Origin of the sequence: Bordetella genomosp. 13 (assembly GCF_007679965.1) — a bacterium.
Taxonomy (GTDB): domain Bacteria; phylum Pseudomonadota; class Gammaproteobacteria; order Burkholderiales; family Burkholderiaceae_B; genus Bordetella.
Genome location: NZ_VEHL01000006.1, coordinates 288358 through 342405 on the forward strand (window position 1 = coordinate 288358; position 54048 = coordinate 342405).

The 54048-nt window shown below is 65.6% G+C and carries 64 protein-coding genes (2 of these 64 cut by a window edge); 48 read left to right on the forward strand and 16 right to left on the reverse strand.

Annotated elements, in window-relative coordinates; all coding sequences use genetic code 11:
• Window positions 1–1321: the 5' portion of a type VI secretion system Vgr family protein gene (locus FS845_RS16480; RefSeq protein WP_144637229.1), read on the reverse strand. It extends 881 nt beyond the left edge of the window; the window shows 1321 of its 2202 coding nt (coding positions 1–1321); its start codon is at window positions 1319–1321; its stop codon lies beyond the left edge, outside the window.
• Window positions 1322–1778: 457 nt separating this feature from the next.
• On the opposite strand from FS845_RS16480, the gene rplC reads away from it, so the two are divergent.
• From rplC to rpsQ, 10 genes are read left to right on the forward strand one after another with little or no spacing between them, the layout of a single operon-like run.
• A complete protein-coding gene (gene rplC / locus FS845_RS16485; RefSeq protein WP_186332311.1) occupies window positions 1779–2468 on the forward strand; it encodes a 50S ribosomal protein L3 in 690 nt (229 codons plus the stop codon).
• A 5-nt stretch (window positions 2469–2473) separates the two neighbouring features.
• Entirely contained in the window at window positions 2474–3091 is a 618-nt protein-coding gene (gene rplD / locus FS845_RS16490; protein ID WP_144637233.1) for a 50S ribosomal protein L4, read from the forward strand.
• Window positions 3088–3384 (forward strand): 50S ribosomal protein L23, encoded by a 297-nt coding sequence (rplW, locus tag FS845_RS16495; protein ID WP_066124704.1) that lies wholly within the window; start codon window positions 3088–3090, stop codon window positions 3382–3384. Before rplD ends, rplW begins: the two co-directional genes overlap by 4 nt.
• A complete protein-coding gene (gene rplB / locus FS845_RS16500) occupies window positions 3385–4212 on the forward strand; it encodes a 50S ribosomal protein L2 (protein WP_144637235.1) in 828 nt (275 codons plus the stop codon).
• A 12-nt stretch (window positions 4213–4224) separates the two neighbouring features.
• Window positions 4225–4500 (forward strand): 30S ribosomal protein S19, encoded by a 276-nt coding sequence (gene rpsS, locus FS845_RS16505; RefSeq protein WP_144637237.1) that lies wholly within the window; start codon window positions 4225–4227, stop codon window positions 4498–4500.
• A gap of 3 nt (window positions 4501–4503) precedes the next feature.
• Window positions 4504–4833, forward strand: coding sequence for a 50S ribosomal protein L22 (gene rplV, locus FS845_RS16510; protein ID WP_086080740.1), 330 nt, complete (start codon window positions 4504–4506; stop codon window positions 4831–4833).
• 9 nt (window positions 4834–4842) lie between these two features.
• A complete protein-coding gene (gene rpsC / locus FS845_RS16515) occupies window positions 4843–5643 on the forward strand; it encodes a 30S ribosomal protein S3 (protein ID WP_144637239.1) in 801 nt (266 codons plus the stop codon).
• Between the two features lie 2 nt (window positions 5644–5645).
• A complete protein-coding gene (gene rplP, locus FS845_RS16520) occupies window positions 5646–6062 on the forward strand; it encodes a 50S ribosomal protein L16 (RefSeq protein WP_066414167.1) in 417 nt (138 codons plus the stop codon).
• Window positions 6063–6071: 9 nt separating this feature from the next.
• Window positions 6072–6263, forward strand: coding sequence for a 50S ribosomal protein L29 (gene rpmC / locus FS845_RS16525; RefSeq protein ID WP_066124717.1), 192 nt, complete (start codon window positions 6072–6074; stop codon window positions 6261–6263).
• Window positions 6264–6265: 2 nt separating this feature from the next.
• Window positions 6266–6547 (forward strand): 30S ribosomal protein S17, encoded by a 282-nt coding sequence (rpsQ, locus tag FS845_RS16530; protein ID WP_144637241.1) that lies wholly within the window; start codon window positions 6266–6268, stop codon window positions 6545–6547.
• 101 nt (window positions 6548–6648) lie between these two features.
• Here the strand turns inward: rpsQ and FS845_RS16535 are convergent, their stop codons facing one another.
• The 3 genes from FS845_RS16535 to FS845_RS16545 are packed head-to-tail and all read right to left on the reverse strand — an operon-like array spanning window position 6649 to window position 8871.
• On the reverse strand, window positions 6649–7446 hold the full coding sequence (locus tag FS845_RS16535) for an alpha/beta fold hydrolase (protein WP_144637243.1): 798 nt from the start codon (window positions 7444–7446) through the stop codon (window positions 6649–6651).
• On the reverse strand, window positions 7439–7837 hold the full coding sequence (locus tag FS845_RS16540) for a Rid family hydrolase (RefSeq protein ID WP_144637245.1): 399 nt from the start codon (window positions 7835–7837) through the stop codon (window positions 7439–7441). Before FS845_RS16540 ends, FS845_RS16535 begins: the two co-directional genes overlap by 8 nt.
• A 17-nt stretch (window positions 7838–7854) precedes the next feature.
• Window positions 7855–8871 (reverse strand): tripartite tricarboxylate transporter substrate binding protein, encoded by a 1017-nt coding sequence (locus FS845_RS16545; protein WP_144637247.1) that lies wholly within the window; start codon window positions 8869–8871, stop codon window positions 7855–7857.
• Window positions 8872–8967: 96 nt separating this feature from the next.
• Here FS845_RS16545 and FS845_RS16550 point away from each other — a divergent pair, with 96 nt between their 5' ends.
• From FS845_RS16550 to rplQ, 20 genes are all read left to right on the forward strand, one after another.
• Window positions 8968–9906, forward strand: coding sequence for a LysR family transcriptional regulator (locus tag FS845_RS16550; protein WP_186332312.1), 939 nt, complete (start codon window positions 8968–8970; stop codon window positions 9904–9906).
• A gap of 305 nt (window positions 9907–10211) precedes the next feature.
• On the forward strand, window positions 10212–10985 hold the full coding sequence (locus FS845_RS16555; RefSeq protein WP_144637251.1) for an aspartyl/asparaginyl beta-hydroxylase domain-containing protein: 774 nt from the start codon (window positions 10212–10214) through the stop codon (window positions 10983–10985).
• Window positions 10986–11471: 486 nt separating this feature from the next.
• Window positions 11472–11840 (forward strand): 50S ribosomal protein L14, encoded by a 369-nt coding sequence (gene rplN, locus FS845_RS16560; RefSeq protein ID WP_066124741.1) that lies wholly within the window; start codon window positions 11472–11474, stop codon window positions 11838–11840.
• A 10-nt stretch (window positions 11841–11850) separates the two neighbouring features.
• A complete protein-coding gene (rplX, locus tag FS845_RS16565; RefSeq protein ID WP_144637253.1) occupies window positions 11851–12183 on the forward strand; it encodes a 50S ribosomal protein L24 in 333 nt (110 codons plus the stop codon).
• Between the two features lie 12 nt (window positions 12184–12195).
• The gene (gene rplE, locus FS845_RS16570) at window positions 12196–12735 is read left to right on the forward strand and encodes a 50S ribosomal protein L5 (RefSeq protein ID WP_144637255.1); all 540 of its coding nucleotides are present in this window, start codon (window positions 12196–12198) and stop codon (window positions 12733–12735) included.
• Window positions 12736–12747: 12 nt separating this feature from the next.
• Window positions 12748–13053 carry a 30S ribosomal protein S14 gene (gene rpsN, locus FS845_RS16575; RefSeq protein ID WP_066124748.1) on the forward strand — a complete coding sequence of 102 codons (306 nt, stop codon included), beginning with the start codon at window positions 12748–12750 and terminating at the stop codon, window positions 13051–13053.
• 10 nt (window positions 13054–13063) lie between these two features.
• A complete protein-coding gene (gene rpsH, locus FS845_RS16580) occupies window positions 13064–13459 on the forward strand; it encodes a 30S ribosomal protein S8 (RefSeq protein ID WP_144637257.1) in 396 nt (131 codons plus the stop codon).
• 12 nt (window positions 13460–13471) lie between these two features.
• Complete coding sequence (gene rplF / locus FS845_RS16585) at window positions 13472–14005, forward strand: 50S ribosomal protein L6 (RefSeq protein ID WP_144637259.1); 534 nt, start codon at window positions 13472–13474, stop codon at window positions 14003–14005.
• 21 nt (window positions 14006–14026) lie between these two features.
• The gene (gene rplR, locus FS845_RS16590; protein WP_144637261.1) at window positions 14027–14389 is read left to right on the forward strand and encodes a 50S ribosomal protein L18; all 363 of its coding nucleotides are present in this window, start codon (window positions 14027–14029) and stop codon (window positions 14387–14389) included.
• 15 nt (window positions 14390–14404) lie between these two features.
• Window positions 14405–14926 carry a 30S ribosomal protein S5 gene (rpsE, locus tag FS845_RS16595; protein ID WP_144637263.1) on the forward strand — a complete coding sequence of 174 codons (522 nt, stop codon included), beginning with the start codon at window positions 14405–14407 and terminating at the stop codon, window positions 14924–14926.
• Window positions 14927–14929: 3 nt separating this feature from the next.
• A complete protein-coding gene (gene rpmD / locus FS845_RS16600; RefSeq protein WP_144637265.1) occupies window positions 14930–15118 on the forward strand; it encodes a 50S ribosomal protein L30 in 189 nt (62 codons plus the stop codon).
• Window positions 15119–15127: 9 nt separating this feature from the next.
• Window positions 15128–15568, forward strand: coding sequence for a 50S ribosomal protein L15 (gene rplO, locus FS845_RS16605; protein WP_144637267.1), 441 nt, complete (start codon window positions 15128–15130; stop codon window positions 15566–15568).
• Between the two features lie 14 nt (window positions 15569–15582).
• The gene (secY, locus tag FS845_RS16610) at window positions 15583–16908 is read left to right on the forward strand and encodes a preprotein translocase subunit SecY (RefSeq protein ID WP_144637269.1); all 1326 of its coding nucleotides are present in this window, start codon (window positions 15583–15585) and stop codon (window positions 16906–16908) included.
• A gap of 5 nt (window positions 16909–16913) precedes the next feature.
• Entirely contained in the window at window positions 16914–17132 is a 219-nt protein-coding gene (infA, locus tag FS845_RS16615) for a translation initiation factor IF-1 (protein WP_003806927.1), read from the forward strand.
• A 35-nt stretch (window positions 17133–17167) separates the two neighbouring features.
• Window positions 17168–17281: a 50S ribosomal protein L36 gene (gene rpmJ, locus FS845_RS16620; RefSeq protein ID WP_003806928.1), complete on the forward strand. Its 114-nt coding sequence runs from the start codon at window positions 17168–17170 to the stop codon at window positions 17279–17281.
• A 55-nt stretch (window positions 17282–17336) separates the two neighbouring features.
• Window positions 17337–17702 carry a 30S ribosomal protein S13 gene (gene rpsM / locus FS845_RS16625; RefSeq protein ID WP_066124763.1) on the forward strand — a complete coding sequence of 122 codons (366 nt, stop codon included), beginning with the start codon at window positions 17337–17339 and terminating at the stop codon, window positions 17700–17702.
• A 15-nt stretch (window positions 17703–17717) separates the two neighbouring features.
• Complete coding sequence (gene rpsK / locus FS845_RS16630; protein ID WP_003806930.1) at window positions 17718–18119, forward strand: 30S ribosomal protein S11; 402 nt, start codon at window positions 17718–17720, stop codon at window positions 18117–18119.
• An 11-nt stretch (window positions 18120–18130) separates the two neighbouring features.
• Window positions 18131–18754 carry a 30S ribosomal protein S4 gene (gene rpsD, locus FS845_RS16635; protein ID WP_144637271.1) on the forward strand — a complete coding sequence of 208 codons (624 nt, stop codon included), beginning with the start codon at window positions 18131–18133 and terminating at the stop codon, window positions 18752–18754.
• Between the two features lie 199 nt (window positions 18755–18953).
• Window positions 18954–19940, forward strand: a complete 987-nt coding sequence (locus tag FS845_RS16640) for a DNA-directed RNA polymerase subunit alpha (RefSeq protein WP_144637272.1) — start codon at window positions 18954–18956, stop codon at window positions 19938–19940.
• 205 nt (window positions 19941–20145) lie between these two features.
• Window positions 20146–20541, forward strand: coding sequence for a 50S ribosomal protein L17 (gene rplQ / locus FS845_RS16645; RefSeq protein ID WP_144637273.1), 396 nt, complete (start codon window positions 20146–20148; stop codon window positions 20539–20541).
• Window positions 20542–20678: 137 nt separating this feature from the next.
• Here rplQ and FS845_RS16650 read toward each other — a convergent pair whose 3' ends face one another.
• The 8 genes from FS845_RS16650 to FS845_RS16685 all read right to left on the reverse strand — a co-directional run bounded on the left by FS845_RS16650 (window position 20679) and on the right by FS845_RS16685 (window position 29252).
• Window positions 20679–22325: a long-chain-fatty-acid--CoA ligase gene (locus FS845_RS16650; RefSeq protein ID WP_144637274.1), complete on the reverse strand. Its 1647-nt coding sequence runs from the start codon at window positions 22323–22325 to the stop codon at window positions 20679–20681.
• A 22-nt stretch (window positions 22326–22347) separates the two neighbouring features.
• The gene (locus tag FS845_RS16655; RefSeq protein ID WP_144637275.1) at window positions 22348–23331 is read right to left on the reverse strand and encodes a tripartite tricarboxylate transporter substrate binding protein; all 984 of its coding nucleotides are present in this window, start codon (window positions 23329–23331) and stop codon (window positions 22348–22350) included.
• A 73-nt stretch (window positions 23332–23404) separates the two neighbouring features.
• Window positions 23405–24556, reverse strand: a complete 1152-nt coding sequence (locus FS845_RS16660; protein WP_144637276.1) for an acyl-CoA dehydrogenase family protein — start codon at window positions 24554–24556, stop codon at window positions 23405–23407.
• Window positions 24557–24567: 11 nt separating this feature from the next.
• Window positions 24568–25764, reverse strand: a complete 1197-nt coding sequence (locus FS845_RS16665; protein ID WP_144637278.1) for an acyl-CoA dehydrogenase family protein — start codon at window positions 25762–25764, stop codon at window positions 24568–24570.
• A gap of 108 nt (window positions 25765–25872) precedes the next feature.
• Window positions 25873–26790 (reverse strand): SDR family oxidoreductase, encoded by a 918-nt coding sequence (locus FS845_RS16670; protein ID WP_144637280.1) that lies wholly within the window; start codon window positions 26788–26790, stop codon window positions 25873–25875.
• Between the two features lie 11 nt (window positions 26791–26801).
• Window positions 26802–27677: a MaoC/PaaZ C-terminal domain-containing protein gene (locus FS845_RS16675; RefSeq protein ID WP_144637282.1), complete on the reverse strand. Its 876-nt coding sequence runs from the start codon at window positions 27675–27677 to the stop codon at window positions 26802–26804.
• Complete coding sequence (locus FS845_RS16680) at window positions 27674–28084, reverse strand: Zn-ribbon domain-containing OB-fold protein (RefSeq protein WP_144637284.1); 411 nt, start codon at window positions 28082–28084, stop codon at window positions 27674–27676. The genes FS845_RS16675 and FS845_RS16680 overlap by 4 nt, the downstream gene beginning before the upstream one ends.
• A 4-nt stretch (window positions 28085–28088) precedes the next feature.
• Window positions 28089–29252, reverse strand: a complete 1164-nt coding sequence (locus FS845_RS16685) for a thiolase domain-containing protein (protein WP_144637286.1) — start codon at window positions 29250–29252, stop codon at window positions 28089–28091.
• 202 nt (window positions 29253–29454) lie between these two features.
• Here FS845_RS16685 and FS845_RS16690 point away from each other — a divergent pair, with 202 nt between their 5' ends.
• The 3 genes from FS845_RS16690 to FS845_RS16700 all read left to right on the forward strand — a co-directional run bounded on the left by FS845_RS16690 (window position 29455) and on the right by FS845_RS16700 (window position 32207).
• On the forward strand, window positions 29455–30165 hold the full coding sequence (locus tag FS845_RS16690) for a GntR family transcriptional regulator (protein WP_144637288.1): 711 nt from the start codon (window positions 29455–29457) through the stop codon (window positions 30163–30165).
• 174 nt (window positions 30166–30339) lie between these two features.
• Window positions 30340–31167 (forward strand): alpha/beta fold hydrolase, encoded by an 828-nt coding sequence (locus tag FS845_RS16695; RefSeq protein WP_144637290.1) that lies wholly within the window; start codon window positions 30340–30342, stop codon window positions 31165–31167.
• Entirely contained in the window at window positions 31164–32207 is a 1044-nt protein-coding gene (locus tag FS845_RS16700) for a leucyl aminopeptidase (RefSeq protein WP_186332313.1), read from the forward strand. The genes FS845_RS16695 and FS845_RS16700 overlap by 4 nt, the downstream gene beginning before the upstream one ends.
• 12 nt (window positions 32208–32219) lie before the next feature.
• Here FS845_RS16700 and FS845_RS16705 read toward each other — a convergent pair whose 3' ends face one another.
• Complete coding sequence (locus FS845_RS16705; protein WP_144637292.1) at window positions 32220–32987, reverse strand: IclR family transcriptional regulator; 768 nt, start codon at window positions 32985–32987, stop codon at window positions 32220–32222.
• A 140-nt stretch (window positions 32988–33127) separates the two neighbouring features.
• Here FS845_RS16705 and FS845_RS16710 point away from each other — a divergent pair, with 140 nt between their 5' ends.
• From FS845_RS16710 to FS845_RS16760, 11 genes are all read left to right on the forward strand, one after another.
• A complete protein-coding gene (locus FS845_RS16710) occupies window positions 33128–34102 on the forward strand; it encodes a Bug family tripartite tricarboxylate transporter substrate binding protein (protein WP_144637294.1) in 975 nt (324 codons plus the stop codon).
• 12 nt (window positions 34103–34114) lie between these two features.
• A complete protein-coding gene (locus FS845_RS16715; protein ID WP_144637296.1) occupies window positions 34115–36412 on the forward strand; it encodes a xanthine dehydrogenase family protein molybdopterin-binding subunit in 2298 nt (765 codons plus the stop codon).
• Window positions 36413–36421: 9 nt separating this feature from the next.
• Complete coding sequence (locus FS845_RS16720; protein ID WP_144637298.1) at window positions 36422–37237, forward strand: CoxG family protein; 816 nt, start codon at window positions 36422–36424, stop codon at window positions 37235–37237.
• Window positions 37237–38100: an FAD binding domain-containing protein gene (locus tag FS845_RS16725; RefSeq protein WP_144637300.1), complete on the forward strand. Its 864-nt coding sequence runs from the start codon at window positions 37237–37239 to the stop codon at window positions 38098–38100. Before FS845_RS16720 ends, FS845_RS16725 begins: the two co-directional genes overlap by 1 nt.
• On the forward strand, window positions 38097–38597 hold the full coding sequence (locus FS845_RS16730; RefSeq protein WP_260986313.1) for a (2Fe-2S)-binding protein: 501 nt from the start codon (window positions 38097–38099) through the stop codon (window positions 38595–38597). The genes FS845_RS16725 and FS845_RS16730 overlap by 4 nt, the downstream gene beginning before the upstream one ends.
• 8 nt (window positions 38598–38605) lie before the next feature.
• The gene (locus tag FS845_RS16735) at window positions 38606–39826 is read left to right on the forward strand and encodes an FAD-dependent oxidoreductase (RefSeq protein ID WP_144637302.1); all 1221 of its coding nucleotides are present in this window, start codon (window positions 38606–38608) and stop codon (window positions 39824–39826) included.
• A 4-nt stretch (window positions 39827–39830) separates the two neighbouring features.
• Window positions 39831–40538, forward strand: a complete 708-nt coding sequence (locus FS845_RS16740; RefSeq protein ID WP_144637304.1) for an isochorismatase family protein — start codon at window positions 39831–39833, stop codon at window positions 40536–40538.
• Window positions 40539–40738: 200 nt separating this feature from the next.
• Window positions 40739–41824 carry a UDP-glucose 4-epimerase GalE gene (gene galE / locus FS845_RS16745; RefSeq protein ID WP_144637306.1) on the forward strand — a complete coding sequence of 362 codons (1086 nt, stop codon included), beginning with the start codon at window positions 40739–40741 and terminating at the stop codon, window positions 41822–41824.
• Window positions 41825–42333: 509 nt separating this feature from the next.
• Entirely contained in the window at window positions 42334–44730 is a 2397-nt protein-coding gene (gene glf, locus FS845_RS26915; RefSeq protein WP_222129997.1) for a UDP-galactopyranose mutase, read from the forward strand.
• 9 nt (window positions 44731–44739) lie between these two features.
• The gene (locus FS845_RS16755) at window positions 44740–45903 is read left to right on the forward strand and encodes a beta-glucosidase (protein WP_144637308.1); all 1164 of its coding nucleotides are present in this window, start codon (window positions 44740–44742) and stop codon (window positions 45901–45903) included.
• Between the two features lie 2 nt (window positions 45904–45905).
• Window positions 45906–47687, forward strand: a complete 1782-nt coding sequence (locus FS845_RS16760) for an ABC transporter ATP-binding protein (protein ID WP_144637310.1) — start codon at window positions 45906–45908, stop codon at window positions 47685–47687.
• A 36-nt stretch (window positions 47688–47723) separates the two neighbouring features.
• Here the strand turns inward: FS845_RS16760 and FS845_RS16765 are convergent, their stop codons facing one another.
• Window positions 47724–48149 carry an HIT family protein gene (locus FS845_RS16765; protein WP_144637312.1) on the reverse strand — a complete coding sequence of 142 codons (426 nt, stop codon included), beginning with the start codon at window positions 48147–48149 and terminating at the stop codon, window positions 47724–47726.
• A gap of 83 nt (window positions 48150–48232) precedes the next feature.
• Here FS845_RS16765 and cutA point away from each other — a divergent pair, with 83 nt between their 5' ends.
• Window positions 48233–48577 (forward strand): divalent-cation tolerance protein CutA, encoded by a 345-nt coding sequence (gene cutA, locus FS845_RS16770; RefSeq protein WP_144637314.1) that lies wholly within the window; start codon window positions 48233–48235, stop codon window positions 48575–48577.
• Window positions 48578–48586: 9 nt separating this feature from the next.
• Window positions 48587–50554 (forward strand): protein-disulfide reductase DsbD, encoded by a 1968-nt coding sequence (gene dsbD / locus FS845_RS16775; protein ID WP_144637316.1) that lies wholly within the window; start codon window positions 48587–48589, stop codon window positions 50552–50554.
• A 137-nt stretch (window positions 50555–50691) separates the two neighbouring features.
• On the opposite strand, the gene hemB is transcribed toward dsbD, so the two are convergent.
• Window positions 50692–51702, reverse strand: coding sequence for a porphobilinogen synthase (gene hemB / locus FS845_RS16780; RefSeq protein ID WP_144637318.1), 1011 nt, complete (start codon window positions 51700–51702; stop codon window positions 50692–50694).
• Window positions 51699–52322, reverse strand: coding sequence for a ribosome biogenesis GTP-binding protein YihA/YsxC (yihA, locus tag FS845_RS16785; protein WP_144637320.1), 624 nt, complete (start codon window positions 52320–52322; stop codon window positions 51699–51701). Before yihA ends, hemB begins: the two co-directional genes overlap by 4 nt.
• Before the next feature lie 370 nt (window positions 52323–52692).
• Here yihA and FS845_RS16790 point away from each other — a divergent pair, with 370 nt between their 5' ends.
• Together FS845_RS16790 and FS845_RS16795 are read left to right on the forward strand one after the other, a co-directional pair.
• Window positions 52693–53394 carry a c-type cytochrome gene (locus tag FS845_RS16790; RefSeq protein WP_144637404.1) on the forward strand — a complete coding sequence of 234 codons (702 nt, stop codon included), beginning with the start codon at window positions 52693–52695 and terminating at the stop codon, window positions 53392–53394.
• 129 nt (window positions 53395–53523) lie between these two features.
• A protein-coding gene (locus tag FS845_RS16795; RefSeq protein ID WP_409929305.1) for a cytochrome c biogenesis protein ResB crosses the window boundary here: on the forward strand, window positions 53524–54048 show its 5' portion. Its footprint extends 1557 nt past the window's final position; only the first 525 of its 2082 coding nucleotides appear in the window; the start codon lies at window positions 53524–53526; the stop codon falls past the right edge of the window.

The window sequence follows — 54048 nt, forward strand, 5'->3', positions numbered from 1 at the left end:
CGCGGATCCAGCAGGAGCTGTTCTCGTCGCGCTTGTCGTAGCGGTCCCAGTGGAAATGCACCTTGACCTGGCCGTACTCGTCGGTCCAGATTTCCTTGCCTTGCGGACCCACCACCACCGCGGTCTGCGGGCCCCTGGTGCGCGGCTTCTCCGTGATGCGAGGCGGCCGGAACGGCAGCTTCGAATCCTGTACCGTCAGATTGAACAGGCACCTGTGGCCCTGCGAGGCGTCGTTGCCCAAGGAGCTGTAGTTGTTTTCCTTCAGGTCGTAGCGCGTGGCCAGCACCAGGTATTCGCGGTTCTCTTCCGTGCGGGGGCAGCCGGTCAGGTTGAACAGCGATCCGGTGGCCACGCCGCGCGCCGTGCTGCGCAGCGTGCGGGTGTCGCGCACGTGGTGCTGCTCCTGCATGCGCTGGCGCGCGTAGCGCTCGCCCAGCGGGGTATCGCCGTAGTTGCCGGGCCAGTCGTATACCTCGGCCTGGCTGTGCTCGTGCGACAGCTGGATCTGCTGGCGGGCCTTCAGGTCGGCATTGGGCGTGACGAAGTTGTAGTCGTTGGTCGTGTACTGGCCGGGTCGCAGGCCCTGGTACACCGCCATCTGCGTCATGTAGTCCTGCCGCGGCAGCGTCAGCTTGTCCTCGGGGAAATACGGGACCTGCTCATAGCCGGCCACGGTCTTGTGGCTCTGCACCTCGTCGCTCATCACCAGGGTGTGCTTGTCCTGGGCATGCCGGAAGTAGTAGTGGATGCCTTCGGCTTCCAGCAGCCGGCTGACGAACTGGAAATCGCTCTCGTCGTACTGCACGCAATAGACGCGCGGCTCGTAGTTCTCGGCCAGTTCGAATTCGAATGCGTAACCGTAAGGCGCCAGCACCTGCTTGATGGTGTCCGGCACGGTCTGGTTCTGGTAGATGCGGAATTCCCGCTTGTGCGTGGCCAGCCACAGCCAGGGCACCACAACGGCCTCGTATGCGAAATAGCGATCCGTGTCGCCCGCCTGTCCCACCAATGCAAAGCTGCCGATCACGCCGCCGAGATACCTGGGGGAGGCCGCGGCTTCTATCGTCAAAGTGAGGCGCTGGCCCAGCAGGCTGCCGACGTCGACCTGCATCGAGCGATGCAGCAGGCGCACGCGGTATTCGGACAGGGTCGACAGGCCGTCCGTACCCTGCATGGCATCGAACAGAAATTCGGTGGATTCGGTACCGACCGAAACCCGTATTACGCGCTCTGCATTCAGTATGTTGGTCAGTTCTGCAATCGAAGACATCTCACCCCGCATGAATGAGCGACACCCCGCTGTGAATAGTTGCGTTGTCATGAAACGGTAGTGACCGTGGGCATACTAATGGAACTGTCGCGGTCAAATATCCGAGATTTGTTTTCAAATCGTCGTAGCTGCGTCTATCGGTAACGAAAAGGCGATATGCGCAGCCTTGCGGGCGCAATGCGACGCCGCCAGTGTGGGTCATGCCCGCGGCTTGTCGCCGCCCGCCCGTTTCTGTCCCCGCGTTGCAACGCCCGTCCTGCCATAGTTGGACGAAGCTTGCAAGTTGGCGCGCTCCCGTGCTAGCATTCAAGACTTGCCATTTTTGGCATGGCCGCTCATGGTCCGTCCATACGGCCCTTTCCGTCTGAACCGCACGCCTCGGCGGGCAGGATGGATCGGCTGGCGGGGTCCGGTCTTCGGATCCGCCGGAATCATCACTTTGTAGGGCAAAAGCCTTTACCTTTGCCTGATTAGCCCCGACCAATCGCAGTCGGGAATGGAGAAAACGATGTCGAATCCGACACCCACGCCGGCCGCCCATCGGCTGGGCCTGGTGGGCCGCAAGGTCGGCATGACCCGCATTTTCACGGAAGATGGCGAATCCATCCCCGTGACCGTGCTGGACGTGTCCAACAACCGCGTGGCTCAGGTCAAGTCGCCTGAAGTCGACGGCTACGCAGCCGTCCAGCTGGCCTACGGCACTCGCCGCGCTTCGCGCGTCGCGAAGGCCCAGACCGGCCACTACGCAAAAGCTGGCGTCGAAGCCGGCAGCATCCTCAAAGAGTTCCGCCTGGATCCCACCCGCGCCGCCGAATTCACGGCCGGTGCCGTGGTTGCCGTGGAATCCGTGTTCGAAGCCGGCCAGCAGGTCGACGTGACGGGCACCACCATCGGCAAGGGCTTCGCCGGTACCATCAAGCGCCACCACTTCGGTTCGCAGCGCGCGTCGCACGGTAACTCCCGTTCGCACCGCGTTCCCGGCTCGATCGGTCAAGCGCAGGATCCCGGCCGCATTTTCCCCGGCAAGCGCATGGCCGGCCACCTGGGTGACGTTACCCGCACCGTCCAGAACCTGGACGTGGTGCGCGTCGACGCCGAGCGCGGCCTGCTGCTGGTCAAGGGCGCCGTCCCCGGTTCCGCCGGCGGCGATGTCATCGTGCGTCCGGCCATCAAGGCGCCGGCCAAGAAGGGGGCGTAAGCAACATGGATCTCAAGCTCCTGAACGACCAAGGTCAGGCCGCTACGTTCAGCGCGCCCGACACCGTCTTCGGTCGCGATTACAACGAAGCGCTGGTTCACCAGATCGTCGTGGCCTACCAGGCCAACGCGCGCAGCGGTAACCGTGCCCAGAAGGATCGTACCGACGTCAAGCACTCCACCAAGAAGCCCTGGCGCCAGAAGGGTACCGGCCGCGCTCGCGCCGGTATGACCTCGTCGCCGCTGTGGCGTGGGGGTGGTCGCACGTTCCCGAACTCGCCTGAAGAGAACTTCAGCCAGAAGGTCAACAAGAAGATGTACCGCGCCGGGATCCGCTCGATCCTGTCGCAGCTCGCTCGTGAAGACCGCATCGCCGTCGTCGAGACGTTCTCGCTCGAATCGCCCAAGACCAAGCTGGCAGCCGACAAGCTGAAGACGCTGGGTCTGGATTCGGTCCTGATCATCACCGACTCCGTCGATGAAAATATTTACCTCGCCACGCGCAACCTGCCGCACGTTGCCGTGATCGAGCCCCGTTATGCCGATCCGTTGTCGCTGATCCACTACAAGAAAGTGCTGATCACCAAGCCGGCCATCGCTCAACTCGAGGAGATGCTGGGATGAACGCCGAACGCTTGATGCAAGTCATTCTGGCGCCCGTCGTGACCGAAAAGGCCACGTTCGTCGCCGAGAAGTATCAGCAAGTCGCTTTCCGTGTCGTGGCTGACGCTACCAAGCCGGAAATCAAGGCTGCCGTCGAACTGCTGTTCAAGGTGCAGGTCGAGTCCGTGCAGGTCCTCAACCGTAAGGGCAAAGTCAAGCGCTTCGGCCGTTTCACCGGTCGTCGCCGCGGCGAGCGCAAGGCATATGTCTCGCTCGTCGAAGGCCAGGAAATCGACTTTGCGGAGGTGAAGTAAATGGCCCTCGTTAAAGTAAAACCGACTTCGGCCGGCCGTCGTGGCATGGTCAAGGTGGTCAACGCCTCCCTGCACAAGGGTGCGCCGGTCGCCTCGCTGCTCGAAAAGAAGATCCGTGGCTCGGGCCGTAACAACAACGGTCACATCACGGTTCGCCACAAGGGCGGCGGTCACAAGCAGCACTACCGTCTCGTCGATTTCCGTCGCAACAAGGACGGCATCCCGGCGAAGGTCGAGCGTCTTGAATACGACCCCAACCGTACCGCGCACATCGCGCTGCTGTGCTACGCCGACGGCGAGCGCCGCTACATCATCGCTCCGCGCGGCCTGGAAGTGGGCGCCACGGTGCTGTCGGGCATCGAAGCCCCGATCCGCGCCGGCAACACGCTGCCGATCCGCAACATCCCGGTCGGTACCACGATCCACTGCGTCGAGATGATCCCCGGCAAGGGCGCCCAGATGGTGCGTTCGGCGGGTGCGTCCGCGGTGCTGCTGGCTCGCGAAGGTACGTACGCCCAGGTCCGCCTGCGCTCCGGTGAAGTGCGCCGCGTGCACATCGAGTGCCGCGCCACCATCGGCGAAGTGGGCAACGAAGAACACAGCCTGCGCCAGATCGGCAAGGCCGGCGCGATGCGTTGGCGCGGTATCCGCCCGACGGTTCGCGGCGTTGCCATGAACCCGGTCGACCACCCGCACGGTGGTGGTGAGGGTCGTACCGGCGAAGCTCGCGAGCCGGTCAGCCCGTGGGGTACCCCGGCGAAGGGTTTCAAGACCCGTCGCAACAAGCGGACGAACAACATGATCGTCCAACGGCGCAAGCGCAAGTAAGAGGCGAACACTATGTCACGTTCGATCAAGAAGGGCCCGTTCGTCGATGCCCACCTCATCAAGAAGGTGGACACCGCCGTCGCGGGCAAAGACAAGAAGCCGATCAAGACCTGGTCGCGCCGTTCCACGATCCTGCCCGAGTTCATCGGTCTGACGATTGCCGTGCACAACGGCAAGCAACACGTTCCCGTGTACGTCAACGAGAACATGGTCGGCCACAAGCTCGGCGAATTCGCGCTGACCCGTACGTTCAAGGGTCACGCCGCCGACAAGAAGGCGAAGAGGTAAGCGATGGAAACTACTGCCATTATCCGTGGGGTCCACATCTCCGCTCAGAAGACGCGCCTGGTCGCGGATCTGATCCGCGGCAAGTCGGTCGCTCAGGCGCTGAACATCCTTACGTTCTCCCCGAAGAAGGCCGCCGGCATCCTGAAGAAGGCTGTCGAGTCCGCCATCGCCAACGCCGAGCACAACGACGGCGCCGATATCGACGAGCTGAAGGTCACCACGATCTACGTGGACAAGGCCCAGTCGATGAAGCGCTTCTCGGCTCGCGCCAAAGGCCGCGGCAATCGTATCGAGAAGCAGACCTGCCACATCACGGTCAAGGTCGGAGCCTAAGGAGTCACGATGGGTCAGAAAATTCACCCCACTGGGTTCCGTCTCGCGGTCACCCGTAACTGGTCCTCGCGTTGGTACGCCGACGACAAGGCCTTCGGCGGCATGCTGGCCGAAGATATCCGCGTTCGCGAATACCTGAAGAAGAAGCTCAAGAGCGCTTCGGTCGGTCGCGTGGTCATCGAGCGTCCCGCCAAGAACGCCCGCATCACCGTCTACTCGGCTCGTCCGGGCGTGGTGATCGGCAAGCGCGGCGAAGACATCGAAAGCCTGAAGAGCGATCTGCAGCGTCTGATGGGCGTGCCCGTGCACGTCAACATCGAGGAAATCCGCAAGCCGGAAACCGACGCTCAGCTGATCGCCGATTCGATCTCGCAGCAGCTCGAGAAGCGCATCATGTTCCGCCGCGCCATGAAGCGCGCCATGCAGAACGCGATGCGCCTGGGCGCCCAGGGCATCAAGATCATGAGCTCGGGCCGTCTGAACGGCATCGAAATCGCGCGTACCGAGTGGTACCGCGAAGGCCGTGTGCCGCTGCACACGCTGAAGGCGAACATCGACTACGGCACCTCCGAAGCCCACACCACCTATGGTGTGATCGGCATCAAGGTCTGGGTCTACAAGGGCGACATGCTGGCCAATGGCGAGCTGCCCCCGGAAACCGCCGCTCCGCGTGAAGAAGAGCGCCGTCCGCGCCGTGCCCCCCGTGGCGACCGTCCCGACGGCGCCCGCGCGGGCCGTCCGGGTGGCGGTGGTCGTGGCCGTGGTGGTCCCCGCAAGGCGGACGCTGCGCCGACGCCTGAAGGAGAATAACCATGCTGCAACCGTCTCGCAGAAAATATCGCAAAGAGCAGAAGGGCCGCAACACCGGCCTGGCTACCCGCGGCGCTGCGGTTTCCTTCGGCGAATTCGGCCTGAAGGCAACCGGCCGCGGCCGTCTGACCGCCCGTCAGATCGAAGCCGCCCGTCGTGCCATCAACCGTCACATCAAGCGTGGCGGCCGTATCTGGATCCGTATCTTCCCCGACAAGCCGATCTCGCAAAAGCCGGCCGAAGTCCGGATGGGTAACGGTAAGGGCAACCCGGAGTACTGGGTCGCCGAGATCCAGCCCGGTAAGGTGCTGTACGAAATGGAAGGGGTCAGCGAAGAGCTGGCGCGCGAGGCGTTCCGCCTGGCTGCTGCCAAGCTGCCGATCTCCACGACGTTCGTTGCGCGTCATATCGGTTCTTAAGGAGTCCACATGAAAGCCAGCGAACTCCGTTCGAAGGATGCCGCCGAGCTCGGCAAAGAGCTCGAAAGCCTGCTGAAGGCCCAATTCGGCCTGCGTATGCAGAAGGCCACGCAGCAGCTTGCCAACCACCGCCAGCTGCGTAACGTCCGCCGCGACATCGCGCGCGTCCGTACGCTGCTGACCGAGAAGGCAGGGAAGTGATTATGAGCGAAACCCAAAACACCCAAGTTGCCAAGCGCCAGCGCACGCTGGTCGGCAAGATCGTCAGCAACAAGATGGACAAGACCGTCGTCGTTCTGGTTGAACGTCGCGTCAAGCATCCCATCTACGGCAAGATCGTCATGCGTTCGGCCAAGTACAAGGCGCACGACGAGACGAACCAGTACAACGAAGGCGATACGGTCGAGATCGCCGAAGGCCGCCCCATCTCGCGCTCCAAGGCGTGGTCGGTGGTGCGCCTGGTCGAAGCTGCCCGCGTCATCTGATGCAGGCGATGCGCGGCGCCTCGGCCGCCGTGCAATGAAAAGGCCGGAAGTCCCTGGGACTTCCGGCCTTTTTCTTTGCCGTGCCTGCCTTCACGCCGGCGTCAGCGATCCTGCTGGTCCAGGAAATCGAGCACGAGGCGGTTGAACGCATCCGGATTGCTGCGCGAATAGGCGTGGCCACCGCTGCGCCACAGGACCAGGTCCGCGCCGGAGATGGCCTGCGCGATCTCGCGCGAGAAATACGCTGGCGTCAGCATGTCGTCCTCGGCGCAGCACACGAGCGTGGGCGCGCGTACGTTGCCAAGCTCGGACGAGATGTCGAAGTCCAGGATCGCGTCGATCCGGCTGGCCATCAGGTCGGGCGACGGAATCTCGCCCTGCGCGGCGCGCCGTTCCACCTCGGCCAGCGCCGCATCGTGCCCGGCCACGTATTCGGGAGGGTAGAAGAACAGTGACGTGGTCTGGGCATAGACCTCCGGCCCCATGTGCTGCAGGATCGCCTTGCGCAGTCCCCACACGCGGCGGCGGTAGGCGTCGGCGCGATGCACGCTGGCGAAGATCACCTGCGAACGTACGCGCTCGGGATGGCGGGCTGCGATCACCTGCGCGATCGCCCCGCCGGTCGAATGGCCGACCAGGTCGGCGCATTCGATGTCCAGCGCGTCCAGCAGCGCCAGCAGGTCGTCGGCCAGTTGCGCGATGTCGCGTACGGGAACGCGCTCGGTGTTCCCCGTCGCGCGCTGATCGTAGGTCAGCACCCGGCGGCGCGCCGCGAACGGGTCGAGTTGCGGCGTCCAGTACGACGCGGCGCCGCCCATGCCCGCGATCAGCACGAGCGGCGGGCCGTCGCCTCGCAGGGTGTACGCATGACGGATGCCGTTGGCGTAGATGTCAGGCACGCTGCGCGCCTCCCACGTAGGCGGTCGAGGCGATCTCGACCAGGAACTCGGGCTTCACCAGATCGGCGCGGATGCAATAGCGCGCCGGTCGTTGATCGGGAAAGTAGGTCGCGTACACCTCGTTGAAGGCCGCATAGTCGGCCAGGTCCTTCAGGAATATCTGGTTGTAGGCGACGTCGGCGAGGCTGGCGCCGGCGGCTTGCAGCACCGTCCCGATGGCGTCCAGCACGTGCCGCGTCTGCGCGCGCACGTCGCCGGCGCCGGCGATCGAGCCGTCGCTGGCGATGGCCAGCATGCCGGACACATAGATCGTGTCGCCGGCGCGCACCGCGCTCGAATAGGGGGCCAGCGGCGGCGGCGAGCCGGGCGGGGTGATGGTTTCGATGGGCATGTGTGTCTCCGTTGAGATCAATGGTTCCGCGCGCCGGTGGCGCGCACGACCTCGGACCACTGGCGTGTATCCGAAGCGATGATTTCGGCGAACTGGTCAGCTGTCGAACCCGACGGTTCGGCGCCCATGGCGCCCAGGGCCTTGCGCACGCCATCCTCGGCCAGCAGGGCGTTCACATCCCGATTCAGCTGCTGCACGATGGCAGCCGGCGTTCCGGCAGGGGCCAGCAGTCCAAGCCAGGAGCGCACGGCTACGCCCTGCAGGCCCTGCTCGGCCAGCGTCGGCACCTCGGGCAGGGCCGTGGCGCGCTGCTCGCCAGCGATGCCCAGCACGCGCAGCTTGCCGGCGCGGATGGACGGCAGCACCGACGGCAGATGGTCGAAGATCAGCTGCACGCGCCCGGCCAGCAGGTCCGTCATCGCGGGAGCCGCGCCCTTGAAGGGCACGTGCATCATGGTCACGTTCTGGGCACGCTGGAAGATCTCGGCCGTCAGGTGCGGCATGGCGCCGACGCCGCTGGAGGCGTAGGCCAACGGCGGGCGTGCCTGGCCGGCCAGCGCGACGAACGACTTGGCATCCTGCGCCGGCACGTCCGGATTGACCACCAAGGCAACCGGGATGGTGGCCAGCATCGTCACCGGTGCGAAGTCCTTCGCGGCGTCGTACGACAGGTCGGGATAGATTGCCGGAGCGATGGTCTGGCTGGCCGTCACGCCCAGCAGCAGCGTGTAGCCGTCGGCCGGGGCGCGGGCCACTACGCCGGCGCCGATGGTGCCGCCCGCGCCGGCGCGGTTCTCGACCACGAAGGACTGCCCATATCGCGAGCCCAGTCTCTCGGCGATCAGCCGGGCGACCAGGTCCGCCGAGCCGCCGGGCGGAAAACCCGAGATGATCTTGACCGGCTTGGACGGATATCCCGGCCCTGACGCGGACGCGGCTGTCGCCGGCGCGGGCAGGGCGGCAAGCACGGCGAGGGCGGCGGCCAGCAGCAGGCGCGCGCCGACGCCAGCGTGGCGCTGGACTGCGTTGTTCATTAAAGTACCCCTTGTAGGCTGTTTGTAGTGACAAAACTATGCAGCCACGTCCAGGAGGGGGTGTAGCGCTAATTTCTCTACGAGGCCATGCCGGTAATGCAACACCTGGATCTCACTGCGCTGCGCTGTTTTTCCGAAGCCGCCGAGAGCGGATCGATACGCCTGGCCTCGGCCCGGCTGCACGTCACGCCCTCCGCGGTCAGCCGGCAGATCGCCAAGCTCGAGCATCGGCTGGGCGCGGTACTGTTCGAACGGCGCGCCAACGGTGTGGTGCTGACCCCATCGGGCAGGCTGCTGGCCGACGAACTCAGCTCGGTCTATCGCAACCTGTCGCGCGTGCAATCGATGATCGGCGAACTGCGCGAACTGCGGCGCGGCGAGGTGGTGTTGCACTGCATGGAGGGCGCGGTCGATTCGTGGGTGCCGGCGGTGGTGGCCGCCTTCAATGCGCGCCACCCCAAGATCGAATTCAAGCTGGCCGTGTCCAGCACCGACCTGTCCATCGAGGCCTTGCTGGCCGGCAAGTGCGACATGGCCATCGTGTTCCGGGCGCCGGCGCGCCCGGAGATCGAAGTCCTGGAAAGCGGCACCGAACCCCTGGCCGCGCTGGTGCCGCCGGGGCACGCGCTCGCTGCCCGCGCCGCGGTGCGTATCGAAGAATTGTTCCAGTACCCGCTGGTGCTGCCCGACGCGACATTCGGGCTGCGGCAACTTCTGGAACCCCTGCTGCGCCGGCACAAGGACGATGCGCCGGTGCTGGTCACCACGAATTCGATCGCGATGACGCGCAGCATGGTGCGGCAAGGGGTGGGCATCACCGTGCTGCCCTACCTGTCGGCGGCGCACGATTGCGAACTGGGATTGTTGAAGGCCGTGCCGCTGGCCGATGCGGGTTACGTGGGCGCGCAGGTGGATCTGTGCGTGCGCCGCGACCGTGAACCAACCGTGGCCGCGCGCGAAATGCTGGCGCTGATGCGTCCGCGGTTCACGTCATTGTTCGCGGTGCGCCAGCACGCGCTGCGAACCGCGTCCTGACGCCGCAGCAAGGAGGAGGCAGGCTGCCTGCGCTGCCCGGCGGCCCCGCCCGCATGCGGTTTCCTTGCAAAGAAATGGGGATGGGTAAAAAAAGCCATTAACCGTATCAACGCCTCTGGCGGGGCGACCGGGGAAAACGGTGGAGTTTTTCCGGCCGCGCTTCACGGCGCAAGACGGCACCCACCGGCAGGGAACATTGCAGGCTGGCGTACCGGTTTCAGACCGTCACAAAAATGTCTTGTCAACCCGCATTGTGGAATGGGGACGCACTTGCCAACCCCACGGGGCGCTCGTACTCTTGTTACATGCCTGCTACCACCACACCCCCCGTTCCAAGCGCCCCATCGCAATCTGGAATTCTCTCCAGGGCACTCTTTCGCATGGTCGAATGGCTGCAACGCCGGATCGCCGATGCGTCGGAAGTGGGCGACCATCCCATCTTCGACAATGCCGCATTCCCGTGGGTCGCCGACCTGGAGACCCGCGCGCCGGCCATCAGCGCCGAGCTGCGCAGCCTGCTGGAAGACCGGGCGCGGTTGCCAGCCTTCCATGAATTGTCCCCGGATGTCGGCACGATCACCCGCGACGACCAGTGGAAGACCTTTGTCTTCATGGCGTACGGCATGCGTTCCCAGCGCAATCTCGACCGCTGTCCCGAGACGGCCAAGGCGCTGAAGACCATCCCCGGGCTGCGCACGGCCTTCTTCTCCATCCTCGAGCCGGGCAAGCGCATTCCGCTGCACAAGGGCCCGTACAACGGCGTGCTGCGCCTGCACCTGGCGCTGGTGGTGCCCGAGCCGCGCGAACGTTGCTGGATCGAGGTCGACGGCCAGCGCTACGTCTGGCAAGAGGGCCGGGCCGTGGTGTTCGACGACCTGTATCCGCACCAGGTCCACAACGACACCGATGGCGTGCGCGCCGTGCTGTTCGTCGACTTCGAGCGGCCGTGCCGGGCGCCCATGCGCTGGCTGAACCGGGCCATCCTGGCGGTGGCGCCGTTCACCGATGAACTGCGCCGGGGCAAGGCAAACCACGCGGCCTGGGAAAAGAACTACTACGACGCGAACAAGAAACAGTGACGCGTCGTCGCCCGCAGGGCCGGTGCAATGCCGGCCCGCATCGCGGGGCCGTGAGGGCCGCGGCGTGGGCCTAGGCCAGACGGCGCCGGAGATGGCAAAAACCACACTTTGCCCGTTTCCGCAAATTGTGCTTGCGCACAGATCCCCATCAAGCTAGAATTACCAGCTTTCCCGAATTGTCTTTGGGCCATGGCGAGCGGCAAATCGCCTCACCGCCGGTAGCCGAAAGCGCCAAGCCGGGAAAAAAGCAGGTAGCAAGTAGCAGGAAAAAGCATAGTAGGACCAAGCAGGAACACCGGTGTCCTTCTTGTCAGGCCAAGCCGGCAATTTTCATTGCCGGGCGTGGCCAGATGGCAGGGCCCGCAGGATTTCAACCCAGGGTCGCCGCGTCCGCGTGGCGGACCTGACGGGACCAAAACTGGCAGGAAATGCGCGCCCTCCGGCAAGGAAGGCGAAGTTTCCAGTTAAGTTGGAACAGGAAAAATCATGATCCAAATGCAGACCACGCTGGACGTGGCCGACAATACTGGTGCGCGTCATGTCATGTGCATCAAGGTGCTCGGCGGCTCCAAGCGCCGTTATGCCGGCATCGGCGACGTCATCAAAGTCAGCGTCAAGGATGCGGCCCCGCGCGGCCGTGTCAAGAAAGGCGAAATCTATAACGCCGTGGTGGTTCGCACCGCCAAGGGCGTGCGCCGCAAGGACGGCTCGCTGATTCGCTTTGGCGGCAATGCCGCTGTGTTGCTCAACGCCAAGCTGGAGCCCATCGGCACCCGCATCTTCGGACCCGTTACGCGTGAACTGCGTACCGAGAAGTTCATGAAGATCGTGTCGCTGGCCCCCGAAGTGCTGTAAGGAGCCCACGATGGAAAAGATCCGTAAAGGCGACGAAGTTATCGTCCTGACCGGCCGCGACAAGACCCGTCGCGGCACCGTGCTGGCCCGCGTCGATGCCGACCACGTCCTGGTCGAAGGCATCAACGTCGTGAAGAAGCACGCCAAGCCGAACCCCATGGCCGGCAATCCCGGCGGCATCGTCGAAAAGACGATGCCCATCCACATCTCGAACGTGGCGCTGTTCAACCCCGCCACGGGCAAGGCTGACCGCGTGGGCATCAAGGAAGAGGACGGCCGCAAGGTGCGCGTGTTCCGTTCCAGCGGTGCCGTCGTCGGCGCCAAGGCCGCAGCTAAGGCTTAAGGGGGCGAAGACATGTCTCGTTTGCAAGCGTTTTACAAAGACAAGGTCGTCGGCGACCTGACCGAAAAGTTCGGCTACAAGAGCCCGATGCAAGTGCCGCGCATCACCAAGATCACCCTGAACATGGGTGTCTCGGAAGCCGTGGCCGACAAGAAGGTCATCGAGCACGCCGTGGGCGACCTGACCAAGATCGCCGGCCAGAAGCCGGTCGTGACCAAGACCCGTAAGGCTATCGCTGGTTTCAAGATCCGCGAAAACTACCCGATCGGTTGCATGGTCACGCTGCGCGGCCAGCGCATGTACGAATTCCTGGATCGCCTGGTGGCGGTTGCGCTGCCTCGCGTGCGCGACTTCCGCGGTATCTCGGGTCGTGCGTTCGACGGTCGTGGCAACTACAACATCGGGGTGAAAGAGCAGATCATTTTCCCCGAGATCGAGTACGACAAGATCGACGCGCTGCGTGGGCTGAACATCAGCATCACGACTTCCGCCAAGACCGACGAAGAAGCCAAGGCGCTGTTGACCGCCTTCAGCTTCCCGTTCCGCAACTAAGGGGCTGATGACGTGGCTAAACTCTCCCTCATCAATCGCGACATCAAGCGCGCCAAGCTGGCTGACAAGTTTGCAGCCAAGCGCGCCGAACTGAAGTCGATCATCGACGACCAGTCGAAGACCGACGAAGAACGTTACCAGGCTCGCCTGAAGCTGCAGCAACTGCCGCGCAACGCCAACCCGACCCGCCAGCGCAATCGCTGCGTGGTCACGGGTCGTCCGCGTGGGGTGTTCCGCAAGTTCGGCCTGACCCGCCACAAACTGCGTGAAATGGCCATGAAGGGTGAAATCCCCGGCATGACCAAGGCCAGCTGGTAGGAGAAAAAATATGAGCATGAGCGATCCCATCGCCGATATGCTGACCCGCATTCGCAATGCGCAGCAAGTGGACAAGGCCACGGTGGCCATGCCTTCCTCTAAGCTGAAAGTGGCCATTGCCACCGTGCTGAAAGACGAGGGTTACATCGACGGCTTCCAGATCAAGGGCGAACAGGCCAAGCCTGAGCTCGAGATCACCCTGAAGTACTACGCCGGCCGCCCGGTCATCGAGCGCATCGAACGCGTCTCGCGCCCCGGTCTGCGTATCTACAAGGGCCGCAGCAACATTCCTCAGGTCATGAACGGCCTGGGTGTGGCCATCGTGTCGACCTCGCGCGGCGTGATGACCGATCGCAAGGCCCGCGCCAACGGCGTCGGCGGCGAAGTGCTGTGCTACGTGGCCTAAGGAGAAATTCTCATGTCACGTATCGCTAAATACCCCGTCGAACTGCCCAAGGGTGTCGAAGCCACGATCGGTGCCGGTGAAATCGTCGTCAAGGGCCCGCTGGGCTCGCTGACGCAAGAGCTGACCGGTGAAGTCGGTATCCGCCAGGAAGACGGCAAGCTCAGCTTCGCCGCCCTGAACGATTCCCGCCAGGCCAAGGCGATGTCGGGCACCGTGCGCGCGCTGGTCGCGAACATGGTCACCGGCGTCAGCAAGGGCTTCGAGCGCAAGCTGAACCTGGTTGGCGTGGGTTACCGCGCCTCCGTGCAGGGCAACGCCGTGAAGCTGCAGCTGGGCTTCTCGCACGACGTGCTGCACGATCTGCCCGCTGGCATCAAGGCTGAATGCCCCACCCAGACGGAAATCGTCATCAAGGGCTCCAACAAGCAAGTCGTCGGTCAGGTGGCCGCTGAGATCCGAGCTTACCGCTCGCCCGAACCCTACAAGGGCAAGGGTGTGCGTTATTCGGACGAGCGCGTCGTCATCAAAGAAACCAAGAAGAAGTAACGGCGCACGCAAGGACGAATCATGGACAAGAAACTTTCCCGTTTGCGTCGTGCGGTTCCGACCCGCCGGAAGATCTCCGAGCTGCGCGTTCATCGCCTCTCGATTTTCCGCTCGAACCTGCACATCTACGCCAACATCATCTCGCCCGAGGGCGATCGCGTGCTGGTCAGCGCCTCCACGCTGGAAGCCGAAGTGCGTGCGCAACTGGGCGCGTCGGGCGCTGGTGGCAACACCGCGGCCGCTGCCCTGGTGGGCAAGCGCGTTGCCGAAAAGGCCAAGGCCGCCGGCATCGAGCTGGTTGCCTTCGATCGCTCGGGCTTTCGTTACCATGGCCGCGTCAAGGCGCTGGCCGATGCCGCGCGTGAAGCCGGCCTGAAGTTCTAAGCGAGGATCTGTCAAATGGCTAAAGTACAAGGCAAGAACGCCGCGGAAAAAGAGAACGACGACGGTCTTCGCGAAAAGATGATCGCGGTCAACCGCGTCAGCAAGGTTGTGAAGGGTGGTCGCACCATGAGCTTCGCCGCGCTGACCGTGGTTGGCGACGGCGATGGCCGCATCGGCATGGGCAAGGGCAAGGCGCGTGAAGTGCCGGTCTCGGTCCAGAAGGCGATGGAACAGGCCCGCCGCGGCATGTTCAAGGTTGCTCTGAAGAACGGCACGCTGCATCACACCGTGGTCGGCAAGCACGGCGCCTCGACGGTGCTGATCTCGCCCGCTCCGGACGGTACCGGCGTGATCGCCGGCGGCCCGATGCGCGCCATCTTCGAAGTGATGGGCGTGCGTAACGTGGTTGCTAAGAGCCTGGGCTCGAGCAATCCCTACAACATGGTCCGCGCTACGCTGAACGGCCTGCGCGCCTCGCTGACCCCGGCTGAAGTCGCGGCCAAGCGTGGCAAGACCGTTGAAGAGATCCTGGGGTAAATCATGTCTCAGCAGAAGCAGATCAAAGTCACGCTCGTGCGCTCCGTGATCGGCACCAAGCAATCCCACCGCGACACCGTGCGCGGCCTGGGCTTGGGCAAGATCAACAGCAGCCGCGTGCTGATCGACACCCCCGAGGTGCGCGGGATGATCCGCAAGGTGGATTACCTCGTCGCCGTCTCGGAAGTCTAAGGAATCGAGATGTCTGATATCCAACTCAATTCGCTCAAGCCCGCCGAGGGCAGCAAGCACGCCAAGCGCCGCGTCGGCCGTGGCATCGGTTCCGGCCTGGGCAAGACCGCCGGCCGTGGCCACAAGGGTCAGAAGTCGCGTTCGGGCGGCTTCCACAAGGTCGGCTTCGAAGGCGGTCAGATGCCGCTGCAGCGTCGCCTGCCCAAGCGTGGTTTCACGCCGCTGGGTCAGCACCTGTACGCTGAAGTCCGCCTGTCGGAACTGCAGGCCCTGGAAGTCGAAGACGTCGACGTCCAGGCCCTGAAGGCTGCCGGCGTGGTTGGTCAGCAAGTGCGCTACGCCAAGGTCATCAAGTCGGGCGAACTGTCGCGCAAGGTTACCCTGCGCGGCATCACCGCGACGGCCGGCGCTCGCGCCGCCATCGAAGCCGCCGGCGGCTCGCTTGCTTGAACTTGAGGTGACGTGTGGCTAAAGCACAGGCACTGGGTAAGACGGGAGCGCGGTACGGCGATCTGAAACGCCGTCTCGTGTTCCTGGTGCTCGCCCTGATCGTTTATCGTCTGGGCACGCATATCCCCGTTCCGGGCATCAACCCGGATGCGCTGGCTGACCTGTTCCGCCAGAACCAGGGCGGTATCCTGGGCCTGTTCAACATGTTCTCGGGCGGGGCGCTGTCGCGTTTCTCGATCTTCGCCCTGGGGATCATGCCGTACATCTCCGCCTCGATCATCATGCAACTGATGTCGGTGGTGGTGCCGTCCCTCGAAGCCCTCAAGAAAGAGGGCGAGGCCGGCCGGCGCAAGATCACCCAGTACACCCGCTACGGCACGGTCGTGCTGGCGCTGGTGCAGGCGGTCGGGATCTCGATCGCGCTGGAATCGCAGCCTGGCCTGGTCACGGACCCGGGTCTGATCTTCCGCTTCACGACCGTGGTCACGCTGGTCACCGGCACCATGTTCGTCATGTGGCTGGGCGAGCAGATCACCGAGCGTGGACTGGGCAACGGGATCTCGATCCTGATCTTCGCCGGTATCGTCGCGGGCTTGCCCACGGCGTTGGCGGGGCTGCTGGATCTGGTGCGCACCAGCTCGATGTCGGTGCCGTCGGCGCTGTTCATCGTGGCCCTGGTCGTCCTGGTCACCGCGTTCGTGGTGTTCGTCGAACGTGGCCAGCGCAAGATCACCGTGAACTACGCCAAGCGTCAGGTGGGCAACAAGGTTTATGGCGGGCAAAGCTCGCACCTGCCGCTGAAGCTGAACATGGCCGGGGTGATTCCGCCGATCTTCGCATCGTCGATCATTCTGTTCCCGGCCACGATCAGCAGTTGGTTCTCCAACAGCGGCGGCATGACCTGGCTGCGCGACCTGGCCGTGGCGCTTGAACCGCGCCAACCGCTGTACGTCACGCTTTATTCGGCTGCCATTATTTTCTTCTGCTTCTTCTATACGGCCCTGGTGTTCAACAGCCGTGAGACCGCAGACAACCTGAAGAAGAGCGGTGCGTTCGTCCCCGGTATCCGTCCCGGTGAACAGACGGCTCGCTACATCGACAAGATCCTGATGCGCCTGACTCTGGCCGGCGCGCTCTACATCACGTTGGTGTGCTTGCTGCCCGAGTTCCTGGTGATGCGCTGGAACGTCCCGTTCTACTTCGGTGGTACGTCCCTTTTGATTATTGTTGTTGTCACGATGGACTTCATGGCTCAGGTTCAGGCCTACATGATGTCTCACCAGTACGACTCGCTGCTCAAGAAGGCCAACTTCAAGGGCGCGGGACTGCCGATGCGGTAAGAACAATGTCCAAGGACGACGTTATTCAGATGCAAGGCGAGGTTCTCGAGAACCTCCCCAACGCGACTTTTCGCGTCAAGCTTGAAAACGGCCATGTAGTGTTGGGCCACATTTCCGGCAAGATGCGCATGCATTACATCCGGATTCTGCCGGGCGACAAGGTCACAGTGGAGCTCACGCCCTATGACCTGACTCGAGCCAGGATCGTATTCCGCTCGAAGTAAGAGCCCCCCGGTTTTCGGAAAATTAGGAGTCATCCATGAAAGTAATGGCCTCGGTCAAGCGGATCTGCCGCAACTGCAAAGTCATCAAACGTCACGGCGTCGTGCGCGTCATCTGCACTGACCCGCGTCATAAGCAGCGTCAAGGCTGAGCCGGTCGCTACCGGACAGTACCCACGCTAAGAACGGATATATCAAGGAACAGTCATGGCCCGTATTGCTGGCATTAACATTCCGCCGCAACAGCACGCCGAGATCGGCCTGACCGCCATTTTTGGCATCGGCCGCACCCGCGCTCGCAAGATTTGCGAAGCCGCTGGCGTCCCCGTCGACAAAAAGGTCAAGGATCTGAACGACGCCGAGCTGGAGCGCATCCGCGAACACGTTGGCGTGTTCACGGTGGAAGGCGACCTGCGTCGTGAAGTGCAGCTGTCGATCAAGCGTCTGATCGACCTGGGAACCTATCGCGGCATGCGCCACAAGCGCGGCCTGCCCGTGCGCGGCCAGCGCACTCGCACCAACGCACGCACCCGCAAGGGCCCGCGTCGCGCTGCGGCTTCCCTGAAGAAATAATCGAGGAACTGGATAATGGCGAAAGCTTCCACCAGCGGCGCTTCGCGCGTGCGCAAAAAGGTCAAGAAGAACGTCTCGGACGGCATCGCGCACGTCCACGCGTCCTTCAACAACACCATCATCACCATCACCGATCGCCAGGGCAACGCCCTGTCGTGGGCGACGTCGGGCGGCGCTGGCTTCAAGGGCTCGCGCAAGTCGACTCCGTTCGCCGCGCAGGTTGCCGCCGAAACGGCCGGTCGTGTTGCGATGGAATACGGCATCAAGACTCTCGAAGTGCGTATCAAGGGTCCTGGCCCCGGCCGTGAATCGTCGGTGCGCGCGCTCAATGCGCTGGGCATCAAGATCTCCAGCATCGCTGACATCACGCCCGTTCCGCACAACGGCTGCCGTCCGCCGAAGCGTCGTCGTATCTAAAGGGAATCCACATGGCACGTTATATTGGACCCAAGTGCAAGCTCTCGCGCCGCGAGGGTACTGACCTGTTCCTCAAGAGCGCCCGCCGCTCGCTGGATTCCAAGTGCAAGCTGGATTCCAAGCCCGGCCAGCACGGTCGCACCTCCGGCGCCCGTACGTCGGATTACGGCCTGCAGCTGCGCGAGAAGCAGAAGCTCAAGCGCATGTACGGCGTTCTGGAAAAGCAGTTCCGCAAGTACTTCGCCGAAGCCGATCGTGTCCGTGGCAACACGGGCGAGAAGCTGATCCAGCTGCTGGAATCGCGTCTGGACAACGTCGTCTACCGCATGGGCTTCGGCTCGACGCGCGCCGAAGCGCGTCAGCTGGTCAGCCACCGCGCCATCGAACTGAACGGCCACACCGCCGACATCGCTTCGATGCTGGTCAAGGCCGGTGACGTCATCAGCGTCCGCGAAAAGTCGAAGACGCAAGGCCGCATCAAGGAATCGCTCGAGCTGGCCACCAGCATCGGCATTCCGCAATGGGTCGAAGTCGACACCGCCAAGATGTCCGGCGTGTTCAAGTCGGCTCCCGACCGCGCCGACGTTGCTCGCGACGTCAACGAATCGATGGTCGTCGAACTGTACTCGCGTTAATTCCGAGGCGGCTGGCGGGCGCTGTGCGCTCGCGGCCGGCACGAAACGCATTGCCGCCATGGCCCGCTACCTCCTTTTTGGTGTAGCGGGCCTTGCGGTTGTGTAGGCAAGGCGGGTGCAAATCCGCAGATCGTTTTTCTCTACTTCCATCAGCCTTATCGGTGTAACGAGCCGAGGGTATTGAAAAGGAACTCAGTACATGTCCACTCAAGGTTTTCTGAAGCCGCGCTCCATCGAAGTCGAACCCGTCGGCACGCATCACGCCAAGATCGTGATGGAGCCGTTCGAGCGCGGTTATGGCCACACGCTGGGCAACGCCCTGCGCCGCATCCTGCTGTCGTCGATGACCGGCTACGCGCCCACCGAAGTGCAGATGACGGGTGTCGTGCATGAATACTCGACCATCCCCGGCGTGCGCGAAGACGTGGTCGACATCCTGCTGAACCTGAAGGGCGTGGTGTTCAAGCTGCACAACCGCGACGAAGTCACCCTGGTGCTGCGCAAGAACGGCGCGGGCGTCGTGGTGGCCGGCGACATCGAGCTGCCGCACGACGTCGAGATCATCAACCCCGACCACGCCATCTGCAATCTGACCGACGCCGGCAAGCTCGAGATGCAGATCAAGGTCGAGAAGGGCCGCGGCTACGTGCCGGGCAACGTGCGCGCGCTGTCGGAAGACCGCACCCACACCATCGGCCGCATCGTGCTGGACGCCTCGTTCAGCCCGGTCCGTCGCGTCAGCTACGCGGTGGAAAGCGCCCGTGTGGAACAGCGTACCGACCTGGACAAGCTGGTGCTGGACATCGAAACCAACGGCGTGATCTCGCCCGAGGAAGCCGTCCGCCAGTCGGCCCGCATCCTGATGGACCAGATCTCCGTGTTCGCGGCCCTGGAAGGCGCGGGCGATTCGTACGAAGTCCCGGTCCGCGGCACGCCGCAGATCGACCCGGTGCTGCTGCGCCCGGTCGACGACCTGGAGCTGACCGTGCGTTCGGCCAACTGCCTGAAGGCCGAGAACATCTACTACATCGGCGACCTGATCCAGCGTACCGAGAACGAACTGCTCAAGACCCCGAACCTGGGTCGCAAGTCGCTCAACGAGATCAAGGAAGTGCTGGCCGCACGCGGCCTGACGCTGGGCATGAAGCTCGAAAACTGGCCCCCGCTGGGTCTCGAGCGTCCCTAAGCAGAACGCCCCTGGCGGGGCATCCTGGCCTGCCGGGTTGGCGCACTGTGTTATCGTGCGCCGCGCCCGTCGGGCAACCTGAATTCTTGCAGTACCTTTTTTCCACCGGACCGCGATCCGGGTTTCACGGCGAAACCCGGACGATAGAAGAACCGGATAACCACGATGACGGAAACGTCGTCACCTAGATTCAAAGGAAATCATCATGCGTCACGGTAATGGCCTTCGCAAACTCAATCGCACCAGCAGCCACCGTCTTGCCATGTTCCGCAACATGGCCGTTTCGCTGATCACTCACGAAGCGATCAAGACCACCCTGCCGAAGGCGAAAGAACTGCGCCGCGTCGTCGAACCCCTGATCACGCTGGGCAAAGAGCCCACCCTGGCCAACAAGCGCCTGGCGTTCGCCCGCCTGCGTGATCGCGACGCCGTGGTGAAGCTGTTTGCCGAAATCGGTCCGCGCTACGCGGCCCGTAACGGCGGCTACACCCGCATCCTGAAGATGGGCTTCCGTCAGGGCGACAACGCTCCCATGGCTTTCATGGAGCTGGTCGACCGTCCGGAATTCGATGCTTCGGAAACCGAAGGCGACGCCGAGTAAATCGGCAACGCATCGGCAGCGTCGTATGCTGAAAGTGGAACGGGCCTTCGGGCCCGTTTTGCTTTTGGGAACTCCGTGCAAGGCGACAGGACAGGGTGTGGCGATTGCGCAAGTCCGGCCGGAGCCGGCCGAAACGATCAGGGCGCCGCGCGGTCCCGCGCGCGTTGTGCGTCCTGCAGTTGCCGCCAGGCGATCTTGCCAGTGGCGAGTTTGGGCAGTTCATCCACGAACTCCACCAGCCGCGGGTATTTGTACGCTGCCATCCTGGACTTGCACCAAGCGATGACGTCGTCGGCGGATACCTGGCCCCTGGCTGCATCGTGCAGCACGATGACCGCCTTCACCGTCTCGCCCCGATAGGGGTCGCTGGCGGCGATCACGCATGCCTCGCGCACGTCGGGATGTTCATGCAGCAGCGCCTCGACTTCGGTGGGCCAGACTTTGTATCCTGAGGCGTTGACCATGCGCTTGAGTCGGTCCACGATGAAGAAGTAGCCGTCCTCATCCACATAGCCCAGATCCCCGCTGCGAAAGAAACGCTTTCCGTCCAGTTCGATGAACGCCTGCCGAGTCGCTTCCTCGTTGCGCCAGTATCCTTCGAACAGCTTGTCGCTGGATACGACGATCTCGCCGGTCTCGCCCTGGGGCAGCACCCGTAGGTCTTGCGGGTCCACGATGCGCGCATCCGTGTCGAACAGCGGCACGCCCAGGCATTGGCGCTTGAAGTGCGCGGCGGGGTTTCCCATGAAGGGCATGCCCTCGGACAGGCCATAGCCTTCCAGAAAATCGACGCCGAGCAACGCCTTGACGCGTTCGCCCACCGCTTGCGGCATGCCGGCTCCACCGCCGCCCAAGCGCTTGATAGAACGCAGGTCATAGCTGGCCAAATGCGCGCTGGCCAGGAAGTCGATGAGCATGGTCGGCATGGTGTTCCAGTGCGTCACTTTGTGCCGGGCGATCAATTCGGCTGCGGCTTCGCGGTTCCACCGCTGCAGGAGCACGAGCGTGCCGCCAACGTAGACCGGGACGTTCATCATGTTCTGCATCCCGGTGATGTGGAAGAAGGGCAGCGCCGCCAGCACGACTGTCTCGGACTGCATGTTCATCCAGTACGCGACCGCATTAGCGCTGGCCATCAGCGAACGATGCGTGTGCATGCAGCCTTTGGGTGTGCCGGTGGTTCCCGAGCTGTAGAGGATCACGGCCAGCTGTTCCGGCTCGTGCAGAGGCGAATGCGCCGGCGTGCGGCCCGCCGCCAGGGCCGCATCGAATCCGTGCACGGCCGGCGCCGTGCCCGCAGGCCGTACGGAAGAGATCGGCTTGGCAAGGCCTGCTGCGACGACGATGGCAGCCACTTCCCCAGCGCCTTCCATGGCCAGCAGTTCCTCCAGGTTCTCGCTGCCGCAGATGGCCACGCGCGCCTGGCTGTCGGAACGGTAGTGTCCGAGCTCTGCGCGCTTGTTCATCGGATTGACCGGTACCACCACGACGCCCAGGCGCAGTGCGGCATAGTATGCGACGACGAACTCTCGGCAATTCTGCATGTACATCATGATGCGGTCGCCGCCGCGCATGCCCAGGTCCTCTTCCAGGAAGCCGGCCATCCGGTCAGCTTGGTCCAGCAGCTCGCGGTAGGTCAGCGAGCCCTGCGCGTCGACCAGGGCGGTCTTTGCGGGAAAGCGCTCCGCCGAGACCAGCAGGTTGAAGAACAGGTTCGTGGCCGGCGTCGTCAGTCGCCGCGGAAGGTGCGTCGGCCATGTGCGGATATCTTGGGGGCTCACCATGGATTCCAGTCTCCGAATGCGGTCAATCGAGAGTGATGTTGAGTTCGGAGATGGCCTTGGCCCAGGTCTTGCGATCCTCGGCCACGCGCTTGCCGAAAGTGTCCTGGTCGGCGCCTGTCGGCTCCTGGCCGGTTGCAAGGATGCGCTGGGCGATCTCGGGACGCCGTGCCGCCTTGACGATGGCCTGGGACAACTGCGCGATGACCGTCGTGGGCGTCCCGGCGGGAGCGAAGACCCCACACCATCCGCTTGCGTTCATTTCGGGAAAGCCTGCCTCGATGAAGGTGGGAACGTCGGGAAGCAGGATCGAGCGCGTCGGATTCGCCACTGCGAGAATGCGGATCTTCTGGGCGTCGGCGTACTGCTTGTACGTGCCGACGGCGCCCCAGCCGCTGGTGATGCGGTTCGCCAGCACGTCTTGCAGGGCGGGCATTTCCCCGCCATACGGTACGTGGATCAGCTTGATGCCGGCGCGCTGGGAGAACTGCTCCGCCCAGATGTGCGCCGAGGTCCCCTTTCCGTACGAGCCGTAGCTGAGCCGCTCGGACTGCGCCTTGGCCAGCGAGATGAATGACTTGAGATCCTTCGCCGGCACGCTGGTGCCCACGCCGAACGCGACTGGCGTGTTGGACACTTCCGCCACCGGCGCCAGATCGCTGAGCCGGTAAGGCGAATTCTTGCGCAGCAGGTCCGCCTGCAGGACGCCGGTGTGTGTAACCAGCAGCATGTAGCCGTCGGGCGGCGACTGCGCTACCGATGCTGCTGCGATCATGCCACCCGCGCCAGTCTTGTTTTCCACGATGACCGGCTGATGCAGGCTCTTGGTGAGTTCTTCCCCAAGGATGCGGGCGATCGTATCGATGCTGCCTCCGGCATTGGTGGGCACGACCAGCCGGATCGGCTTGCTGGGAAATGCGGGCTGCGCGGTGGCCAATGTACTTGCCGATGCCAGAGCACTGGCCAGGACGGCCTGCGCGCAGGTCGAGTAGAAATCGCGACGCTTCATGATGACTCCTTTGTTCAACAGACAAGGAAACCGGTCGGATACCGCGCGCCCGGGAAATGGCTGCGTTCCCGCTTCAAGCCATCGCGATGGCGTCGAGGAATGCGGGCTGGCCGGCGAACCGGGCCAGGTGATGGTCGGTATCTCCCAGCATCAGTTCGATCACGGTCAGGCGCTTGACGTAGTGGGATACCGGCAATTCGTCCGACAGTCCCATGCCGCCATGCAGCTGCACGGCCTGCTGGCTGATGAACTTCATGGCCTGTCCGACCCGCGCCTTGGCCGCCGAGGCGACGCGCCGGCGTGCCTGCGGTTCGGGATCGGCCGCCAGCGTGGCGGCTGCCAGCGTGGCGATGGCGCGCGCCTGGGCCAGATGAATGGCCATGTCGACCATGCGATGCTGCAGTACCTGAAAGCTTCCGATCGGCACACCGAACTGCTGCCGCGTCTTCAGATAGTCCAATGTCGCGTCGTTCAACGCTGCCATGGCGCCGATCGCCTCCCCGCACAGCAGCACGATGCCATAGTCCGCCACGGACTCCAGCAGCGGCCACCCTTCGCCCTTCTGGCACAGCAGGGCCGAGTCGGGCAGGCGTACGTCCGTGAATTCCACGTCGGCCGCGCGCAGGCCATCGATGGTGCGATAGTCGCGTACGGCCACGCCGGGCGCATCGGCGGGCAACAGGAACAGCGAAATGCCCTGCGTCTGCCGCTGTGCGCCCGAGGTCCGGGCGGACACGACGAGCAGATCGGCCTGCGCGCCGTGCGTCACGACGGTCTTCATGCCATTCAGCACATGGCCCTCCGAGGTCCGGCCGGCCGTGACCGCGATGTCGAACAGATCGTGGCGCGAGTGACGCTCGCCCAGCGCGCACGCCAGCCTGAGCCGGCCCTCCGCCACGGCCTGCAGCGGCGTGTCATGCCGGTCGGACAACCGGAGGAATTCGGCGCCGAACACCGTCGAGAAGCAGGGCTCCACCAGCAGGCCCCGCCCCAGCGCTTCCATGACAATGAACATGTCCATCGCATTGCCGTCGAGCCCGCCCACCGACTGGGGCAGGGGCAAGGCCATCACGCCGAGATCCGTCAACGCCTGCCAGGCCTCGCCCGATATCCCTGCCTCGCTGTGGATGATCGCGCGGCGCCGCTCGAAGCCGTAGTCCTTCTCGATCCAGCGCTGTAGCGCGTCCGCGAATTGCTGCTGTTCGTGGGTGTAGTCGAAGTTCATGAGGCGGCTCCTTACAGGCCCAATACGAGCTTGGCGATGACGTTTTTCTGTATCTCGTTGGAACCGCCGTAGATCGCGATCTTGCGGTAGTTCAGGTACATCGGGGCCACGCCCGCCGCGTCGTCGTTGCGTGTCACGCTGTGCTGGCGCTCTCCGCTCAGGAAAGCGGGGTCGAAGGGCGCGCCATAGGGACCCACTGCGTCGAGCATCAATTCGGTGATGGCCAATTGGATTTCGCTGCCCTTGATTTTCAGCATCGAGGCTTCCGGGGCGGGAGATTTCTGGTGGCTTTCGCGCGAGATGGTCTTTTGCACCAGCAATTCGAGCGCCATCAGGTCGATCTCCAGCGATGCCACCTTGGCGGCGAACACCGGGTCGCCCAGCAGCGGCGCGCCGTTCTTGCGCTGGTCCTGCGCCAGCCGCTTGAGCAGGCGCAGCTCCCGCTTGGAGCGGCCCACGGCGGCGATGTTGGTGCGCTCGTGGCCCAGAAGATACTTGGCGTAGGTCCAGCCCTGGTTCTCTTCGCCTATCAGGTTCTCCATCGGGACCTCGACGTTGTCGAAGAACACCTCGTTCACTTCGTGCTCCTCGTCGAGCATGACGATGGGCCGCACGGTGATGCCTGGGCTGTTCATGTCGATCAGCAGAAAGGAGATGCCCTCTTGCTTGCGGGCGGTCGCGGCGGTGCGCACCAGGCAGAAAATCATGTTGGCGTGCTGCGCCCACGTCGTCCATGTCTTCTGACCGTTCACGACGTAGTGGTCGCCGACACGCTCTGCGCGGGTCTTGATCGACGCCAGGTCGGAGCCCGCGCCCGGTTCGGAGTAGCCCTGGCACCACCAGTCGTCGCAGTTCAGGATGCGCGGCAGGTAGTGGCGCTTCTGCGCCTCGTTGCCGAAGGCCATGATGACGGGTGCGACCATGTTGACCCCGAACGGCATGATGATAGGCGCGCCCGCCGCGGCGCATGCCTCGTCCCAGATGTGGCGCTGGACGGCCGTCCAGCCGGTGCCGCCGTATTCGACGGGCCAGTTGGCGCCCACCCAGCCCTGCGCGGCCACGATGCGGTGCCAGCGCACGAAATCCTGCCGGCTCAGCCGCTTGTGGCCGAGCACCTTGGCGCGTAGGTCATCGGGCAAGTGCTGCCGCAACCATGCGACGACGGTTTCGCGAAATGCCAGGTCCCGCGCACTGTAGGTCAGATCCACGTCTTCTCCGTGTGTATGTCGACTTCGATTCAGGAAGCTTGTCAGGCACGCCAGCCCGCGCGGCCCGGCCATCGCCCGCGGGTGGCCATGTTGGCCTGTCCGGCCGCATCACACGGGCGGCCAGTCGAACACGTCCGCGGTCTCTTCCAGCGGCGTGAGCGCGCCGCGCATGGCTGGCAGCGCGTGCTCGGCGATGCCGTGCGGGGTCCAGCCCTCGGATTGATGCACGGACTTCACCGGCCGAGGCTGGCTAATGAGCATGATCTCGTTGCCGCGTACGGCGAAGATCTGGCCGTTGACTTCGGCCGCCAGGTCGCTGGCGAGGAAAACTGCCAGCGGCGCGACCTTCGCGGATGTCATCAGCAACTGCTTTCGTTCCGCTGCCCGTTGTTGCGCTTCGTCCGTGATGGGCACGGAGGCGACCATGCGGCCCCATGCGAAGGGGGCGATGCAATTGGAACGGACGCCCGAGCGCTGCATGTCGATGGCGATGCTGCGCGACAGACCGACGATGCCCATTTTCGCGGCCGCGTAGTTGGCCTGCGCGCGGTTGCCGATCAGGCCCGAGGTCGACGTCATGTGGACGTACGCGCCGCCACCTTGGTTCTTGAAGAAGGCGGCGGCTGCGCTGCTGGTGTAGAACGAGCCGTAGAGATGCACTTTCACGACGGTGTCCCACTCTTCCTCGCTCATCTTGTGGAAGAAGCGGTCGCGCAGAATGCCGGCATTGTTGACCACGCAGTCGATCCGGCCGAATGTGTCGACGGCCTGCTGGATCAGGCGTTGCGCGCCCTCCTGCGTCGCAATGGAGTCCGTATTGGCGACGGCCTCGCCCGCCGCCGCGCGGATCTCCTCCACCACCGTGGCCGCCGGTCCGGCGTCGCCGCCTTCGCCGTTGAGCGACACCCCGATGTCATTGACCACCACACGTGCGCCGGCCTGCGCCAGTTGCAGTGCGATGTCGCGGCCGATGCCGCCCCCGGCGCCCGTGACCACGGCTACCTTGCCTGACATGGATTGGTTCATCAGTTCATCCTTTATCGTTGAAAACGCGCCTGTGCGTGGCCGATCACTACGGCGTCGCGCGCGGTGACGCGGCCCTCGAGCGCCACGTGGACGCCTTCATTCCAAATCCGGAACTCGATCTCCTCACCCGGGTAGAGCGGCGCCGAAAAACGCGCGTCCAGTCCGATCAGCTGTTGCGCGTCGCCTGCCGCGCAGGCACGGATGGCCGCGATGGCGGCAAAGCCATAGGTGGCCAGGCCGTGCAGGACAGGTCGCGCGAAGCCTGCCTGCTGGGCAGCGTGCGGGTCGATGTGCAGCCGGTTGTTGTCGCCGCACAGGCGATACAGCAGCGCGGCGTCAGGGCGCACGGCGTAGCGCACGCACTGGTCGGGATCGCGCCGGGGCGGGACGGCAAGTGGCGGCAGCGGATCGCCGTCCAGCACCAGGTCGTCCGATCCGGTCGTGGAAAACCCGCCGTCCGCGCGGCAGAAGAAGAGCTGCCAGGCTCGGCCATAGCGCTCACCGTCTTCCGACTGCAAGGTCTTGCATACGGTGATTAGCGCACCCTTGCCGGCGCCTTTGTCGACGATGCGCGACACCTGCGAGATACCTACGATTCGGCCTTGCGCGGGCAGGGGGCGTTCGAGCGCGATGCGTTGCTCTGCGTGGACCACTCGCGCGGCGTCGATCTCCATGGATGCTTCGTCGCGCGCCCAGAAGCCAGGCGAGGCGATCACGGCGGCCAGGGTGGGGACGGCGACCTGGTCGGACTCGTCGACCAGCCGCAATTGCCGCGGGTCCAGCGGGTCGGACACGGCGCCTATGGCCAGCGCGTACAGCGCCGAATCGCGCGCCGTGTAGTCATGGATGACCGTGCGGCGCCAGGCCTTGACTGCGTTCGGATTCATGCGCCAGCCTCCGCGTCGTCCAGCACGAAGACGGGCACCCGCACGTCGCCGGCACGACCGAAGGCGACGCGCACGCGCGCATCGATGGCCAGTCGGCCATGCGCGGCATCCACGATGTTGCTGAGCATCAGCACGCCTTCGTCCAGGGTGATGAAGGCCTGCACCTGCCTGTCGGAAGGCGCGCCGATCACGGTGTACGAATGGATGCGGCCGCGTCCGCCGGCCTCGGCCCAGTCCACGTCGGCTGAAAAACAATGTGGGCAGCTGCGGCGCGGGTAGTAATGCGCCTTGCCGCACGCGCGGCAGCGCCCATACAACAGACGGCCCTGCGCTGCGGCGTCGAAGAAGGCTGCGTTTTCCGGATTGGCGGCTGGGGCCGGCCACTGGCGATCGTCCGAGAGAAACATGTAATCAGCTCCGTCCAAGGATAAGCGTGGCGCTGCCGTGGCGCGCCCCGAGGTTGCCACCCGTGCCCTGGGCCAGGGCGAGCTCGCAGTTGGGCACCTGCACCTTGGGATGTGCCTCGCCGCGCAGCTGGCGTACGGCTTCGATCACCTTGGTGATACCGCCGCGATTGGCTGGGTGGTTGTTGCACAGCCCGCCGCCGTCCGTATTGAAGGGCAGGCGGCCGATGCCCGAGATGAGGTTGCCGTCCTGCACGAAGCGGCCCCCCGCGCCCTTGCGGCAGAATCCCAGGTCCTCCAGCTGAAGCAGCACCGTGATGGTGAAGCTGTCGTAGATCGATGCGTACTGGACGTCGGCGGGCGTGATGCCGGCTTCGGCAAACGCCTGCGGGCCGGACTGCGCCGCTGCCGTTACCAGCAGGCTGCCGCGGCCGTCGTAGGCGCCACGCGTCGCCTCGCCCGCGCCTAGGACGTTCACCGTGGGGCGTGCCAGACGGCGCGCGATCTCGGGACGGGTGACCACCAGCGCGCCCCCGCCGTCGCTGACCACGCAGCAGTCCAGGCGGTGCAGCGGGTCCGCCACCAGGGGCGAGTTGACGACGTCCTCGACCGTCACCGGCTGGCGCAGCATGGCGTGGGGGTTGTGCTGCGCATGCGCGGCGGCCGCGACCTTGATCCAGGCTAGCTGTTCGGCCGTCGTCCCGTATTCGTGCATGTGGCGGCGGGCCACCATCGCGTAGCCGGCCAAGGTGTTCATCCCGAAGGGCTGTTCGAACGCGGCATCGGGAGACGTGGCGCCATACTCGCGGGGCTTCGCCGTCGATGGGTCGGTGCGTGGCTTGCCGGCCAACGTGATCAGCGCGACATTGCACTTTCCCGCCGCGATGGCCTGCGCGGCGTGCGCGACGTGAATCAGGTATGACGATCCGCCCGTCTCGGTGGTGTCCAGGTGCCTCACGCGCAAGCCCAGATAGTCCAGCATGGACAGCGGGCCCAAGCCTGGCGCGTCGCCGGCGCAGAAATAGGCGTCCACGTCCTGGAAGGACAGCCCTGCATCGGCCAGCGCTCCGCGCGCGCATTCGGCATGCAGTTGGGCGACCGAATGGTGCTCCGCCTTGCGCAGCGGGTGTTCGAACACCCCGGCAATGCAGGCCTTTCCCTTGATAGTCATGCACACGCTCCTGTCGGTGAGTGAGGGCCGCATTCTGCTAAGCAGAATTATGTTCTGTATTCAGGGCTGAATTCTGATTTAAGTACAGGTCAATTGCAATAGGGTTAATATGGATGCCCCGGCGTTCCTGCGTGGGCGGGCTCATGGGTGCGACGAGCCCCGGCCTGCGTGCCGTCACAGTGCCCCCCCGGCCAAAACGAACATGTCCACCGCTGTTAAACAGGACCGTGATGCCTCGGCCGACAAGGTCGGGGCGGCGGTCTACGAGGCGCTGCGCGCCAAGGCCATCACGCATGCCTTCCTTCCAGGCGAACGCCTGAACGAGGGTGAGTTGGCCAATGAGCTGCATGTATCGCGTACCCCGTTGCGGGAAGCGCTGCACCGGCTGACGTCGGAGGGGTTCCTGCGATCCATCGCCGGCAAGGGCTTTTTCTTTCGGGAACTGGATCCAAAAGAACTCTTCGACCTTTACGAATTGCGCATGGCCCTGGAGTTGGCCGCGGTGCAACTGGCCGTGGAACGCGCCACTGACCAGCAGATCGATGCGCTGGCCGACATGTTGAGCGAGGGCGAGGCCAGCCACGAATGCGCGACGACGGAATTGATCGCTCAGGATGAGCAGTTCCACGAGCGCTTGGTGGCGCTAGCGGGCAACGCGGAAATGTCACGCGTCCTGAGCAACATCAACGCGCGTATCCAATTCGTGCGTTGGATCGACGTGGGCCAGCCCGGCCGGCGCGCCACGCACCAAGGCCACAATGCCATCGTCGCGGCGTTGAAGAACCGCGACGTCGACACTTGCGCGGCCTTGCTCAGAAAACATATCGGGCGCCGCCAGGACGAAATCATCGAGGCGGCCCATGCGCGCATGGTCCAGTTGTTCACCGAACGCGCGTCCCGGCAGCGACGCTGATCACCGAATCCCCTGGCCGGTCGTGGCCGCCGTCGCGTGCCGCGTGCAGGCAAGGGATTGACTGCTTTATTCTTCTTGGTAGAATCAAGTTCTGTTCAGCGCACCCCTCTTTCGAGGATGGGGATGCGCGCCCGAGGCCGGCCCTGGCAGCTTGAACGCCCCTGAGGAGGCGCCATGAATCGAGGAGAAGGCGCGCATCTGCGCGCCAATGGCATACGCCAGCACTATCTGCATTTTCCTGGCGCCGGCCCTTGCGTGGTCATCGTGCCGGGCATCGTCAGTCCCGCCATCCTCTGGCGCCATGTCGGCGCGTGGCTGTCCGAACACTACGACTGCTACATCCTGGACGTTCGCGGGCGGGGGTTGTCGGAAGCCGGCCCGCATCTGGACTACGGCGTGGACGCCTGCGCCGGCGATGTGACGGCGTTCATTCAGGCGATGCGGATGCCGGCCCCCATCGTGGTGGGCCACTCCATGGGGGCGAGAATCGGTTTGCGCGCCGCCGCCCGGTCACCGGGCGTGATAGCCGCGTTGGTGCTGGTCGATCCGCCCACCAGCGGGCCCGGGCGGCGGCCGTATCCGGTACCGAAGTCCAGGACGCTGGGCCTGCTGCGCGCCGCCCATCGGGGTGAGGCGCTCGAGGCAATGCGGCAGGGCGCAGGAATGCCTTGGCCGCCGGCGCTGCAGGCCCTGCGCGCTGAATGGCTGGCCACCTGCGATGAGCGTGCCGTGCACGTGACCTACGACGATTTCCATGGCGAAGACATCTATGCGGACATCGCCGGCGCAGACGCTGCGCTGTCATTGTTGTGCGCGGGTGAGGGGGGCGTGGTTTCCGAGGACGATGTCGCTCAGATGCGCGAGGCGCGCGGCGACCTGTCCGTCAGGCGCCTGGCCGGCGTGGGCCACCAGATGCAAGCAGAGAATTTCGACCTGTTCAAGCAAGCCCTGGGCGACATGCTTGCCCGACTCCTAGAGACTATGGAAAGGAAGCGCAATTGAAACTCGACGCGGAAGTACTGGATCTGTTCACGGAGGAACTCCGCCTGTGCGGCGTCAAGGCCGGCGAAACTGTGGTGGTGTTGACCGCTGGCGATGAATGGCTGGAAAACGCGTACGCCTTCATGGCGGCTGCCCAGAGCCTGGGGGCGACGACGTTCAACCTGAACGTGCGTCGCAACCAGCAGAACGCGGTAGGAGTCCAGGGTCGGCATCCCTTGGTGGGCAACGCACTGGCAATGCGCACGATCAAGTCCGCAGACATGCTGATCGACATGGTGGGCCTGCTGTTCTCGCGAGAACAGGCTGAGATCCAGGCCGCCGGCGTACGCATTCTTCGCGTGATGGAGCCGTTTCACGTCCTGAAGCAGATGTTCCCCACCCCGGACCTGCGACGCCGCGTCGAACACGCCAAAGGCATGCTCGAGCAGGCAAAGGTGCTGCGCTTCACCTCCGAAGCCGGCACTGACGTGACGTATCAATTGGGCCAGTACCCAGTGATCTCGGAATACGGCTACACCTACGAGCGCGGCCGCTGGGACCATTTCCCGTCGGGCTTTTCGTTCACGCAGGGCAACGATGGCGGCGTCGACGGCACGGTCGTCCTGCAGCCTGGCGACATACTGTGCGCCTTCAAGAAGTACGTGGAGTCGCCGGTCACCATGAAAATCCGCGACGGCCAGGTCGTGGACATATCTGGCGCCGGGGTGGACGCCCAGCTCCTCGACAGCTACATCAAGAGCTTCAACGACGACCGCGCCTACGCGATCTCCCACATCGGATGGGGGCTCAATGAAAAAGCGCGCTGGTACCAGTTCTCGGTGACTCGCCAGCTCCCGGCCGAGCACGTGATGAATGCTCTGGCCTTCTACGGCAACGTGCTTTTCTCGCTGGGACCGAACCTGGAAGTGGGGGGAACCAACGACACCGCCTGCCATCTCGACCTGCCGATGCGTCGCTGCAGCCTTTGGCTGGACGACACGCAGATACTGAAGGACGGGGAAGTGATCCACCCGGCGATGCGGGTTGATCGCCACGCTTGACGCCGGCACGCATCAGCCGGCGGTCGCTCCCAGCGCGGCCGGCGCGTCGCTTGCCTGCCTACTGACGAATGGCGTGGCATCGCCGCCCAGGCGACGCGTCAGTTCGGCGGCCACGGCCAGCAGATGCGCGGTCATGGCCGGAAGCCGCTCCGCCGAGAAACGCGGCGCCGGTCCCGAGATGGCCAGTGCTCCGCGCAAGGTGTTCTGCGGTCCGAATACCGGCGCCGCGATCGCGGCGATGTCCGGTTCGCGTTCGCCGATCGTGATGATGTAGGGCTGCGCCGGAGCTTGGGCAGTGGGTGTGAGGACGGGATCGAACGCGATAAGCACCCGGCCCGCCGCCCCCTTGTCCAGCGGCACGAGGTCCCCGGTGCGGATGTGGTCGCGAATCGAGCGCGGCGAGTCCACCCGGAACAGGCAGACGCGGTGGTCGCCCTCCCGCGTGAAGAAAGAGGCGCCTTCCTCGGTGTCCTGCACCAGCCGGCGCAGCATCGGCGGAACATGGTCGTCCAGGCGCAGCGCCGATTGATACAGCCCGCCCCAATGCAAAAGTATCGAACCGAGTTGGTAGCTGCCGTCGTCCAAGCGGACGATGCAGCGTTCCTGGACCAAGGTGGAAAGCAGCCTGAGGATGGTGCTTTTATACATCTTGGTCCGTCGCGCGATCTCATTGAGCGATAGCGACGCATCGCCCGCATGGAAGGCGTTCAGGATTGCAATCGCCCGCTCCACTGCCGCGACCCCACCCGCTTTCGCGTCGCTTTCCGGTGCTTCCGACATTTTGTTGACTCGGTGTAGTACATGTCCCAGTTGACATTGTAGCGTACCGTTTAGCAGAATGTAGTTCCTCTCCACAGAACGATCGTGTCATCCCGGTGGGGTCAGGCCATCGTCTCTATAACGTTCCAAGGGTGTGAACTATGAGTATTGGAAACTGGAAATGGCTGTTCGCCAGTGTGTTGTGTGGGCTCTGCTTTACAGGCGTCGCTCGCGCTGAAACGTACCCCGACAAGCCCATCACGCTCGTCGCCCCTTATCCGCCGGGTGGCGCCACGGATCTGTACGCGCGCTCGGTGGCCGCGGGCCTGGGTCAGATGGGCCAGCCTGTGGTGGTGGAAAACCGCGCCGGGGCTTCCGGGATCATCGGTGCGGACTACGTTTCTCGCGCGCAGGCGGACGGGTACACCATGCTGATCGGCGCGTCGTCCATGTTTTCCGTGTTGCCCCTGCTGAGCAAGCGGATGGAAGGCGTCTACCAGAAGATCGAGCCCGTCTCGCTGCTCGGCGTCAATCCCTCATACGTGGTCGTACCCGCGGCGCTGCCGGTCAATTCCATCCAGGAGTTGATCGCCTATCTAAAGAAGAATCCCGGCAAGTTCGGTTACGGATCGGCGGGCACCGGTACCTCGCAGCACGTGTTCATGGAACTCTTCAAGCAGCGCGCGGGAGTCGACCTGTTCCCGGTGCAATACAAGGGAAGCGGACCGATGGTCGTCGACCTGATCGCAGAACGCGTCGTCATGGTCATCGAACAGGGGCCGGCCGTGCTGTCGTACATCCGTGCCGGCAAGCTAAAGGCGCTGGCCGTCACGACTGCCAAACGCTCGGAGGCCCTGCCCGACGTTCCCACGCTCGGCGAGGCCGCGCTGCCCGGCTTCGAGGCCACGACCTGGTTCGCGCTGTATGCGCCCAAGGGCGTGCCCCGCGCGGTGATCGACAAGGTCGTGCCTGAGATCGCCAAGACGATGGCTTCGAAAGAGGTCAAGGAACGGATGAGCGTCGTCGGCGTGGAGCCTACGTCCAGCACGCCCGAGGAAGTCGTGAAGCGCCAGTCTGCCGAGACCGCGATGTGGAAGGAGGTCATCACGCAGTCGAAGATCTCGCTTGAAGATTGAGACGGGCCAGCCATGCACTCCAAGCCCCAGTTCTCCTTGAGCGCCGAGCCTCGCGCCGATTACCTGGAGAAGGTCACCGGCACGGCGATCTATGCAAGCGACGTCGTGGTGCCGGACATGCTGCACGGGAAAATCCTGCGCAGCACTGTGCCGCATGCCCGCATCGCGAAGCTCGACACGAGCGCCGCGCTGGCCATCCCGGGCGTGGTCGCCATCCTCACGGGCGACGACCTGAAGGATCTGCCGGGCACCGAAATCCGCTGGGGATTGTCCCTGCGCGACCGCCCGGTCATTGCATTGGAAAAGGTGCGGTACGTCGGAGACCCGGTCGCCGCGGTGGCGGCCGTCGACGAAGCCACCGCGGAACGGGCAGTCGACGCCATCGTGGTTGCCTACGAGACGCTGCCGCATTCGACCACCGCGAAGCAGGCGCTTGCCGAAGGCGCCGCGCTGGTCCATGACCAGATGGACGTCCTCAAGGACTATTACTTCAGGGGGCAGTGCACACCTGTGGAGGGCACCAACCAGTTCCAGCAATGGACTTACGAAAGCGGCGACGTCGACCGTGTCTTCCAGGGAGACGTCCGGATCTTCGAAGACACCTTCAGCTTCCCCATGGTCTTTCATTACGCCATGGAGCCGCACGTGTGCGTGGCCCATTGGAAGCCTGGTTCGCTGGAGCTCTGGAGCGGCGGCCAGACGCCCACGGCCATCCAGCGCGTCTGCTCCGAAATCCTCGGCATACCGCTGGCCTGCGTGCGGGTGCATTCGCCTTATGTGGGGGGCGGATTCGGGGGCAAGGCCTCGGTGAAGATCGACCCGCTGGCGGCGGCACTGTCGTGGAAGGCCCGCGCGCCCGTGAGGATCTGTCTGACGATCTCCGAATCAATGCTGACGTGTCGCCGCCTGGATGCCGAAATCACGCTCAAGACAGCCGTGGATGCCAGCGGCACCATCGTGGCGAAGACCGTGCGCGCCGTGCTCAACGGCGGCGCCTATGCGGATACCGGGCCCGCCATCGCCGTAAAGGCCGCGATTCGGGCAATCGGGCCTTATCACATCCCGAATCTCCGTCTCGAGGCCGTCGGCGTCTATACGAACACCGTGCCGGGCGCCGCGTTCCGGTCGATCGGCGGACCCCAGGCGGTGTGGGCGACCGAGTCGCAGATGGACATCATCGCCGACGCACTGGGCCATGACCCGATCGAGTTCCGGATGCACAACCTGGCGCAGAAGGGCCAGACCCTCAAGCACGATCTGAGGCCCATCGACGTGGACATGCGGCGCTCGCTCAGCGCTGCGCTGGACACCCTGCGCAAGCTGCCGGAGCCGAGGCACGCGGGCCGCAGGGGCTTGGGCGTGGCCGTGGGCGCGACGGATCCGGGGATCATGCCGATCGGCGGCGCCATCGTCCGGCTGCGGGCGGACGGATCGGTGAACGTCTCGGCCAACACGGTTGAGATCGGGCAGGGCAGCCGCGGCGTGCTGCGCATCATCGCCGCCAAGGCGTTGGACCAGCCGCTTCGAAGCGTGGCCGTTGCGCAGCCCGATACGTTGCAGGCCCCGTACGACTGGGGCACGGGGGCGAGCCGATCGACGGTCATCATCGGCCTGGCGGTGCAGATGGCCTGCGAGGACATCGTGCGCCAGGTGCGGGAAACCGCGGCCGACGTGCTGGGCGGCGCTGCCGACGATTACGTGCTGGTCGAGGGCGGCGTGCAGGGCCCCGACGGAACGATCGCGCTCATGGAGCTGTTGCGGCGCTTCAACGGCATGGCTGCCGGCGAGTTCCTCGGCGTCGGCCGGGTGAATCCGAGTACTCATGAGGGCCGCTTCAAGCTCCAGCCCCTGTTCTGGGAAACGGGCGCCGGGGCATTCGAGATCGGCCTGGATGAAGGCACCGGAGCCATCCGGATATTGCGCGTGGGCGGCGCGGCCGATCTGGGTCACGTGATGAATCCCAAGGCGGCACAAGGCCAGGACGAGGGCGCCATGGTGATGGGGCTGGGCCATACGCTGTCCGAAGAATACGTGTACGAGGACGGGCAGGTCGTGAACGGAACCCTGTTCGACTACAAGGTGCCCACGATGGAGGACGTGCCGGAACGCGTGGGAACGGCCTTGCTCGAAAGCGGCGATGGGCCAGGCCCCTTCGGTGCGCGCGGGGGCGGGGAGGGGGCCATTCTTCCCGTTGCGCCGGCCGTGGCCAATGCCCTATTCCAAGGGTGGGGGATCAGGCTGAAGGAATTGCCGCTCACACCGGAACGCGTATGGCGCGCCTTGAGAGACAAGCAATCAACCAATAAATGAGACGACGTCATGGACTTCAAAATCGACGCACTACTACCCGCCACCGCATCGCAGCTCTGGGCGATCTTCTTCGACGTAAAGCGGGTGGCCACGCTGATTCCCGGCTGCGAGGACGTCGTGGAAGTGGAGAAGCTCGAGGTGTTCTCCGCCGTGATGCGGCAGAAGATCGGGCCCTTCAAGCTGGAGGTGCCGACGCGCATCACCATCGATTCCTATGATCTCGAACGCCAGGTCTCGCTGCGGGCGCTTGGCAGCGACAAGGCCACGGGCACCACCATCGACGTGGCCATGGCGGTCCAGCTGGAGGAACAGCGCGACGGCGAAGCGGTTCAGTGCAAGCTGGATGTCGTGGCCAGCATGCAGGTCGCGGGCCGGCTGGCCTCCCTGGGCTACCCGATCGTGCGCAAGCGGTCGGAGCAGCTGTTCGCCGAATTCGAGGCGCGCCTGCGGGCCGAACTGGCGGCGATGGATGGCACGCAGGCGCCTGCGCATGAATCCAGGCCAGCGCACGGCCCCGCGCCGCTTGCCCAGGCCGCGGCGAAGGCCGCGCCGCCGCTTCCCGCCGGCGGCGGAGCCGCCGTGCCATCCGTGGCCCCGCAACCGCGCGAGGCACTGCAAGCTCCACCGCCGCGTGCCGCACCGGCCGGACGCGCATCCGGCAGCGGCGCGGTCGAACTGGTATTCCTGTGGCCCCGGCTGGGCATCAACGTGGCCGTTGCCGTCGGCGTCGCCCATGGCGCCGTGGCGTTCGGCCAATCGGCCTGGTGGTGGCTGGCCGCGCCATTGCTGGGCGCGGCCGCCAGCCTGGGAAGGCGGGGAAGCTGATGCGTGCTCGGAAATTCGTTCTCCATCGGCCGGCCAGTCTTGGCGAAGCCCTTGCCCTGAAAGCGGAACATGGCGACGCCGCCACGTTCCACGCGGGCGGGACGGAGCTGTTGGTGGCCTTGAAGGCCCACGTCCTGCAATACGACCACGTGATCGACCTCAAGCAGATCGCGCAGTTGCGGGGCGTGCGACGCAGAAGCGACGGCACCATCTCCATCGGCGCGTTGACCACGCACGACACGATCGCCAATGACCCGATCGTGCGTGAGTCGCTGCCCGGCTATGCCGAGCTGAGCGAACACGTCGCGAATATCCGCGTGCGGATTGCCGGCACACTGGGAGGCGTGCTCTGCTTTGCCGAGCCCCATGCCGACGCGCCCACCATGCTTTGTGCGCTGGACGCCTGGGTGGTCCTGGCGGGTCCCACGGGAGAACGCGAGGTTCCCTCCCGGGATTTCCAGCTCGGGGAATTCGCGACTTGCCGCGAAGACGACGAAATTCTGGCGTCGATCGAGATCGCGCCCCCGTCTTCCGGAACGCGGTCCGCCTACCGGGCCTTCGGGCATACCGAGCGGCCGGCGGTCGGCGTCGCCGCCGTCTGGTCGACGGACAATCCGCAACGCCTCAGCCTCTGGGCAGGCGCGTTATCGGCCATGCCCGGCCGGCTGCAGCGCGCGGAAGAGGCGGCCGCCGAGCTCCCTGCGGATCTTGCGCCCCAGCAGACATGGGAGCGGCTGCGAGAGGCGGTCGCGGCGGATGCCGACGCGATCGATACCCATGACGACCTGCACGGAGGCGCGGACTACAAGCGCCATCTCGTGTCCGTCCTTGCCGAACGAGCCATCAGGGCGTGCCTGCCATGAGCGAGACCAAAAGCGATATTCCCATGATGCGTGTCGATTTCAAGCTCAATGGCGCACCGGCCAGCCTCGAGGTCGAGCCGTGCGACATGCTGATAGACGTGCTGCGCGACCGCCTGAATCTCAAGGGCACCAAGCGGTCCTGCGACGTGCAGGTCTGCGGCGCCTGCACGGTGCTCGTCGACGGCAATCCCGCCTCCAGCTGCACGACGCTGTGCGCCGACGTGCACGACCGGGCCGTGACGACCATCGAAGGCGTGGCGCAAGGAAAGCGGCTGGACCCCGTGCAGAAGGCGTTCATCGCACACGGCGCCCTGCAATGCGGGTTCTGCACTCCCGGGATGATCCTCGCCGTCAAGGCCATGTTGGCCCGGCACGAGACGCCGTCGGAAGACATGGTGCGCCACTACCTGCGCGGCAACGTCTGCCGGTGTACCGGCTACGTGAAGATTCTCGAGGCCATCATGGACCTCATCCACAACCCATCCCATTACCAATAGAGGCATGAATGTCTGAATCCAAGAGTACTCGCCCCGGCCCCCACGTGGTCGTCGCAGGTGCGGGCATGGGGGGCCTGACCCTTGCGCTCGCCCTGCTGAAGAAAGGCTTTGACGTGGACGTCTATGAGCAGTCCGCGGAACTGCGCGAGGTCGGCGCGGGATTGTGGATCTCGGCCAACGGCGCGAAAGTCATGGCGGCGCTAGGCCTGAAGGCGCAGCTCGAACGCATCAACCTGCCGCCGCGGGATCGGCTGATCCGATACTGGAGAACCGGGGAGGGACTGTCGGTGTACAACCGCGGGCCCGACGCGTCGAAGGCAGACCATACGCTGATCCAGGTCCTGCGGGCGGAACTGCAGCGCGTCCTGTATGAGGCGGTCATCGCCATCAAGCCGGACGCGGTGCATTTCGGCGTGCGGTCGGTGGGCGCCGATACGGTAGACGGACGCGCGCGACTGCTTCTGGACGACGGAAGCCATGTCGAGGGCGACGTGGTGGTCGGCTGCGACGGCGCGCATTCCCGGGTGCGCCAGTCGTTGTTCGGCCCCGCACCGGCGCGCTACACCGGCGCGCTGGCCTGGCGCGGCCTGGCGCCGATGAGCAGGCTCAAGCCGCAGCATCGTGAGCCCCTGGCTTCGACTTGGGTGGGGCCGACGGCGCACGTCACGACCTATCCGGTGCAGCGCAATGGCGAAATGTTCGTCAGCTTTTCCGCACAGGTCGACAGTGACACTTGGCATACCGAGTCCTGGTCCGAGAAGGGCGATCTGGGCGAGGCGTTGCAGGACTTCGCGGGCTGGCACCAGGACATCATCGACCTGTTCACCGGATCGGAGAACCTGTTCCGCTGGGGGCTGTTCGTGCGCGATCCGCTGGATGCCTGGTCCAAGGGCCGGGTCACCCTGGTGGGCGACGCGTGCCATTCCATGACGCCCTACCTGGGCATGGGCGTGAACCTGACCATGGAGGATGCGTTCGTGCTTGCGCGCTGCCTGGAGCAGGGCGTGCACGACATTCCAGGTGCATTGGAGAAGTACGAGCACGCCCGGATCGAACGCGCGAATCGCACGAAGGCCGAGTCCCTGAATATGTTCGGTATTTTCCATAGTCCGGACCTGCAGGAAAGCGATACGGCCTGGCCTTACATCCGCAAGCAGTGGTCAGCGCAGGCGATTCGCGAACGCTACGACTGGCTGTTGCAGTACGACGCCACCTCCGTGGAGCTGTGAAATCATGACAGAAGCACTTGTACACCGCCCGCGCCCCTGGGACGGAGTCGTTCCCGAGGAAGAACTCGAACTTTATCGCAAGGCCGGCTGGGGAGCGCCGACCGGCATCGGCCGCCGCCCGGCGCTGCTGGTCATCGACGTCCAGTACCGGTCGATGGGCTACGAGCCGCTGCCCATCGACCAGGCTATCGAGACCATGCCCACCAGTTGCGGGGAATATGGCTGGCGCGCCGTACCGCACATCGCGCGGCTGCTGGCCGAGTTCCGCGGGCGCGGCGCGCCCGTCCTGTATCCCCACGTGGCGCCGAAGCGGGCGCATGACCGGGGGCAGTTCGAAGCCAAGGTTCCTGGCGTGATGGACGTGTCCGCGCGCGACTACGACTTCGTTGCCGAGGTCGGTCCGCAGGAGGGCGACATCCTCATTCCCAAGCATCAGGCCAGCGCATTCCACGGCACCGCGCTGGCAAGCTACCTGGTCGGCCTGGGCGTGGACAGCGTCGTGGTGACGGGCTGCACCACCAGCGGCTGCGTGAGGGCCACCGTGGTGGATGCCTGCGCGCTGAACTACAAGGTAGTCGTGCCGCAGGACGCCGTCTACGATCGCTCGCAGATATCGCATGCCGTGAACCTGTTCGACATGGCGAGCAAGTACGCGGACGTCATGCCTTCGTCCGAGCTTCTGATATTGCTGCAAGCTGGCGGACGCAACTAGCGTCACCGGGCCAGGACGCCATCGCGGCGTCCTCGGCCATAAGGACTCCACCTTACGTCCGATCGTCTCCAACCTCCTGGCGATAGTGCTCGCGACGGTGGCGTGTGAACATCATCGCACCCATTCTGCCGGCTCGTTTCACAGGAAAGAGCCGGAGCCCCCGTCTCGCTGCGATCGGCGACCGGGCCGCGGAGGAGTTCATGGCGAGTACGCTGCTGGTCACCGGCGGAGCCGGTTATATCGGATCGCACATCCTGGTGGCATTGGCCGAGGCGGGATACCGCTGCGTGGTCCTGGACAACCTGAGCAACGGCCATCGCGTGGCGGTGGAGCGGGCCGCGCAACTGACGGGCTCGCCCATGTCGCTGATCGAGGGCGACGTGCGCGACAAGCGGACGCTGCATGCCCTGTTCCGGTCCCAGTCCCGCATGGGCGCGCCCATCGATGGGGTGATCCACCTGGCGGGCTGCAAGGCGGTAGCGGAATCCGTTTCCGATCCGCTCATGTACTACGACGTGAATGTCTGCGGCACCGCCACGTTGGTTCAGGCCATGCGCGCGCATGGCGTGCGGCGGTTCGTGTTCAGCTCGTCCGCGACGGTGTATGGCGCCGCGCAGCGCATGCCCGTGATGGAGCATCACGCGGTGTGCCCCGCCAACCCGTACGGACGCACCAAGCTGTTCATCGAGGAATTGCTGCGCGACGTCGGCGCGGCCGACCCGTCGTTCAGCGCGATCAACCTGCGCTATTTCAATCCCATCGGCGCGCACCCCAGCGGGTGCCTGGGCGAGTCGCCGCACGGCATTCCCGCCAATGTCTTTCCTTTCATCACGCAGGTTGCGATGGGCGTGCGACCGCATCTGGCCATCTTCGGCGACGACTACGACACCCGTGACGGCACCGGCGTGCGCGACTACCTGCACGTCATGGACCTGGCAGATGGCCACGTGAAGGCGCTGCAGTATGCGCAGGCACACGCCGGTGTGCTCACCGTGAACCTGGGCACCGGGCAGGGCGTCAGCGTGTACGAGCTGGTGCGCGCGTTCGAGCATGCCAGCGGACAGCGCATCGCCGTGCGCGTTTCGCCGCGTCGGGCGGGCGACGTGTCGGCGATCTGGGCCAATGCCGACCTGGCCGAGCAGACGCTTGGATGGAAGGCCCGGCGATCCCTGGAAGAGATGTGCGTCGATGGCTGGCGCTGGCAACGGCAGAACCCTGCGGGGTACGACGCCGCGCCGACATCCCGCGTGCTGCAGAGAGTCTCGGCACGCAGCATGGCAGGTTGAGCGAGCATCATGACGGCCGCTTTCCACGGTGGAAGGCCGGCGTAAACGCCATGGAATTGCGCCATGCGAAGGCGCTCGTCCGGTGACGCGCAACGCACTAACGATACGGATCAGCGATATTGCGTTGCGGCGCGTGACGTCGCGCGCGTCGCGTCGCGGCATGCAAGCCGCCGACGCGTTATGCAAGAAGCATCGGCAAATCTGACGGATACGCGCAAATCTGGCGCACAAGCGTATCTGATACGCCCCCTCGGCAACGATGGATCCGTGCATCGCCACACGATGGGAACGGTGCTTGCGCTTCCGTTGCCGGGCAGGAGAGGTAGCGGATTCCCAGCCCACTGTCTCAGTGCAAGCTTCGGAGAATCCCATGCAAAGTTCCCTCCTGGTCACAGGCGGCGCCGGTCCTGTCGGCGCGCGGGTGATCGTCCTACTGGTCGATGCTGGCCACTGGCGCGCAGTGCGAGATCGCCAATTCCGCGCGCAAGACTTCTACCCGAGAGGCCGCAATGAAACGATCCGCCCCTGACAGCAAAGGCCTGGACCATGCCGCGGGCGGGCGCAATGGGCTCGCGCCTCGCGACTGGCTGACCCGCCGCCGGCCCGCCATCATCTGCTTCTCGCACTTGCGATGGGATTTCGTCTACCAGCGGCCGCAGCACCTGATGTCGCGCTTTGCGCGGGACCTGCCGGTGTACTACCTCGAAGAGCCTATCCGCGAAGCCGAGCACCAGCCGAGGCTGGAGGAAAGGATCAGGCTGGACGGGGTGCACGTGGTCGTGCCCCACCTCGGCGCGCAGCGCACCGAGCGGGAAGCGGAACAGGACCAGAAGGCATTGCTGGACGAACTGCTGGATCGCGAGCAGATCGAGACGCCGGTGCTCTGGTACTACACGCCCATGAGCATGGCCTTCTCGGCGCACGTGCCCGCCGGCCTGGTGGTGTACGACTGCATGGACGAGCTGTCCGCCTTCATGGGCGCGCCGCCCGAGATGATCGAACGCGAACGCAGGCTGCTGGCGCGCGCGGACGTGGTCTTCACCGGAGGCTACAGCCTGTACGAATCGAAGCGCGCGCTGCATCCGAACGTGCACCCGTATCCCAGCAGCGTGGACGTGGCGCACTTCAAGCGGGCACGCGCCCACGTGGCGCAACCGCCCGACCAGCGCGGCATAGGCCGTCCCCGCATCGGCTTCTATGGCGTGTTGGACGAGCGCCTCGATCGGGACCTGGTCGCGAAGGTGGCGGCGCTGCGTCCCGACTGGCACCTCGTGCTGGTGGGCCCCGTGGTGAAGATCGACCCGGCGAAGCTGCCGCAGGCGCCGAACATCCACTATCTGGGCGCCAAGCGCTACGACGAACTACCGGCATACCTGGCTGGTTGGGAGGTCGCGCTCATGCCGTTCGCGTTGAACGAGTCCACACGCTACATCAGCCCCACCAAGACGCCCGAATATCTGGCGGGCGGCCGACCGGTGGTGTCCACGCCCATCGTGGACGTCGTGCGGACCTATGGCCACAGCGGGCTGGTGCGCGTCGCGGAAACGGCCGACGCGTTCGTGCAAGCCGTGGAAGAGGCTCTGGCCGAGATGGCGGACCCCGCCGAGGTCGCGGCGAGCGCCGACGAGATCCTGGGCAGCATGTCGTGGGAACGCACGTGGCAGGGCATGCGCAACGCGATGAACCAGGCGCGCGACGCACGGTCCGCGCGGCCCGCCGCGCAGAATGGCGGACGGCCTCTGGCTCCGCCGGCCACGCCGGTGGCCGAACGCTACGACTATCTCATCGTGGGGGCCGGTTTCGCGGGCAGCGTCCTGGCGGAACGGCTGGCCGCGTCATCCGGCAAGCGCGTGCTGGTGATCGACAAACGCGCGCACGTGGCGGGCAATGCCTACGACCACGATAACGAGCACGGCATCCTGGTGCACCGCTATGGTCCGCACATTTTCCATACCAATTCCGACAAGGTGGTCCAGTACCTGTCACGGTTCACGCAGTGGCGGCCGTACGAGCATCGGGTCCTGGCCCACGTCGACGGCAAGCTGGTGCCGATGCCGGTCAATCTCGCCACGCTGGGCGCCCTGTATGGCCGGACGTTCGATCCCGAGCAGGCGCGCCGCTTCCTGGCCGCGCGCGCCGAGGCCGTCGCCGACGTCCAGACCTCGGAAGACGTGGTGGTGTCGCAGATCGGCCGCGAGCTGTACGAGAAATTCTTCCGCGGATACACCCGCAAGCAGTGGGGACTGGATCCTTCGCAGCTCGATCGCTCGGTGGCGGCACGCGTGCCGGCGCGGATGTCGCTCGACGACCGCTACTTCACCGACAGCTTCCAGCAGATGCCGGCCGAGGGGTACACGCGGATGTTCGAGAAGATGCTGGAGCATCCGAACATCGAAGTCATGCTGAACACCGAATTCAGCCAGGTGCGTGATCGCGTGCGCTTCGACAAGCTGATCTACACCGGTCCCATCGACGAGTACTTCGGCCATCGCTTCGGGCGACTGCCTTATCGGTCGCTGCAGTTCCGGCACGAGACGCTGGACCAGCCCTGGCTGCAGCCGGTGGGGGTGGTCAACTATCCGTCCGAAGATGTGCCGCATACGCGCATCACCGAGTACAAGCACCTGACGGGCCAGCAGCATCCGAAGACCGCGGTGACCTACGAGATCCCATCGGCCCAGGGCGATCCCTACTATCCGATTCCGCGGCCCGGGAACATGGAGCTCTTCAAGCGCTACCAGGCCCTGGCGGACGCCCAGCCGGACGTGTATTTCGTCGGCCGGCTGGCCACCTACCGCTACTACAACATGGACCAGGTCGTGGCCCAGGCGCTGGCCACGTATGCCGTGATCATGCAGGACGAGCGCGCCGGGCCGCGCGCGTCCGCGGACCTGGCCGCGGCCTAGGAGACGGCAGTGCTGACGCCGTTCCGCAGCTTCCTGCAGGGCGGGTTCGAGTGTTCGTGCCACAGGATGCCCGACGGGCGCAGGCTCGACCTGCTGGACAGCACCGGGCATGCGCGTCATGCCGCGCAGGATTACGCGGCCCTGGCCGGACACGGCCTGCACACCGTGCGCGACGGCATGCGGTGGCATCGCATCGGCTGCGTGCCGGGCCGCTACGACTGGTCCAGCCTGCTGCCCATGCTGCGCGCGGCGGGCGCCCACGGCACGCAGGTCATCTGGGACCTGTGCCATTACGGATGGCCGCAGTGGCTGGACATCTGGAGCCCGCGGTTCGTCGACGAGTTCGGCCGGTTCGCCGCCGCGGCCGCGCAAGTAGTGCGTGACGAACTGCCGGGCGTGCCGTTCTATTGCCCGGTGAACGAGATCTCCTACTGGTCGTGGGCAGGCGGGGAGGTGCAGCATTTCGGACCTACGACGAGCGGACGCGGCGAGGAGTTGAAGCGCCAGCTCGTGCGGGCCACATTGCGCGCGATCGATGCGATTGCCGAGGTCGATGGCCGCGCGCGCTTCGTGCTGGCCGATCCCGCGATTCACGTGCACGCGGTCGACGACGCCACGCAAGATGCCGCGGCGGCGCTCAGTGCCACGCAGTTCCAGGCGTGGGACATGATCTGCGGCATGGTCGAGCCCGAACTGGGCGGCGAGCCGCGGTATCTGGACATCGTGGGCGTGAACTATTATCCCCACAACCAGTGGTTATTCGCGGGCCCGACCGTTTCCCGCCATGACCCCCGCTATCGACCTCTACGCGAGATGCTGCTGCAGATCGCGCGGCGCTACGATCGTACCGTCCTGCTGTCCGAGACGGGGGCCGAAGGCGCGGATCGCGCGCCCTGGCTGCGGTACGTGGCGGACGAGGTCGCGCATGCCCAGCAGGCGGGGGCACAGGTTGCCGGCATCTGCCTCTATCCCGTGACCGACTATCCGGGCTGGGGCGACGACCGCCATTGCCCGACCGGGTTGCTGGGCCTGCCGTGGGCCGACGGCAGCCGCCCCGTCTGCCAGCCGCTGGCCTGGGAGCTGCGGCGACAGCGCAACAGGTTCGCCGGGCCCCATGTCGCGCCCGCGTGGGCGTCGGGCCTTGACGCCCACGCGCAAGCCCACGGAGATTGATCATGGCATCTGTCCTGTCCGGCGCGATCCCCGCGCGGCCCACGGTGTTCCTGTGGCGCTACGTGCGGGCGCGCCCATGGAGTTTCGGCACGCTGGCGGCCGTGATCGTGGCGGCGGGCAGCTGCGCCGTGACCGTGCAGTACGGCATGAAGCTGATCGTGGACGCGATGGCTTCCGCCGACCGGCAGGCGGCGGCGGTCTGGACACCCCTGACGTTCTTCCTGGGCCTGATCGCCGTCGAGTCGGTGTTGTGGCGCTGCGGCGGCTGGCTGGGCTGCCGCGCCATCGTGTCGGCGTGCGCCGACATGCGCGTCGACCTGTTCGCGCACCTGAGCAACCATCCGATGCGGTATTTCCACCAGCATCACTCGGGTGCGCTGGGCAATCGCATCTCGACCACCGCGGCATCGGCGGGTGCCATCTTCGGTGCGCTGACGTGGTCCATCGTGCCGCCGTGCGTGGACTTCATCGGCGCCATCGTGGTGCTCACGCTGGTGGATTGGCACATGGCGGTGGCGCTGCTGGCGTTCGTGGTGGTGGTGGCCGTGGTCATCGTCGGCTTCGGCGTGCGCGGGCGGCGCCTGCACCAGGCCTATGGCGAGCAGTCGGCGCGCGTGGGCGGCGAGATCGTCGACGCCATCTCGAACATCTGGGCAGTGCAGGCCTTCTCCGCGCAGCAGCGCGAACGGGCGCGCCTGGAGCGCGAACTGGGGCTGGAAGCGCGCGCCCAGCGCAAGAGCTGGATGTACGTGGAGAAGGCGCGGGTCATCCACGACGTCTTCCTGTGGGTGATGGCCGGGTCCATGCTGGCGTGGGCCCTGTGGTCCTGGCGGCGGGGCGCGGCCAGCCCGGGCGACGTGGTCGTGGTCAGCGCGCTGACGTTCCGCATCCTGCATGGCTCGCGCGACCTGGCGCTGGCCCTGGTGGGGACCGCCCAGCATTTCGGCGTCATCGCGGAAATGCTGTCGGTGGTCGCGCCGCCGCACGGCGCCCCGGACCTGCCGCACGCCAGGCCGCTGGCCGTGCGCGCGGGCAGCATCGAACTGCGGCACGTGCGCTATCGCTATCCCGACGGACACCTCGCGCTGGATGGCCTGAACCTGATGGTGGCCGCGGGCCAGAAGGTCGGCATCGTGGGCGCGTCCGGCGCCGGCAAGTCGACCCTGCTGTCGGTGCTGCAGCGCGCCGACGTGCTGGAAGAGGGCTGCATCCTGATCGACGGACAGCCCATCCGGGACGTCACGCACGACAGCCTGCGTGCCGCCGTGGCCGTCGTGCCGCAGGACATCAGCCTGTTCCGGCGGACCGTGATGGAGAACATCCGCTACGGCCGGCCCGACGCGAGCGACGCCGAGGTGGAGCGGGCGGCACGCCTGGCGCACTGCGACGAATTCATCGAGGGCCTGAGCCAGGGTTACCAGACGATGGTGGGAGAGCGGGGCGCCGCGCTGTCCGGCGGCCAGCGGCAGCGCATCGGGATCGCGCGCGCCTTCCTGAAGGACGCCCCCATCCTGCTGCTGGACGAGGCCACGTCGGCGCTGGACAGCCATTCCGAGGAACTGGTCAAGCAGGCGCTGGTTCAGCTGATGCGCCATCGCACCGTGCTGGCGGCTGCCCACCGGCTGTCGACGCTGTCCCAGTACGACCGCATCGTGGTCCTGTCGGAAGGACGGATCGTGGAGGACGGTCCGCTGCCTTCGCTGCTGCAATCGGGCGGCATGTTCCGCCGCCTGTGGGACCTGCAGGCCGGCCAGGCCATCGGACTGGCGCAGGCGGCGGGGTAGGCGAGACGGTGGGCGCGGGCCCGCGTCCGGCGCGCGCTAAGCCTGGCGCAGCGCCTGCGCCGTCTCCGCCAGCACCCGCGCGTCGGCCTGCGGCGGCATGACGAAGGTCAGGTCGCGCTGCGCGATGTACTGGGTCGACGTGACGTCCTGCGGATCGTGCATCGGGATCACGTGCGCATGGGCGTGCGCCACGTGGATGCCGGTATAGGCGAAGGCCACGCGCGGCACGCCGTACAGCTGCTTCATGCGGCGCGCCAGGCGCTGTCCCAACGCGAGCGAGCGCGCCGCCGTATCGGGCGGCAGGTCCTCGAAATACGCATGGTGCGCGCGCGGGATGATCAGTACGTGCCCCTGGCGCACCGGGTGGATGTCCAGGAAGGCCAGCAATTCTTCGTCTTCGTGCACGACGTGAGCAGGGATCTCTCGCCGCGCGATGCGGCAGAATAGGCAATCGTCCGACATGCGGGGTCTCTCCGGGCGAGGGTGGGCCGAATCGATAAAATACTCCCGGCGGTCCATGGCGGACCGATTTTTCCGGAGCCTGCATGCTGCGCGACGACGATCCGGTGCTTGTCCTCAGCAACGCGCCCGACCTGTTGCTGGCCAAGCGCATCGCCCACCTCCTGGTCGAGGACGGCCTGGCCGCCTGCGTGAACCTTGGCGTGCCGGCGCTGTCCGTATATCGCTGGCAGGGCGAGATCGAGGGCGCCGAGGAAATCCCGCTGTCGATCAAGACCACCTGGGCCCGCCAGCAGGACGTGGTGCGGGCGCTGGCGCGGCTGCACCCCTACGAGGTGCCCGAGATCATCGTGGTGCCCGTCGTGGGTGGCCTGGCGTCGTATCTGGACTGGATACGCGAACAGGCCCGCCCCCCGGCAGACGCGCAATAAGAGAACTCCATGCGGCAGCAAGCAGCGCTTTCCATCGGCCCCTCCCACGCAGCGCGCCTGGGCGCCTGGGCGTTCCTGTGCCTGCTGGCGCTGTGCGCGTTGCTTGCCGGCCGCCACGCAACGGCCGCCACCGAGGCCGATTTCCTCGATCCCGAAAAAGCCTTCGTCTTCAGCGCCGCCATGACGGCGCCCGACACGCTCGAGCTGCACTACAAGGTCGCGCCGGGCTACTACATGTACCGCGAGCGTTTCGCGCTGGCCGCCGATCCGGCGCAGCCCGTAGTGCTGGGCGATCCCGTCTATCCGCAGGGCGAGGTCAAGCACGATCCCACCTTCGACAAGGACATGGAGGTCTATCACCGCGACCTGGCCATCCGGGTGCCGCTGGCGGCCGGTGCCCAGGGTCCGCTCACCGTCACCGTCACCAGCCAGGGCTGTGCCGACGCGGGCCTGTGCTATCCGCCCATGGACCATGCGGTAAAGCTGGTGGCCGCGGGCGCGGGATATGCCCTGGAAGGCCAGAAAGCCCCGCTGGCGGGCTCCGCGCCCTCGGGGCAGGGGGCAGGCTCGGGCAGCGACTCGCAGGGCTTCCAGGGGGGCCTGTCGCAGGCGCCTTCGACCGGTGTCTCGTCTGACACCAGCCTGGGCTCCCTGCTGCAGGCCGGCGACGTCGGCCTGGCGGGTGCGCTCGGCGGCCTGGGCTGGCTCAAGACCGCGGGGGTGTTCCTGCTGCTGGGCCTGCTCTTGGCTTTCACGCCCTGCGTGCTGCCCATGATTCCCATTCTGTCCTCGGTGGTGCTGGGCGGCGCGCAGCGGCCGTCGCGCTGGCGCGGGCTGGGCCTGGCGGCGGCCTACGTGCTGGGCATGTCGGTGGTCTACACGGCGCTGGGCGTGGCCGCGGGCCTGAGCGGCGCCGGCCTGGCCGCCTGGCTGCAGACGCCGTGGGTGCTGGGATTCTTCGCGCTGCTGCTGGCCGTGCTGGCCCTGGCCATGTTCGACGCCTTCACGTTCCAGATGCCGTCGGGGGTGCAGGCCCGGCTGGCGGAGCGTTCCAACCGCATTCCCGGCGGGCGCGTCACGGGGGCGGTGCTGATGGGCGCCGTGTCCGCGCTGATCGTCGGGCCCTGCGTGGCCGCGCCGCTGGCCGGCGCGCTGCTGTACATCTCGCAGACGGGCGACGTCGTGCTGGGCGGATCGGCGTTGTTCGCGCTGGCCTGGGGCATGGGCGTGCCCTTGCTGCTGGTGGGCGCGTCGGCCGGCACCCTGCTGCCGCGCACCGGTCCCTGGATGGAAGGCGTCAAGCGCCTGTTCGGCATGCTGCTGCTGGCCACGGCCTGGTGGATGGTCATTCCCATCGTGCCCACGTGGGCGCAGATGCTGGGCTGGGCCCTGCTGGCCGTCGTGGGGGCGGTGATGCTGCGCGCCTTCGACGCGCTGCCCCCAGGCGCGGGCGCGGCCCGCATGTTCGGCAAGGGCCTGGGGCTGCTGTTGGCGTTGGCCGCCGCGGCGTGGCTGGTGGGCGCCGTCAGCGGCGGGCGCGACGTGCTGCAGCCGTTGGCGCACCTGGCCGCGCGCGAGACCTCCGGCAGCGGGGCGCCGGGCGCGGCCACGGTGGCCGAAGCCCGGTTCCAGCGCGTGCGCAACAACGCCGAACTTGATGCGCTGCTGGCCCGCAGCACGCAGCCCGTCATGCTGGATTTCTATGCCGACTGGTGTGTCTCGTGCAAAGAGATGGAACGCTTCACCTTCACCGACCCGCAGGTCGCCGCGCGCATGGCCGGCATGCTGCTGGTGCAGGCGGACGTCACGCAGAACAACGCCGACGACCGCGCGCTGCTCAAGCGCTTCCGCCTGTTCGGCCCGCCGGGCATCATGTTCTTCGCGCCGGGCGGACGCGAGCTGACCGAGGCGCGCGTCATCGGCTTCCAGGACGCGCGCCGTTTCGCGGCCACGCTGGAGAAAGTGGGCGCGCTCTGATGCCGGGGCAAGGGGCGCCCGACCCAGGCGCTTCGGCGCCATCCCGCACGTCCGGCGCAGGCGTCGGAAGCACCAGAAAAAACGGCCTGCGCGAAAGAGCTCTTTCGCGCAGGCCGTCGTCTTTCAGCGGATGGAGATCACGCCTTCAACAGCATGGCCGCGTCGATGGCGAAGTACGTCAGGATGCCGTCCGCGCCGGCGCGCTTGAACGCCAGCAGCGATTCCATCATCACCTTGTCGTGGTCCAGCCAGCCGTTGGCGGCCGCGGCCTTGATCATCGCGTATTCGCCGCTGACCTGATAGGCGAACGTGGGCACGCGGAAGGTGTCCTTCACGCGGCGCAATACGTCCAGGTAGGGCATGCCGGGCTTGACCATCACCATGTCGGCGCCTTCCTGCAGGTCGGCGGCCACTTCGCGCAGCGCTTCGTCGATGTTGCCCGGATCCATCTGGTAGGCCTGCTTGTTCGACTTGCCCAGGTTGGATGCCGAGCCCACCGCATCGCGGAACGGGCCATAGAACGCGCTGGCGTACTTCGCCGAATACGCCATGATGCGCGTGTGGATGTGCTGCGCGTCCTCCAGCGCCTGCCGTATGGCGCCGATGCGGCCGTCCATCATGTCGCTGGGGGCGACGATGTCCACGCCCGCATGCGCCTGCACCAGCGCCTGGCGGATCAGGATCTCGACGGTGGGCTCGTTCAGCACATAGCCCTGCTCGTCGATCAGGCCATCCTGGCCGTGGCTGGTGTAGGGGTCCAGCGCCACGTCGGTCAGCACGCCCAGCTCGGGAAAGCGCTGCTTGATCTGCGCGACCACGCGCGGGATCAGGCCGTCGGGGTTGGTGGCCTCGATGCCGTCTGGCGTCTTCAAGGACGGATCGATCACCGGAAACAGCGCCAGCACCGGAATGCCCAGCTCGACGCAGCGCTCGGCCACGGGCAGCAGCGTGTCGGGCGAATAGCGCATGACGCCGGGCAGCGAGGCCACGGGCTGCGCCAGGCCCTTGCCTTCGGCCACGAACACCGGGTAGATCAGGTCATCGACGGTAAGCGCGTTCTCGCGCACCAGCCGGCGCGTGAAATCGTCGCGGCGCAGGCGGCGCGGGCGCGAGGCGGGAAAGGCGGGCGAGATGATGTGCGGATTCATGGTACGACCTTGGGGGAGATCCAGTTTTCGATCACTTCGGTCGCTTCCGGCAGGCCGAGGCGTTCGGTGGAAGAGAACGGCACCGCGCTCAGGTGGCCGATGTCGGCCAGTTCCTTGCGAACCGCCTGCACGGCGCGGATGCGCTGGCCGTAGGGCAGCTTGTCGGCCTTGGTCAGCAGCGCCAGCACGGGGCGGCCGGTGGGCGCCAGGAAGTCGGCCAGGCGACGGTCCAGCGAGGTGACGCCGCGACGGATGTCGATCAGCAGCACGACGCCCGCCAGCGACGGGCGGTCGCGCAGGTAGCCGCCCAGGATGTCGGCCCACTGCTCTTTCTCGCGGTGCGCGACCGAGGCGTAGCCGTAGCCCGGCAGGTCGACCAGGAAGCCGATGTGTTCGCCGGGCACCAACGGGTCGGGCAGGCCGAACAGGTTGATCAGGCGCGTGCGGCCGGGCGTCTTGCTGGAGAAGGCCAGGCGACGCTGATTGCACAGCACGTTGATGGCGGACGACTTGCCGGCGTTGGAGCGGCCCACGAAACAGACTTCGGGCGCGCTCGGGGCGGGCAGCTGGTCGAGACGGGCCGCCGAGATGGTGAACGAGGCGCGATGCAGAATGGACACGGGTATACCGGGGGGTTGATTACGATCCCTATTGTATAATCCGGCGTTTGCAGCATAGGTCCCCGCGCGAGGGACCGGCAAATTCGTCCGCGATGCAAGGGTTGAAACTCGGGGTTGAAACCCGGAGTTGAAAACCCGCCGCAGGAAACAACAGCGGTGGGAGCAGCCTGAAGTCGGCCGGCCTGAAATGGGCGGGTTGACCTGATTACGCGGGACACGGGCGGGAGGGCCGGAGACGAGACGTAAGCCATGGACATGGCCGGACAGGCCATGCGCGCGGCATACGCGACGTGGAAGCAGTAGGCGTGCGGGCAGGCGTAGGCGCGGTGTTCATCGTGCCTTGATCGATACCGATCGTCGAGGTTTACACATGAAGCATGTGCTGTCCCGGATGTTGGTAGCAAGTGGGCTGATGCTGGCTGCATCGGCATACACCGTCAGTTTCGCCGCCGAGGCGGGCGCCGGCCCTTCCAAGCCCGATGCCGCGAAGGGTGAACAGCTGTTCACCCAGGGCGACGCCACACGAGGCATCACTGCCTGTGTGACCTGTCACGGGCCGGGAGGCAACAGCTCTCTGCCGGCCAATCCGAACATCGCCGCCCAGCCGCACGAATACCTGGTCAAGCAGCTGACCGACTTCAAGGTCAAGGATGGCGCCAAGGCGCCGGCACGCAATGGCGCGGGCGGCAATCCCACGCCCATGACGGCCATGGTGCAGCCCATGACGCCCGAAGACATGCAGAACGTGGCGCTGTACCTGGCGTCGCAGCAGCTCAAGCAGCCCGCCACCGCGGGCCAGAAGGACTCGGTCGAACTGGGACGCAAGATCTGGCGCGGCGGCCTGCCCGAGCGCGGCGTGCCGGCCTGCGCGGCGTGCCACAGCGCGAATGGTGCGGGCATTCCGGGGCAGTATCCGCGCCTGTCGGGACAGTTCCCCGCCTACCTTGAAGAACAGCTGAAACTGTTCCGCAGCGGCGACCGCAACAACAGTGCTCCCATGCATGACATCGCGGATCGCATGTCGGATGCCGATATCAAGGCGGTCGCCGATTACGCCGCGGGTCTGCGCTAACATAGCGCCTGCCGGCCGCGCCCCCGGGCGCCGTGTGCAGCCGCCATTGAAACACTCGCGCACGGAAACCAATCCCGTGTTGCACTGTCCATGAAGGGGAGCCGCGCCGCCGCGGCTCCCCTTTTTCACATGACACCGACCCAACCCCCCCGATCCCGCCTCCCGCTGCGCAGCCTGCCTGGCGAACTGATCGAGCTGCTGAGCTCGATGCGTTTCGCCGTCAGCCTGCTGATGTTCATCTGCGTGGCCAGCATCGTGGGAACGGTGCTGGCCCAGAATCGCCCGTCGAACAACTACGTCGACCAGTTCGGGCCGTTCTGGTTCGAGGTGTTCGACAAGTTCTCCATCTGGCACGTCTACAACAGCTGGTGGTTCCTGACGATCATGGCGTTCCTGGTGGTGTCCACCTCGATCTGCCTGATCCGCAACGCTCCCAAGATGCTGCGCGACGCCCGCTCGTTCCGCGAGCACGTGCGCGCCAGCAGCCTGCGCGCCTTCCCGCATCGCATCGAGACCGCGCAGCCCATGCCGGTGGACCAGGCCGTGGCCGACGTGCGCGCCAGGCTGGGCCAGTTGGGTTATGCCGTGCGCGAGCGCCGCGACGGCGACAGCGTGATGCTGGCCGCCAAGAAGGGCAGCGCCAACCGGCTGGGC

Bases quoted from the DNA above. Each gene is read 5' to 3' on its own strand.
- rplC (WP_186332311.1), top strand. From the start codon at position 1,779: ATGTCGAATCCGACACCCACGCCGGCCGCCCATCGGCTGGGCCTGGTG.
- rplD (WP_144637233.1), top strand. From the start codon at position 2,474: ATGGATCTCAAGCTCCTGAACGACCAAGGTCAGGCCGCTACGTTCAGC.
- rplW (WP_066124704.1), top strand. From the start codon at position 3,088: ATGAACGCCGAACGCTTGATGCAAGTCATTCTGGCGCCCGTCGTGACC.
- rplB (WP_144637235.1), top strand. From the start codon at position 3,385: ATGGCCCTCGTTAAAGTAAAACCGACTTCGGCCGGCCGTCGTGGCATG.
- rpsS (WP_144637237.1), top strand. From the start codon at position 4,225: ATGTCACGTTCGATCAAGAAGGGCCCGTTCGTCGATGCCCACCTCATC.
- rplV (WP_086080740.1), top strand. From the start codon at position 4,504: ATGGAAACTACTGCCATTATCCGTGGGGTCCACATCTCCGCTCAGAAG.
- rpsC (WP_144637239.1), top strand. From the start codon at position 4,843: ATGGGTCAGAAAATTCACCCCACTGGGTTCCGTCTCGCGGTCACCCGT.
- rplP (WP_066414167.1), top strand. From the start codon at position 5,646: ATGCTGCAACCGTCTCGCAGAAAATATCGCAAAGAGCAGAAGGGCCGC.
- rpmC (WP_066124717.1), top strand. From the start codon at position 6,072: ATGAAAGCCAGCGAACTCCGTTCGAAGGATGCCGCCGAGCTCGGCAAA.
- rpsQ (WP_144637241.1), top strand. From the start codon at position 6,266: ATGAGCGAAACCCAAAACACCCAAGTTGCCAAGCGCCAGCGCACGCTG.
- FS845_RS16540 (WP_144637245.1), bottom strand. From the start codon at position 7,837: ATGCCCATCGAAACCATCACCCCGCCCGGCTCGCCGCCGCCGCTGGCC.
- FS845_RS16545 (WP_144637247.1), bottom strand. From the start codon at position 8,871: ATGAACAACGCAGTCCAGCGCCACGCTGGCGTCGGCGCGCGCCTGCTG.
- FS845_RS16550 (WP_186332312.1), top strand. From the start codon at position 8,968: ATGCAACACCTGGATCTCACTGCGCTGCGCTGTTTTTCCGAAGCCGCC.
- FS845_RS16555 (WP_144637251.1), top strand. From the start codon at position 10,212: ATGCCTGCTACCACCACACCCCCCGTTCCAAGCGCCCCATCGCAATCT.
- rplN (WP_066124741.1), top strand. From the start codon at position 11,472: ATGATCCAAATGCAGACCACGCTGGACGTGGCCGACAATACTGGTGCG.
- rplX (WP_144637253.1), top strand. From the start codon at position 11,851: ATGGAAAAGATCCGTAAAGGCGACGAAGTTATCGTCCTGACCGGCCGC.
- rplE (WP_144637255.1), top strand. From the start codon at position 12,196: ATGTCTCGTTTGCAAGCGTTTTACAAAGACAAGGTCGTCGGCGACCTG.
- rpsH (WP_144637257.1), top strand. From the start codon at position 13,064: ATGAGCATGAGCGATCCCATCGCCGATATGCTGACCCGCATTCGCAAT.
- rplF (WP_144637259.1), top strand. From the start codon at position 13,472: ATGTCACGTATCGCTAAATACCCCGTCGAACTGCCCAAGGGTGTCGAA.
- rplR (WP_144637261.1), top strand. From the start codon at position 14,027: ATGGACAAGAAACTTTCCCGTTTGCGTCGTGCGGTTCCGACCCGCCGG.
- rpsE (WP_144637263.1), top strand. From the start codon at position 14,405: ATGGCTAAAGTACAAGGCAAGAACGCCGCGGAAAAAGAGAACGACGAC.
- rpmD (WP_144637265.1), top strand. From the start codon at position 14,930: ATGTCTCAGCAGAAGCAGATCAAAGTCACGCTCGTGCGCTCCGTGATC.
- rplO (WP_144637267.1), top strand. From the start codon at position 15,128: ATGTCTGATATCCAACTCAATTCGCTCAAGCCCGCCGAGGGCAGCAAG.
- infA (WP_003806927.1), top strand. From the start codon at position 16,914: ATGTCCAAGGACGACGTTATTCAGATGCAAGGCGAGGTTCTCGAGAAC.
- rpmJ (WP_003806928.1), top strand. From the start codon at position 17,168: ATGAAAGTAATGGCCTCGGTCAAGCGGATCTGCCGCAACTGCAAAGTC.
- rpsM (WP_066124763.1), top strand. From the start codon at position 17,337: ATGGCCCGTATTGCTGGCATTAACATTCCGCCGCAACAGCACGCCGAG.
- rpsK (WP_003806930.1), top strand. From the start codon at position 17,718: ATGGCGAAAGCTTCCACCAGCGGCGCTTCGCGCGTGCGCAAAAAGGTC.
- rpsD (WP_144637271.1), top strand. From the start codon at position 18,131: ATGGCACGTTATATTGGACCCAAGTGCAAGCTCTCGCGCCGCGAGGGT.
- FS845_RS16640 (WP_144637272.1), top strand. From the start codon at position 18,954: ATGTCCACTCAAGGTTTTCTGAAGCCGCGCTCCATCGAAGTCGAACCC.
- rplQ (WP_144637273.1), top strand. From the start codon at position 20,146: ATGCGTCACGGTAATGGCCTTCGCAAACTCAATCGCACCAGCAGCCAC.
- FS845_RS16650 (WP_144637274.1), bottom strand. From the start codon at position 22,325: ATGGTGAGCCCCCAAGATATCCGCACATGGCCGACGCACCTTCCGCGG.
- FS845_RS16655 (WP_144637275.1), bottom strand. From the start codon at position 23,331: ATGAAGCGTCGCGATTTCTACTCGACCTGCGCGCAGGCCGTCCTGGCC.
- FS845_RS16660 (WP_144637276.1), bottom strand. From the start codon at position 24,556: ATGAACTTCGACTACACCCACGAACAGCAGCAATTCGCGGACGCGCTA.
- FS845_RS16670 (WP_144637280.1), bottom strand. From the start codon at position 26,790: ATGAACCAATCCATGTCAGGCAAGGTAGCCGTGGTCACGGGCGCCGGG.
- FS845_RS16675 (WP_144637282.1), bottom strand. From the start codon at position 27,677: ATGAATCCGAACGCAGTCAAGGCCTGGCGCCGCACGGTCATCCATGAC.
- FS845_RS16680 (WP_144637284.1), bottom strand. From the start codon at position 28,084: ATGTTTCTCTCGGACGATCGCCAGTGGCCGGCCCCAGCCGCCAATCCG.
- FS845_RS16685 (WP_144637286.1), bottom strand. From the start codon at position 29,252: ATGACTATCAAGGGAAAGGCCTGCATTGCCGGGGTGTTCGAACACCCG.
- FS845_RS16690 (WP_144637288.1), top strand. From the start codon at position 29,455: ATGTCCACCGCTGTTAAACAGGACCGTGATGCCTCGGCCGACAAGGTC.
- FS845_RS16695 (WP_144637290.1), top strand. From the start codon at position 30,340: ATGAATCGAGGAGAAGGCGCGCATCTGCGCGCCAATGGCATACGCCAG.
- FS845_RS16705 (WP_144637292.1), bottom strand. From the start codon at position 32,987: ATGTCGGAAGCACCGGAAAGCGACGCGAAAGCGGGTGGGGTCGCGGCA.
- FS845_RS16710 (WP_144637294.1), top strand. From the start codon at position 33,128: ATGAGTATTGGAAACTGGAAATGGCTGTTCGCCAGTGTGTTGTGTGGG.
- FS845_RS16715 (WP_144637296.1), top strand. From the start codon at position 34,115: ATGCACTCCAAGCCCCAGTTCTCCTTGAGCGCCGAGCCTCGCGCCGAT.
- FS845_RS16720 (WP_144637298.1), top strand. From the start codon at position 36,422: ATGGACTTCAAAATCGACGCACTACTACCCGCCACCGCATCGCAGCTC.
- FS845_RS16725 (WP_144637300.1), top strand. From the start codon at position 37,237: ATGCGTGCTCGGAAATTCGTTCTCCATCGGCCGGCCAGTCTTGGCGAA.
- FS845_RS16730 (WP_260986313.1), top strand. From the start codon at position 38,097: ATGAGCGAGACCAAAAGCGATATTCCCATGATGCGTGTCGATTTCAAG.
- FS845_RS16735 (WP_144637302.1), top strand. From the start codon at position 38,606: ATGTCTGAATCCAAGAGTACTCGCCCCGGCCCCCACGTGGTCGTCGCA.
- FS845_RS16740 (WP_144637304.1), top strand. From the start codon at position 39,831: ATGACAGAAGCACTTGTACACCGCCCGCGCCCCTGGGACGGAGTCGTT.
- galE (WP_144637306.1), top strand. From the start codon at position 40,739: ATGGCGAGTACGCTGCTGGTCACCGGCGGAGCCGGTTATATCGGATCG.
- glf (WP_222129997.1), top strand. From the start codon at position 42,334: ATGAAACGATCCGCCCCTGACAGCAAAGGCCTGGACCATGCCGCGGGC.
- FS845_RS16760 (WP_144637310.1), top strand. From the start codon at position 45,906: ATGGCATCTGTCCTGTCCGGCGCGATCCCCGCGCGGCCCACGGTGTTC.
- FS845_RS16765 (WP_144637312.1), bottom strand. From the start codon at position 48,149: ATGTCGGACGATTGCCTATTCTGCCGCATCGCGCGGCGAGAGATCCCT.
- cutA (WP_144637314.1), top strand. From the start codon at position 48,233: ATGCTGCGCGACGACGATCCGGTGCTTGTCCTCAGCAACGCGCCCGAC.
- dsbD (WP_144637316.1), top strand. From the start codon at position 48,587: ATGCGGCAGCAAGCAGCGCTTTCCATCGGCCCCTCCCACGCAGCGCGC.
- hemB (WP_144637318.1), bottom strand. From the start codon at position 51,702: ATGAATCCGCACATCATCTCGCCCGCCTTTCCCGCCTCGCGCCCGCGC.
- FS845_RS16790 (WP_144637404.1), top strand. From the start codon at position 52,693: ATGAAGCATGTGCTGTCCCGGATGTTGGTAGCAAGTGGGCTGATGCTG.